Here is a 57270-nt window from a genome sequence, read left to right as displayed (position 1 = left end):
AGACCCTGGGCTCGGTGTTCGAAAAGCTCGGCCTCCCCGCCACGGTGATGCAACGGGTGCTGGACCATCCGGGCACCCACGACGCGCTGACCAAGCTGCGCCCGGGCGCCGAGATCGGCTTCGACCTGGCGACGACGGGCGATCTACGCGCCCTGCGCTTCGACCGCGATGCCACCCACCGGGTGGAACTGTCGCTGCTGGACGACGACATCAAGGAAAAGGTGATCGAGCGCGAGACCAGCACGCGCACCGTGGTCACCAGCGGCGAGATCACCAGCTCGCTGTACGTGGCCGCACGCAAGGCCGGGCTGTCGCCGTCGGCGATCGCGACGATGACCGACGAGATCTTCAAGTACGACATCGACTTCGACAAGGACCTGCAGCCGGGCGACCGCTTCAGCGTGGTCATGGACGAGACCTGGCGCGAAGGCGAGCGCATCGACACCAGCAAGATCCTGGCGGCGACCTTCACCACCCGCGGCAAGACCTACAGCGGCTTCCGCTTCGAGCGCGGCGGCAAGCCGGCCGAGTACTTCGACGTGACCGGGCGGCCGCTGAAGAAGAGCTTCATCCGCATGCCGGTGTCCTACAGCCGCATCAGCTCCACTTTCGGCGCGCGCAAGCACCCGGTGCTGGGCACCATGCGCATGCACAAGGGCATCGACTACGCGGCGCCGACCGGCACCCCGATCATGGCCGCCGGCGATGCGCGGGTACAGTTCGTCGGCACCCAGCGCGGCTACGGCAACGTGGTGATCCTGGATCACGGCAAGGGCTACAGCACGCTGTACGGGCACATGTCGCGCTTCGGCGGGATCAAGGCCGGCCAGCGCATCAACCAGGGCACGGTGATCGGCTACGTCGGCATGACCGGCATGGCCACCGGTCCGCACCTGCACTACGAATTCCGCGTGGACGGGGTGCAGCGCAATCCGGCCTCGGTGACGATGCCGCCGCCGACCCCGCTGGCCGGCGCCGAACTGGCCGCGTTCCGTGCGCAGACCTCGCCGGCGCTGGCGCGCATCCAGCGCGTGGAGAAGCTGATCTACGCCGATGCCGGCGAGCCGGACGCGAAGAAGAAGAAGGTCGTCGCCTCGTCCAAGGCCGCCGCCTCGCACGACGCCGGCTGAGCACCGGCAGCCGGTTCCGCCGCGCCGCGCATTGACGGGCGGCGGCGCCTGGCCCACGCTGCGGCGCCGACCGCCGCCTGGTGTCTTGCATGCCCTCGCCTTCCGCCGTTCCCGACGACGCCCTGTTCCTGGGCCTGATGTCCGGCACCAGCGCCGACGGCATCGATGCCGCGCTGGTGCGCTTCGACCACGACGGCAACCCGCAGCTGCAGCTGGGGCGCACCTATGCGTGGGCGCCGCAGCAGCGCGCGGCGCTGATCGCGCTGGGCGAAGGCGGCGACATCGCCTCGCTGGACGCGCTGGGCCAGCTTGATGCAGAGGTCGCGATCGCCTTCGCCGAGGCGGCGCTGCGCCTGCTCGACGACGCCGGGGTGGCGCCGGCCGCGGTCCGCGCGATCGGGTCGCACGGGCAGACCGTGCGCCACCGCCCGCTGGCCGACCCCGCCTTCACCTGGCAGCTCGGCGACGGCAACCGCATCGCCGAACTGACCGGCATCGCCACGGTCTGCGACTTCCGCCGCCGCGACGTCGCCGCCGGCGGCCATGGCGCACCACTGATGCCGGCCTTCCATGCGGCGATGCTGGGGACGGCGCACGAGGACCGGGCCGTGCTCAACCTCGGCGGCATCGGCAACCTAACCTTGCTGCCGGCGCACGGCGCGGTGCGCGGCTTCGACACCGGCCCGGCCAACGCGCTGCTCGATGCCTGGTGCCAGCGCCATCGCGGCCAGCCCTACGATGCGGGCGGCGCGTTCGCCGCCAGCGGCGCGGTCGACGCCGACCTGTTGCAGCGCCTGCTGGCCGATCCGTGGTTCGCGCTGCCGCCGCCCAAGAGCACCGGGCGCGAGCAGTTCCACCTGCGCTGGCTGGAGGCCTGCCTGGACACCCCGGCGCCCACGCCGGCCGCGGTGCAGGCGACGCTGCTGGAACTGACCGCGGCCACCATCGCCGATGCGCTGCTGGCGCAGCAGCCGGCGACCCGGCAGTTGCTGGTGTGCGGCGGCGGCGTGCACAACCCGCTGTTGCTGGCGCGGCTGCAGGCGCGCTTGCCGGGGGTGCAGGTGCACTCGACCCAGGCGCAGGGCCTGGACCCGGACTACATCGAAGCGATGGGCTTCGCCTGGCTGGCGCGACAGACCCTGGCCGGGCTGCCGGGCAACCTGCCGTCGGTCAGCGGCGCGCGCGGGCCGCGCATCCTCGGCGCGATCCACCCCGCGTAAGCGAGGCGTCGGGATTCAGAAACCGCTGCCGGCCGGCAGCGCGCGCAAGGCCGCGATCGCCTCCGAGAGCGCATCCACCTCGCGGTGCTCGAACCCGCTGCGCACGTCGTGCTCGCTGGAGAACAGGCCCTGCTCGATCAGCGCCAGCACCGCCTGGCGCTGGGTCCAGCCGCGCGCAACGGCGATGCGGCGGATGCGTTCGAGCAGGAACGGGTCGATATCGCGCAACACAAGGTCGCTCATGCGGACTCCCGGGCGGCGGCGCACGCGTGCGCCGTTGCCCATCATCCCCGTCCGGGGACGGCCTTTCAATCGCTGGACGGCAATGGCTGTGAGGCAATTGCGGATACGTGCCTCGTATACACGAGCTGCTATGGCCGAGAAACCCAGCGATCAGGGTGTTTTCTGCACGCCCTCCTCTTCCCTCATTCGTGGCTCACGCCAGATGAGCCAGATGATCATCGGTAACGCAAGGATGCCAATCGCAGCGGTATAGACAAAGAACGGAGGATAGCCCCAGGCGTCCACGATCTTGCCCCATTGACTGGCGATCGACTTGGCGGGAAGGCTCCACAGGGTTCCGAACAGAGCGTATTGCGTCGCCGTGTAGTTCGGACTGGTCAGCGATGACATGTAAGCGATGAAGGCGGTCCCGGCGATACCGTTGGCCACGTTGTCGGCGCTGATCGCAGTCGCCAGCCAGGCGATCCCGGGGTGGATGCTGGCGATATGCGCGTAGATCAGGTTGGCGCCACTAAGCAGGACCAATCCGATCAGCAACGTCCGCGCTATGCCGTAACGACGGACCAGGATGCCTGCCAGAAAAGCGCCGACGATCGTCATGAGGATCCCATAGACCTTGGAGACCAATGCGATCTGTTCCAGCGTAAACCCCATGTCCAGATAGAACGTATTGGCCGCAACGCCCATCGTGGTGTAGTTGAGTCGGTAGGTGATCACCAGGGAAAGGGACAAGATGCCCACCTTCCAGCCCATCCGCGCGAAGAAGTCGACGAACGGGCAGATCACGGCACCGATGCACCAAGCAACCGTCGCTCTGATCCACGCCGGCCAACGCTGCGCGCGCGTGCGGAACGCCTCCACCATGGGTTCGACCGGACGTATTGGACCGCTGGTGCCCGTCATGGGTTCGGCAATGCAGAGCGTCGTGACAAGACCGACCAATCCGCAGACCGCCATGATCAGGTAGGACGCCTTCCAGCCCAGTTCTGCCGCCAAGGTCAGGGCACCGGCGCCGGTACAGATCAGCGCCAACTGGTAGCCAGCCTGATAGGCGGCGACCATCGCGCCTTGCGTATCGGCCTGAGCCGCCTCGATTCGATAGGCGTCCACGACAATGTCCTGGGTTGCCGCGGCGAAAGCAGTGCAGACGGCAAGCAATGCCACCGCGCGCGCGTCCAGCGCGGGATTGGCCAGCGCGAGTGCGACCAGGCCGGCAACGACGCCGATCTGTGCAACCAGCATCCAGCTACGCCGCCGACCAAGTCGCGAGAGAACCGGGATCGGCAGACGGTCCACGATCGGCGACCAGAAGTACTTCAACGAGTACGCCAGCCCGACCAGACTGAAGTAGCCGATGGTGGTCCGGTCGATGCCGGCCTGGCGCAGACGCGCCGACAGCGTGGTCAGCACCAATGCGAACGGCAGCCCCGAGGAAAATCCCAGAAACAGCATCGCCCGCACCCGCGGGTTGGCGTATACGTCCAGCGACCGCCACCAAGCGCCCAGTGCGCCGATCACGTGCGGTAGTCCACCGTGAACGGCGCGTGGTCGGAGAAGCGCTGCGCGGTATAGATCGAACAGCCCTGCAGGCGCTCGCGCAGGGTCGGGGTGACGAACTGGTAGTCGATGCGCCAACCGACGTCGTTGGCGCGCGCCGCGCCGCGGTTGCTCCACCAGGTGTAGTCCTGGCCATCCGGATGCAGCGCGCGGTAGGCGTCGACCCAGCCGCGGCCGCTGGCCGCATCGGCCTCGTCGGCACTGTCGGCGCACAGGCCGTTGAGCCAGTCGCGCTCGGCCGGCAGGCAGCCGGAGTTCTTCTGGTTCGACTTCCAGTTCTTGATGTCCAGCGCCGAGCGCACGATGTTCCAGTCGCCGCACAGCACATAGTCGCGGCCGCTGTGCAGCCACTCCACCAGGATCGGCCGCAGCCAGTCCATGACCTGGAACTTGTAGCCCTGGCGCAGTTCGCCGGAGGACCCGGAAGGAATGTAGAAGGACACCACGCTCAGGTTGCCGAAGCGCGCCTCGATGTAGCGGCCCTCCTCGTCGAACTCGGGCCAGCCCAGCGCGGTCCGCACCTCGTCCGGCTCGCGCTTGCTGTAGATGGCCACGCCGCTGTAGCCCTTCTTGGTACTGGCGTCGCGGAACCAGACCCGGTAGCCGTCCGGCAGGAACGCCGGCCCGGCCAGCTGATGCTCCTGCGCCTTGGTCTCCTGCACGCACAGCACATCCGCCTGCTGGGTGGCGAACCACTCGAAAAAGCCCTTGGTGGCGGCCGACCGCAGGCCGTTGGCGTTGAAGCTGATGATGCGCATGGAAGAGCCGGGAATGGGGAAAGGGGAATAGGGAATGGTGAAAAGCATAGCGGTTGTTCCGTCTTCGCGGTCCTGCTGGGGTACGCTTTATCGATTCCCTATTCCCGTTTCCCCATTCCCGGCCCCCCAATGACCGACTACCGGCACCGTTTCCTGCAACTGGCCCTGGACGTGGAGGCGCTGCGCTTCGGCGAGTTCACGCTGAAGTCCGGGCGCCTCAGTCCGTATTTCTTCAACGCCGGGCGCTTCGACTCCGGCGCCAGCATGGCGCGGCTGGCGGCGTGCTACGCCGATGCGGCCGACGCCGCCGGGCTCGACTTCGATCTGCTGTTCGGCCCGGCCTACAAGGGCATTCCGCTGGCGACGGCGGTGGCCTGCGAGTACGCGCGGCGCGGGCGCGATTTGCCGCTGGCGTTCAACCGCAAGGAAGCCAAGGCGCACGGCGAAGGCGGCAGCCTGATCGGCGCGCCGCTGGCCGGCCGCCGGGTGCTGATCGTGGACGACGTGATCACCGCCGGCACCGCGATCCGCGAGGCGCTGGGCATCATCCGCGCCGCCGGCGGCGAACCGGCCGCGATCCTGGTCGCGCTGGACCGCCAGGAGATCGCCGCCGAGGACGACCGCCGCTCGGCGGCGCAGGCGGTGGCCGCCGAGGCCGGCGTTCCTGTGGTCTCGGTCGCGCATCTGGGCGACCTGCTTGCATTCATCGACGGAAACGCAGACCTTGTCGGCTTCCGCGAACCGCTGCTGGCCTACCGGGCCCGCTACGGCTGCGCTTCGTCTGGCTGACAGCAGGGGGCTGCCACGATGCCGATCCGACCACGCACTCGCGTCCTGCCGGCGCTGCTGGCGCTGCTCGCCTTGCCGGCCGCCGCGCAACAGGCGTCGGCGCCGTCCAAGAAGCTGTACTGCTGGAACCAGGGCGGCCAACGTACCTGCAGCGATGCGTTGCCGCCGGAAGCGGTGAACCAGGCACGCGACGAGTTCAACGCCACCAGCGGCATGCGCAGCGCCGAGGTGGGGCGTGCGCTCAATGCCGAGGAACGCGCCGCTGCCGCCGCCGACGCCGCGCAGCAGCGCGCCGACCAGGCCGCGCTGGAGACGCGCAAGCGCACCGACCAGGCGATGCTGCTGTCGTACCAGACCGAGGACGAACTGCGCCGGGTGTTCGCCGAGCGCATCGGCATCGTCGACAACAACATCCAGACCGCGCGCTACAACGTGGAGAGCCTGCGCCAGGGCCTGATCGGCCTGCTGTCCGGCGCCGGCGCGCGCGAACTGGCCGGGCAGAGCGTGCCGGCCAAGACCGCCGACGACGTGCAGCAGCGGCACCGCGCCCTGCTGTGGCAACTGCGCATGCAGAAGAACTTCGAACAGCAGCGGCTCGGCCTGGATCAGGAAATCGAGGACGTGCTGCAGCGCTATCGCGCGGCCCGGGGCAACGGCCCGGCACAGTCCGCGACCACCGCCGGCGGCTGAGCCGTCGCACACCCCGGCGCCCGGACCAGGCCGGACGCGCGACGCCGCCTCAGAAGGTCGGCGCCAGGCCCGGCAGCACGGCCTGCAGCTGTGCGCGGAACAGCGCCTTGATCCGCTCCAGCGCCGCCGCGTTGTCGGCTTCGAAGCGCAGCACCAGCACCGGCGTGGTGTTGGAGGCGCGCACCAGGCCCCAGCCATCCGGGAAGTCGGCGCGCAGCCCGTCGATGGTCAGCAGCCGCGCGCCGGCGAACGGCGAGCCCTCCTGCTGCGCCTGGGCGACCAGCTCGGCGACCAGCGCATGCGCGTCCTGCCCGTCCACCGGCAGCTTGATCTCCGGCGAGGCCACGCTGTCGGGCAGTTCGGCCAGCACTTCCGACGGCGATTCCTCGCGCTGGGCCAGGATCTCCAGCAATCGCGCCGCCGCGTACAGGCCGTCGTCGAAGCCGTACCAGCGCTCCTTGAAGAAGAAGTGGCCGCTCATCTCGCCGGCCAGTTCGGCGTCGGTCTCGCGCATCTTCGCCTTGATCAGCGAATGCCCGGTCTTCCACACCAGCGGGCTGCCGCCGTTGCGCAGCACGTAGTCGGATAGCTTGCCGGTGCACTTGACGTCGTAGATCACCAGCGCGCCGGGATTGCGTTGCAGCACGTCGGCGGCGAACAGCATCAGCAGGCGGTCCGGGTAGATCACCGTGCCTTCCTTGGTGACCACGCCGAGGCGGTCGGCGTCGCCGTCGAAGGCCACGCCGAGATCGGCGTCGAAGCGCCGCACCGTCTGCACCAGATCCTCGAGGTTGTGCGGCTCGCTGGGATCGGGATGGTGGTTGGGGAAGGTGCCGTCGACGTCGCAATACAGCGGCACGACCTCGGCACCGATCGCTTCCAGCAGGCGCGGCGCCAGTTCGCCACCGACGCCGTTGCCGGCATCGGCCACCACCTTGAGCGGGCGGTCCAGCTGCACGTCGTCGGCGATGCGCTGGATGTAGTCGTCGCCGACATCGCGCTGCTGGAGCCGGCCCGGCTCCTCGGCCGTGGGCAGGCGGCCGGCGCTGATCCGCGTGTACAGGTCGGCGATGGCGGCGCCGGACAGGGTCTCGCCGCCGACCACGATCTTGAAGCCGTTGTAGTCGGCGGGGTTGTGGCTGCCGGTCACCGCCACGCAGCTGCCGGCGCGCAGGTGGTAGGCGGCGAAGTAAACCACCGGGGTCGGCGCCAGGCCGATGTCGGTGACATGGCAGCCGGCGCGGCGCAGGCCTTCGATCAGTGCGGCCGACAGCTCCGGCCCGGACAGGCGGCCATCGCGGCCGACCACCACCTCGTTGAGCCCCTGCTCCTGCATCACCGCGCCGATCGCCTGGCCGATCAGCGCGGCGACCTGCGGGCTGAGGTCGCGGCCGACCACGCCGCGGATGTCGTAGGCGCGGAAGATCTCCGGCGCCACCGTGAACGCCGGCACCGGCTTGGCCGGCGCGGTTTCCTCGGCGGTGGACGAAGGCGGCGGGGGCGGCTCCTGGCGTTGCAGGCTCTGCTGCAGGGTGTGTTCTTCGGCCACCGCCGGGCCGGCGCGGCGCACCCGCGGCTGCGGCAGGCGCCCGCGCGCGGCCAGCAACAACAGCGCGCCCAGCACCAGGCACAGGGCGGCGACCAGCAGGCAGGGCAGTGCGCCCAGCCCCAGCGGACCGGCTTCGGTATCCGGCAGCGAGGCGACCATGCGCAGGCCGCTGTCGCCGACCGGGCGCGACATCGCGTCGGCGCGATCGTGCAGCGCATTGTCGCCGGCGGCGATCACGTCGTAGCCGCCCTGGCGCAGGGCCAGATAGCCGGTGCCCGGCACCGATGCCTGCGCAACCGGGTCGGTCAGCAGCGCCAGTGGCAGGCGCAGATACACCACCCCGGCGTTGCCGCCCAGCGAGACCGGCGCGGCCAGGCCCAGCCGCGGGCCGCCGCCGTCGCGGATCACCGCGCTGGCGAGCTTGCCGGTCATCAGGGCCTTCTCCAGCAGCGCCAGGCGGCCGTAGCCGAAGTGCGCCGCATCGGTGTAGCCCGGCTCCAGGTCGGCCGGCAGCACCTGCGCGTCCTCGGCCTGCGCCCAGTCCGCACGCAGCGCCTGGGCGGCGGCCGCGGCGTCGCCGCGGCGCAGGGCCGCCTGCACGGCCGGCTGCTGCAGGCGTTCGGACAGGCGTTTGCCCACGCCCGCCAGCGCCTGCTGGGTCTGCGTCACCGCGGCATCGCGCGCCTGCTCCAGGGTGGCGGCGGCCTGCTCGGCGCGCCATTGCTCGACCCCGCTCCAGCCGAACCAGACCACCAACAGCACCAGCAGCACCGTCAGCAGAGGCGCCACCTTGCGCAAACCCTGCGGCACCGGCCGCGCTTGTGTTGCCTCGCTCATGCAGACGATCCCCTGTCAGCGCACTCCGGTATGGCCGAATCCACCCGTTCCCCTGGCGCTGTCGGCGAAAGTATCCACCACCTGCAGGGCGACACGCACGACCGGCATCACCACCAGCTGCGCGATGCGGTCGCCGGGGGCGATGGTGAAGTCCTCGCGGCCGCGGTTCCAGACGCTGATCAGCAGCGGCCCCTGGTAATCGGCGTCGATCAGGCCGGTGCCGTTGCCGAGCACGATGCCGTGGCGGTGGCCCAGGCCCGAGCGCGGCAGCACCACCGCGCACAGCTGCGGATCGGCGATGTAGATGGACAGGCCGCTGGGGATCAGCGCGGTGTCGCCCGGCGCCAGGGTCAGCGGCGCCTCGGTGGCCGCGCGCAGGTCGAGCCCGGCGCTGGCTTCGGTGGCGTAGTCGGGCAGCGGCCAGCTGTCGCCGAAGCGCGGATCCAGCAGCTTCACCTGCAGCGGATAGGGCGTGGGAGTGCTCATGCGTGCAGCCTCTGCGCGATCAGGTCCAGCAGTTGTTCGGCCAGCTGCGTCTTGGAGACCGCCGGGAAGTCGCGTTCGCCATCCTGCCAATAGGCGGTGGCCGCGTTCTGGTCGCTCTCGAAGCCGTTGCCGGCCACCCCCACCCGGTTGGCCACGATCAGGTCCAGGTGCTTGTCGGCGAGTTTGCCACGGGCATAGCGCTCGATGTCGTGGGTCTCGGCGGCGAAGCCGACCACCAGCTTCAGCGCCTGGGTCTGCGCGGCGACCTCGGCCAGGATGTCCGGAGTGCGGGTCAGTTCGAGGGTGAGCGTCTCGCCGCTCTTCTTGATCTTCTGCGCCGCCACCTGTTTTGGCGTGTAATCGGCGACCGCCGCGGTGCCGATGTAGATGTCCGCCGGCAGCGCGCCGAGCACCGCCTCGCGCATCTGCGCGGCCGAGCGCACATCGATGCGCTGCACGCCGTCGGGCGTAGACAAATGCACCGGGCCGCTGACCAGCACCACCTCGGCGCCTTGCCGGACCGCGGCCGCGGCCAGCGCGTACCCCATCTTGCCGCTGCTGCGGTTGCCCAGGTAGCGCACCGGATCCAGGTCTTCGTAGGTGGGGCCGGCACTGATCACCACGCGCAGGCCGCGCAGGGCGGCAGTGCCGGTGCCAGCGCCGGAACGCGCCGGGACGGCGGCCGCGGCCGGCTTGGCCGACGCGGCGTTCTGGTCGGTGCGCCCAACGAGCGCGGCGACGATCTGCTCCGGTTCGGCCAGGCGACCGGGGCCGGACTCGCCTTCGGCCAGCGGGCCATCGTTCGGGCCGACCACCTGTGCGCCGCGCGCGCGCAGGGTGGCGATGTTGGCCTGGGTGGCCGGGTGCAGCCACATGCGGTGGTTCATCGCCGGGCACACGGTGAGCGGTGCGGTGCTGGCCAGGCACAGCGTGCCCACCAGATCGTCGGCCAGCCCGTGCGCCAGGCGCGCCAGCAGGTCGGCAGTGGCCGGGGCCACCACCACCTGCTCGGCCCAGCGGGCCAGTTCCAGGTGACCCATCGCCTGCTCGGCGCCACTGTCCCACAGCGTGGTGCGGGTGAGATGGCCGGACAGCGCCTGGAAGCTCAGCGGGGTGACGAACTGCTGCGCGCCGGCGGTCATCGCCACCTGCACCTCGGCGCCGGCGTCGCGCAGGCGCCGCACCAATTCCAGCGCCTTGTAGGCGGCGATTCCCCCGCCGACGCACAACAGCACACGTCGCCCCAGAAGGGGCCTCTCGAAAATCGCGGTCACGTCGGGAATGTCCTACCCATACAAGGACGATTAGCTTACCCGATGGTTTTTGGCGGCCTGATACCGTTGCGCCATGTCGGCCGGCACCCTGGCGATATGCACATCTCCGACTGGCCCTGCGAAGAACGTCCCCGGGAAAAGCTGCTGGCACGCGGTCCCCGGGCCCTTTCCGACGCCGAACTGCTGGCGATCTTTCTCGGCTCCGGCCTGCCCGGCAGCGACGCGGTGCGCACCTCGCGCGACCTGCTGCAGCGGCACGGGCCGTTGCGCACGCTGCTGGACCGGTCGCCCGGCGACCTGGTACGCCTGCCCGGGCTGGGCCCGGCGCGCGCCTGCCAGCTGTCGGCGGCGCTGGAGCTGGGCCAGCGCCACCTGGCCGCGGAACTGCAGCGCGGCGACACCCTCAGCAATCCGATCACCGCCGGCCGCTACTTCGCGCAACGCTTGCGGGCGCGGCCGTACGAGGTGTTCGCCGCGCTGTTCCTGGACACCCGGCACCGCTGGCTGGCGTTCGAGGAGCTGTTCCAGGGCACGCTGGACGGCGCCGAGGTGCATCCGCGCGAGGTGGTGCGGCGTGCGCTCACGCTCAACGCCGCCGCGGTGATCATCGGCCACAACCACCCGTCCGGAAACCCGGAACCCTCGCCCGCCGACCGCGCCGTCACCGAGCGGCTGAAACAGGCGCTGGACCTGATCGACGTGCGCCTGCTCGACCACTTCATCGTCGGCGACGGCGTACCTGTCTCGATGGCCTCGCGCGGCTGGGCCTGAACCGAGGCGGCGGCCGGGCGTGCCATGTCGCCGGACGCCGATCCCGGCAAGGCCGGCTCCAGGCCACGCGGGCGGTCAGCCGGCCCAGGCCCCAGGCGCATGCTGGTCGCGGCGTCGCGGCGTCGCGGCATCGCGGCTGAGGTCGGGCTGAACCCGGGACGGGCCGGGAGGCGGCGGGTCGGGTAAAATCGCCGGTTCCGCGCTTCAAGCAGAGATCTCGTGAAATCCCAACTCCGCGCCCTGATCGGTCAAGGCATCGAAGCCTTGCGCGCCAATGGCACCCTGCCGGCCGACACCCTGCCGCCGGACTTCGTGGTCGAGCGGCCCAAGACCCGCGAGCACGGCGACTTCGCCACCAACGCGGCGATGCTGCTGGCCAAGGCCGCGCGCACCAATCCGCGCGCCCTCGCCCAGCAGCTGGTGGACGCGCTGCCGGCCAACGACGACGTCAGCAAGGTCGAGATCGCCGGCCCCGGCTTCATCAATTTCCATCTCGGTCCCGGCGCCTACCAGCGCGAGGTGCTGGCGGTGCTCAAGCAGGGCGAGGACTACGGCCGCAGCCTGGTCGGCAACGGCCGCACCGTGGGCGTGGAGTACGTCTCGGCCAACCCGACCGGGCCGCTGCACGTCGGCCACGGCCGCGCGGCGGCCATCGGCGACTGCCTGGCGCGTCTGCTCGAGGCCAACGGCTGGAATGCCAAGCGCGAGTTCTACTACAACGACGGCGGCAACCAGATCGAGAACCTGGCGCGCTCGGTGCAGGCGCGCGCTTTGGGCAAGACGCCCGACAGCCCCGACTGGCCGGAAGAAGGCTACCGCGGCGACTACATCCAGGACGTGGCCGACGCCTACATGGCCGGCGCCGCGGTCGACCTGGAAGGCCATGTGGTCACCGGCGCCAAGGATCCGCAGGACCTCGATGCGATCCGCCGCTTCGCCGTGGCCTATCTGCGCAACGAGCAGAACCACGACCTGGCCGCGTTCGGCGTGGATTTCGACATCTACTTCCTGGAAAGCTCGCTGTACCGCGACGGCAAGGTCGAGGAGGCGGTGCAGAAGCTGATCACCTCCGGGCATACCTACGAAGAGGGCGGCGCGCTGTGGCTGAAATCCACCGATTTCGGCGACGACAAGGACCGCGTGATGCGCAAGTCCGACGGCAGCTACACCTACTTCGTGCCGGACGTGGCCTACCACCTGAGCAAGTGGCAGCGCGGCTACGTGCGCGCCATCACCGAACTGGGCGCCGACCACCACGGCTCGCTGGCGCGCGTGCGTGCCGGCCTGCAGGCGATGGACCTGGGCATCCCCAAGGGTTGGCCGGAGTACGTGCTGCACCAGATGGTCACGGTGATGCGCGGCGGCGAGGAAGTGAAGCTGTCCAAGCGCGCCGGCAGCTACCTGACCCTGCGCGACCTGATCGAGGAAGCCGGCCGCGACGCCACGCGCTGGTTCCTGATCGCGCGCAAGCCCGATTCCCAGCTCACCTTCGACATCGACCTGGCGCGCCAACAGAGCAACGACAACCCGGTGTTCTACGTGCAGTACGCGCATGCCCGGGTGTGCAGCCTGCTGCGCCAGGCGCAGGAGAAGAAGCTGGACTACGACCAGGCCGATGGCCAGGCGCAACTGAACCGGCTCAGCGACGCGACCTCGCTGGAACTGATGCAGGAACTCTCGCGCTACCCGGAAGTGGTGGAGAATGCGGGGCATGCGCTGGAGCCGCACCTGATCGCGCAATACCTGCGCGAACTGGCGACGGCCTTCCACACCTGGTACCACGGCACCCCGGTGCTGGTGGACGACGCCGGCGAACGCAACGCCAAGCTGACCCTGGCGGTGGCGGCGCAGCAGGTGCTGGCGAACGGTCTGAATCTCCTGGGCGTCTCGGCCCCGGAAAAAATGTGAGTGGAGAAGCGGTAAATGGCAGCACGACGCGGTAAGACCCAGGCCCGGCGCAACAGCGGCAACGGCACGCCCGGGTGGGTGTGGCTGATCGCCGGCGCGGCGATCGCCGCGGTGGTGTTCCTCGGCGCGCCGGGGCTGTTCAAGAAGGACGGCGACTTCCTGCGCGTGGGCGGCCCGCGCGCCAATCCGGACGCGCAACCGGCGCCGGTGGCAGATGCCGACGTCGATGCGGCCCCGGACCTGCCCAAGCCCGCCGCCAACGCGGCCGGCAGCACCAAGCCGGAAGCGAAGAAGGACGCGCAGACCCAGTACGACTTCTACACCCTGCTGCCCGGCAAGGAAGTGCAGATGTCCGACGCCGAACTGGCCGCCAGCGCGCGCGCCGAGGCCATTCGCCAGGCCAAGGCGCAGGCCGCTGCAGGCACGGCCGCCACCGGCACCACTCCGGCCGCGGTCGCCACCGCACCGACCGCGACGGCGGCCAACCCGACCCCGCTGCCGGAGACGCCGAGCGCGGCCGCCAGCGCCCCCGCCGCCGCCAAACCGGCGGCCACCACGGCAACGCCGGCCGCAACCACCGCACCGACGACTGCCGCGGCGGCGGCCGCGCCCGACAACGCGCGCTACATCCTGCAGGCCGGCTCGTTCGGCGCCTCCGGCGATGCCGAGTCGACCAAGGCCAAGCTGGCGATGCTGGGCCTGTCGGCGCGCGTGGAATCGGCGCAGATCAGCGGCAAGACCGTCTATCGCGTGCGCATGGGGCCGTACGGCACCGCCAGCGAACTGGCCGAGGCCAAGCAGAAGTTGAACGGCAGCGGGCTGTCGGCGATCGCGATCAAGGCGCAGTAGAGCCGGGATTGGGGAATGGGTGAAGCGGCTTTCTTGCCGTTTTCACCTGTACGTGCGTGGAAGCGTTGTCGCTGCTGACATTGGGCCGCGTTGGCTTGATATGGTGTTGCAGTTCCACGGCAGCGTGCTGCCGGCGACTACGCAAAAGACTTAGTCGCCAGGGAATCTGGAATGGGGACGCGAGCACGTCCCGTTCTGCGGGACGAGGCTTGAAGGCGCTTCGGACCCGCGAGCCGTCGCGCCGCGCTGGCGCGTCATCGATCATCGAAGCCGACTTCCCCCGCGGGCACACGCGCCGTCGACGCGCGCGACCGGGTTTTGCTTTTACCATTCCCGATTCCCCACTCCCTATTTCCGGCCCCCCAATGACTCAGACCGCCCTGATCACCGGCGCCACCTCCGGTTTCGGCGCTGCCGCCGTGCGCCGCTTCGTCGATGCCGGCTGGCGCGTGATCGCCACCGGCCGCCGCGCCGAGCGCCTGCAGCCGCTGCTGGACGCCTTCGGCGCCGAGCGCGTGCACATCGCCGCCTTCGACATCCGCGACACCGACGCGCTGGACGCGATGCTGGCGGCGCTGCCCGAGGCGTTCCGCGGCATCGACCTGCTGGTCAACAACGCTGGCCTGGCCCAGGGCACCGCGCCGGCGCAGGCCGCGCAACTGGACGACTGGCGCACGATGATCGACACCAACATCACCGCGCTGGTGACGCTGACCCATCGCCTGCTGCCGACGCTGATCCAGCGCCGCGGCGCGATCATCAACATCAGCTCGGTCGCCGCGCTGTATCCCTACCCCGGCGGCAACACCTACGGCGGCACCAAGGCCTTCGTCAGCCAGTTCTCGCTGGGCCTGCGCTCGGATCTGCATGGCACCGGCGTGCGCGTCACCGCGATCGAACCCGGCATGGCCGAGACCGAGTTCACCCTGGTCCGCACCCATGGCGACCAGAAGGCCTCGGACACGCTCTACCAGGGTGCGCAGCCGATGACCGCCGAGGACATCGCCGAACAGATCTTCTGGGTGGCGACGCTGCCGCCGCATCTGAACATCAATCGATTGGAAATCATGCCGGTGACGCAGTCCTTCGCCGGCTTCCAGGTCGCGCGACAACCGGCCTGAACGGCCGCGGGGCCGCTCCGCGCGGCCCCGCCACATCCCGTCTCGCGCGCGCCCGTGCGGCGAAGGCCCTCTGCCGCACGGGCGGGACGGACGCCTGTCGCGTCGACCGGCAGGCGGATTCCGACAACTCCTTAACGAAATGATATAACATCACTTGACCGGGGCCGCGTTCGTATGTCGGACCGCGTACCACCCGCTCGCCCGCAGCCCAGCCGCTGCCGCCAGTCTCCACTCCCCTTGTCCGCAGCCATCATGAAGACCTACACCCATGCCCTCGCCGTGCTGGCCGGGCTCGCGGCCGGCGACGGCGCCGCGCAGACGACACCTGACACCACCACCACGCTCGGCACCGTGGAAGCGCGGCGCCACAGCGCCGCCTCGCTGTCCACGCGCAACATCCTCAGCTCGGTCGACGTGCTCGGCAGCGAGCAGATCGCCGACAAGCAGGTCATGAACAGCTGGGAGTTGCTGGGGCAGATGCCCGGCATGCAGCTCACCGAAACCAGGCAGGGTGCCGAGTCCGGCAAGGTCACCTTCCGCGCTTTCAACGGCGAGGGCTACATCAACGGCATCAAGGTGCTGATCGACGGCGTGCCGAGCAACGTCAACAGCGGCAACCAACGCTTCATCGACATGATCTTCCCGCTGGAGATCGCCTACATCGAGGTGGTGCGCGGCACCAACGATCCGCGTTACGGCCTGCACAACATCGGCGGCAACTTCAACATCGCCACCCGCCAGGGCGGCGACTACCAGGACCTGCGGCTGAGCTACGGCAGTTTCGCCACCCGCGAACTGCAGTACGCCGTCGGCCATGAGGCCGATGGCCTGGCGCAGAACTATTTCGTCGGCGCGCAGGCCGCGCATGGCTATCGCCAGCACGACAGCTCGCGCAAGTACACGCTCGGCGGCAAATGGTTCTACGGCGAAGACGACGATGCCGCACGCATCGGCCTGATCGCACGCGCCTACCACCATGAGGCCGACGAATCGGGCTTCCTCACCGCCACCGAGTTGGCCGAGGACCGCGACCAGTCGCCGCCGAAGAACGCCAACGACGGCGACGACCGCGACATGCGCCAGGCCAGCGTGCACGCCGACTTCAAGCTCGGCGGCGGCTTGCAATTGCGCAACACGCTGTACCTCAACCGTTACCAGGACGACCGGCGGATCACCTTCACCCGCTATCCGCTGGGCAACGCGCCACGGCAGCGTCGGCAATGGGACGAAACCCAGACCGGGTTGCTCAGCACCGTCACCTGGCAGGCCAGCGATCTGCTGAGCGTGGAAGGCGGCTTCAACGCCGAGCACCAGGACAACCGTTACCGGCGCTCGCGCTACGCCTACAGCGTGCCGACCGATTTCGACCATGCGCCGGCACGCGTGCAGAACGACGACCGCTACAGCCTGGATAACCTCGGCCTGTACCTGCAGGCGGTGATCCAACCGAGCGATGCGCTGAAGATCGTCCCCGCATTCCGCGTCGACCGCTTCTCCGGCGAGACCGCGCTGCCCGGCGGCGTGCATGCGCCGCTGCAGCGCTACGGCTGGATCGACCAGCCCAAGCTCAGCGTGATCTACGCGCTGACCCCGCACTTGAGCGTGTACGCCAACTGGGGCCGCACCTTCCAGATCCTCACCGGCTCGACCGCCCCGGCCTACCTGACGCCCGGGCAGAGCACGTTCCGGCCCTCGATCAATACCGGCAAGGAGCTGGGCCTGAAACTGCAGCCGGCCGCCGGCACCGAGGCGCGCGTGGCGGTCTGGCGCCAGGATGCCACCGACGAAGTGGCCAACATGCCCAGTACCGGTACCACGGTCGGGCTCGGCCAGACCCGCCGGCAGGGCGTGGACCTGCAACTGAGCACGCAACTGGGCGAGCGCTGGACGCTGTGGCTGTCGCACGCGATCCAGGAAGCCAAGGTGGTCAGCGCCTTTACCGCGAGCGGCGAGTCGCTGCGCGGACGCGAGGTGTTCTCCACCCCGCGCTACATCAGCAACGCCGGCGTCGACTACCGGCCCGATGCACGCTGGAAGCTGGGGCTGCAGGCGCGCGCGCAAGGCGACTACTACATCGACGAACGCAATGCGCAGGGCAAGTACGGCGGCTTCCGCGTGGTCGATGCCAGCGTGCGCTACCAGCTCAGCCCGCGCACCAGCCTCGACCTGCAGGTCAAGAACCTCACCGACGCCCGCTACGCCTACGTCTGGTACGACAACTTCTTCTGGGGCGGCAACGACCAGCCGATGTTCTCGCCGGCGCCCGGACGCGCGGCCTATCTCGGCTTCGAACTGCGCCTGTAGCCATCGCCGACGTCGGCGCGGTCCGCTGCGGCCGCGCCTCTGCCTCCCCCGGCGCCGTCCGGGGCACGCAGGTGCCACGGCGCGGTTGCCTGCGTGGCGCAGACAACCGCGCGATTTTCCCCGCTAAATCGCATAACATCGCCTTCACGGAGCGAGGTACGCCCAGCGTACCGAACAAGCAAGCCCCGCAACCTCGCCGTTGCCGCCAGCCCTCCGCTGTCCCCACTTGCTTGCAGACCCCATGAAGATCGACTCCCTTGCCCTGGCCGTGCTGGCCGTGCTGGCCGGGCTTGCCGCCGGCCATGCCGCCGCGCAGACCCTCACCTCCGAGACCACCACCACCCTCGGCACCGTGGAGGCGCGGCGCGAGACCGCCGCCTCGCTGTCCACCCGCAACATCCTCAGTTCGGTCGACGTGCTCGGCAGCGAGCAGATCGGCGACAAGCAGGTCATGAACGGCTGGGAGCTGTTGGGCATGATGCCCGGCGTGCAGCTCACCGAGATCCGCCAGGGTGCCGAATCCGGCAAGGCCACCTTCCGCGCCTTCAACGGCGAGGGCTACCTCAACGGCATCAAGATCCTCATCGATGGCGTGCCCAGCGATGCCAACAGCGGCAACCAGCGCTTCACCGACATGATCTTCCCGCTGGAGATCGCCTACATCGAAGTCGTGCGCGGCACCAACGACCCGCGCTACGGCCTGCACAACATCGGCGGCAACCTCAACATCGCCACCCGCCAGGGCGGCGACTACCAGGACCTGCGGCTGAGCTACGGCAGCTTCGCCACGCGCGCACTGCAGTACGCCGTCGGCCATGAGGCCGGCGGCCTGGCACAGAACTATTTCGTCGGCGCCCAGGCCACACAAGGCGAGCGCGCGCACGACAGCGCGCGCAAGTACACGCTCGGCGGCAAGTGGTTCTACGGCGAAGACGACGACACCGCACGCATCGGCCTGATCGCCCGCGCCTACCATCTGAAGGCCGATGCGCCCGGCTTCCTCACCGCCGCGCAATGGAACGACGACCGCGACCAGTCGCCGCCACAGAATGCCAACGACGGCGGCGAGCGCACCCTGCGCCAGGCCAGCGTGCATGCCGACTTCAAGCTCGGCGACGGTGTGCAGCTGCGCAACACGCTGTACGTCAACCGCTACGACGAGGAGCGCCGCGTCACCTTCACCCCCTACCCGATCGGCAACGCACCGCGGCAGCGCCGGCAATGGGACGAAACCCAGACCGGCCTGCTCAGCACCGTCACCTGGCAGGCAAGCGACCTGCTGAGCGTGGAAGGCGGCCTCAACGCCGAGCACCAGAACAACCGCTATCGCCGCTACCGCTATGCCTACGCGGTGCCGACCGATTTCTGGAGCGCGCCGGCGCGCGTGCAGAACGACGACCGCTACACGCTGGACAACCTCGGCCTGTACCTGCAGGCGGTATTGCAGCCGACCGACGCGCTGAAGATCGTGCCGGCGTTCCGCGTCGACCGCTTTTCCGGCGACACCACGCTGCCCGGCGGCGTGCACGCGCCGCTGCAGCGCTACGGCTGGATCGACCAGCCCAAGCTCAGCGTGATCTACGCGCTGACCCCGCAGCTGAGCGTGTACGCCAACTGGGGCCGCACCTTCCAGATCCTCACCGGTTCCACCGCCCCGGCCTACCTGACGCCGGGCCAGCCCGGCGTGCGGCCGTCGATCAACACCGGCAAGGAACTGGGCCTGAAACTGCAGCCGGCCGCCGGCACCGAGGCGCGGGTGGCGGTCTGGCGCCAGGACGCCACCGACGAGGTGGCCAACAACGTCAGCTCCGGCACCACCGTGGGCCTGGGCCAGACCCGGCGCCAGGGCGTGGACCTGCAACTGAGCACGCAACTGGGCGAGCACTGGACGCTGTGGCTGTCGCAGGCGCTGCAGGAGGCCAAGGTGGTCAGCGCCTACAACGCCTCGGGCGAATCGCTGCGCGGCCGCGAGGTGTTCTCGGTGCCGCGCTACATCAGCAACGCCGGCGTCGACTACCGGCCCGATGCGCGCTGGACCTTGGGCGTGCAGGCGCGCGCGCAAGGCGACTACTACATCGACGAGCGCAATGCGCAGGGCAAGTACGGCGGCTTCCGCGTGGTCGATGCCAGCGTGCGCTATCAGCTCGGTCCGCGCACCAGCCTCGACCTGCAGGTCAAGAACCTCACCGACGCTCGCTACGCCTACGTCTGGTACGACAGCTTCTTCTGGGGTGGCAACAATCAGGCGATGTTCTCGCCAGCGCCCGGGCGTTCGGCCTATCTCGGGTTCGAACTGCGGCTGTAGGGCACCTCGCATCACCTGCATCCGCCACAGCGTGCTGCGCAGGCGCGGCTTCAGCCGCGACGGGCTTCACCGGGAACGCCCCTGTCGCGGCTGAAGCCGCTCCTTGTATCTGGACATGTCCCCGGCGAGATGAGAGGTGCCCTGTCACGGTGTTGCCTGGCCAAGGACGATCGTAAGTGGCCGGACGCGGCGTCCGCCGCGCTGTGGTACGGTTCCAGGCGTCGCCAGCCTTCGCGCAAGCCTCCCGCTCGTTCACAGGAGTGCTTTGCGATGATCTCTCCCGCTTCGCTCGACCACGGCGTCTTCCGCTTCCGGGAGACATCGCCATGACCGACTTCGTCACCGATGCGGCGCAGCTGCAGGATTGCGTGGGCCGCCTGCCCGGTCCGCGCGACATGAAGGTGATCGACCACATGGACGCGCATGCGCTGCGCTGGCTGGCCGCCAGCCCCTTGCTGTTCGCCGGCGTCGCCGGCCAGCGCCTGGCATTGAGTGCGGGCAGCGGTGCACCCGGCTTCGCGCGCGGCGATACGCCGCATTTGCTGTCGATCCCGCTGCAGGCACTGGACACCGCCCACGCGCACGTCGGCGCCGGCTTCGGTTCGCTGTTCCTGGTGCCCGGATTAGGCGAAACCCTGCGGATCAATGGCCGCATCGCCGGCGACGACGGCACGCGCGTGTTCGTTGCCGTCGAGGAATGCTATCTGCACTGCGCCAAGGCCCTGCTGCGCGCCGACTGGTGGCACGCGGAGGCACGGGCCGGCGCCACGCCGCCGGAGACGCCGGAAGGATTGCTCGCCAGTAGCCGACTGCTGATCCTGGCCACCGCCGATGCCGAGGGCCGCGTCGATGTCAGTCCGCGCGGCGATCGCGCCGGGGCCTTGCTGCAAGCCCACCGCGATGCGTGGTGGTTCGCCGACCGGCCGGGCAATCGTCGCGTCGACAGCCTGGGCAATCTGCTGGCGCGGCCGCAACTCGCGCTGCTGGCACTGCGCCCCGGCAGCGCACGCTGCGTGTGCATCGAAGGGCTCGCCCGCCCCAGCACCGACGAGGCGATCCGCAACGCGCTCGCCGTCGATGGACGCGTTCCGCATCTGGCGGTGCGGGTGCTGCCGGCGCTCCTCGAAGAGACGCACAGCCGCGCGCTCGGTCGCTTCGACCGTTGGCCGCCCGTCGCCATCGCACACGACCTGGACCCGCCAGCGATCTTCCGCGACCACGTCCGGCTCAGCGGCGCGCGCGGCGCACAGGCCACGCTGATGCGCGCGGCGGTCTCGGTGCCCGGCGTGGTGCGCAAAGGACTGCAGGCCGACTACAAGAAGAACATGTACTGAGCATCCAACGCCGCCGATCACCGGGCGGCGTCGGTCACGCCGGGCACGCTGAGGTGATGCACGGCATAGCGGTGCGCGGCGGCGTCTTCCGGCGGCAGATCGCGCCACAGATGAAAACGCAGCCGCGTCCATCCCTGCGGTTCGTAGCCGCACACCGTGGCCAGCACGCGTTCGTCAGGCACGTCCATGTCGTCGGTGTCGTTTCCCCAGGCAGGCGATGGCGCCGGAAGCGCGCGGGTGGCGTAGCGCGCCGAGCGCAGCGCCGCGGACATCCATGCCGTGCCGACCATCCACGCCTGCACGGTCGGGCGTCCGAAGGCCTCGCACAGCGCGGCGAACGCGGGGCCGGCGAGGAACGCGTGCATCGCCGCCGCATCGCGCCACAGATAGAACGGCGCATACAGGTTCTGCCGGCCGGGCAGCAGCGGATCGCTGCGATCGGCGACCAGGTAGGCCTTGAACTGCAGCCCCGGCAGCGTGTCGAGCAACGGCCCCTTGTCGGCGATGCGGCGGCGGATGACGGCCATGTCGTAGTCCGCCGGCAACGCGATGCTGTATTGCATGGCGATCATGCCGGCACTCCATGGGCCGTGATGCCGGCGCGGCCGCCGCCGAACGACCAGTCCTGCGCCGCGGTGGTGACGATGGTGACCATCACGTCCTCCGGCGGAATTCCAGGCGCGATCGCCAGCAGTTCGACCAGGCGCCGATAGAACGCCTGCTTGCAGGCAGCGCTGCGTTCGCGGCCGGCGGTGATGGCGATCAGCACGAAACGATCCGAGCGCGGCCCGCCCAGGTAATGGCGGTCGAACACCAGTTCGTCCGGGTCGTGCTGATGGATGACCTGGAAGCAGTCGCCGGCCGGCACCTCGAAGGCGTCGTGCATGGCCTGGTAAAGGCTGGCCGACAGCGCACGCAGGTAGGCGGGCGCGTGGCCGCGCAGCAGCGAAATGCGGGCGTACGGCATCAGCGCGGCTCCGTCATGGCCGGCTGCGCCGCGGCAGCGGTGCGCAGCAACGGCAGCGCGGACGCCGCACACGGCCAGCCGGCGTAGAACGCCAGGTGGGTGATGGCCTCGGCCAGGGTGTCGCGGTCCAGACCGTTGTCCAGTGCGCGCGCCAGGTGCAGCGGCAACTGCTCCAGTCGCGACAGGGCTACCAGTGCCGCCACCGTGACCAGGCTGCGCTCGCGCGGCGACAGCCCCGGGCGCTGCCACACATCGGCGAACAGCACCTCGTCGGTGAGGCGGGCGAAGGCCGGCGCGATGTCGCCGAACGCGGCCTGCGGGGAAGGAAACGGCGTGGATGGGTCGGACATCGGAACGTCTCGCAGGGGAACGGGCACAGCCTAGTCGCGCACAACCTTTCGAAAAATCGGAAAATATCGAAACAACTGTCCGGTAAATCAGGATCGACCGATGCGCCCCACCACCTTCGACCTCGACGCGCTGCGCAGCTTCGTCGCCGGCGTGGAGTTGGGCAGCTTCGCCAAGGCGGCCGAGCGCCGCGGGCGCTCCACCTCTGCGATCAGCGCACAGCTGAAGAAGCTGGAGGAGCAGGCCGGGCAGCCGGTGCTGCGCCGCCAGGGCCGCGGCCTGGCCCTGACCGAGGCCGGCGAAGCCTTGCTGGGCTACGCGCGGCGGCTGCTCGAGCTCAACGATGAGGCGGTCGTGGCCCTGCAGGACACGGCGCTGCAAGGCTGGGTGCGGCTGGGCCTGCAGGAGGACTTCGGCGAGCACATGCTGCCGGACGTGCTCGGGCGTTTCGCCCGCGCCCACCCGCAGGTGCGGATCGAAGCGCGCATCGCCCGCCACCAGGAACTGCTGGCGCGGGTGGAGGCCGGGCAACTGGATCTGGCCCTGGCCTGGGACTCCGGCGCAGCCTCGGCGCATCGGCAGGCACAAGCGGCGTGGCCGCTGCGCTGGATCGCCGCAGGCGACCGCAGCGCGCCGGACGTGGCCGACTGGAGCGGCGCGGCGCCATTGCCATTGGTGATGCTGGAAGCCCCCTGCCTGCTGCGCACGGCCGCGACCACCGCCCTGGACCGCGCCGGCATCCCATGGCGCATCGCCTTCACCAGCGCCAGCCTCGGCGGCGTATGGGCGGCGGTCCGCGCCGGATTGGGCATCACCCTGCGCACCCCGGCCGGGGTGCCGGCCGGACTGGCCTTGCTGGCGCCCGGCGCCGGCGGCCTGCCCGCGTTGCCGGCGCTAGGGCTGAGCCTGCATCGCGCGGTCGCCGTGCCGCCGCCGGCGGTGGCGCGGCTGGCGGAGATCCTGCAACAACGCCTGCAGGCGGCGCATGCAGCGCTGGTCGGGGATGGCTGAGACGTCCCGCGCGCTTACTTGCCGCCCTTGCAGGGCATCCTCCTGGCGATCAGGACGCCGACGAGCATGTGGCGCCGCCGCTGGCCATCGTCTTGAAGGATTGCCATCGCTCTTCACCAGGACGTGCCGCGCGGATCGGAACCGTGCGTTCAACCATGCGCGGCCGCGACAGCCGGAGCGCCGCGCCGCTCGCGCAGGCGCAGGAACGGCTGCTCCACCGCGTAGTGCAGGACAGCCGCGAACAGCAGCGCCATGCCGGCATAGCCGGCGAAGGCGAGCGGTCCACGCCCGTCCAGCAGCGCGCCGAACCACGCCTGGGTCAGATGGAACGCCGCCTTGTGGCTCAGGTACAGGCTGTAGGACACCGCGGCCAGCCAGGCCGCGCCCGGCACCCGGCAGCGCCCCAGCCATCCCTGGGTGGAGGCGCCGGCGCCGACCAGCAGCGCCAGCCCCAACGACAGCACCGGCCAGCCGATCGCATTGCCGAGCAGGCCGGTGCGGTCGCGGAACAGCCACATCGCCAGCGCACAGACCACGATGCCGGCAAGCGCCACGACGCTGGCGTGACGCTGCAACCGCTGCCAGTGCTGCGGCCGGAAGGTCTTCAGCACTGCCAACGCCACCCCCGCCAGCAGGCCGTCCAGGCGGTTCCAGGTCGGGTAGTAGAGATCCTCGATGAACCAGTTGCGCTGCAGCCCGGCACCGATGCGATCCAGCGCGCTGTCGTGCAGCCAGATCGCACTGCGCAGGGCGATGCCGGCCAGCACCACGGCCACGCACAGCGCCACGAAACGCGGCGCCGATGGCCGCCGCAGCAGCCACGCCGCCAGCAGCGGAAACACCAGGTAGAAGTGCTCTTCCACGCACAGCGACCACGCATGCGAGAACGCCTGCTGGTTGGCGTAGTCGATGCCCAGGTTGAGGGTGAAACTGGCGAACAGCCACCACGGCGCGATCCCGGGCGCTTCGCGGAAGCCGGGCCATGCCAGGTACAACGCCAGCACCACTGCGTACGCCGGCAGGATGCGGTAGGCGCGGCGCCGGTAGAACTGGCCGTAGCGCAGCCGCTCGCCGCGGGCCAGCGGCGCCAGCACCTGGCCCCCGATCAAAAAGCCGCTGAGCACGAAGAACAGATCCACGCCCATCCAGCCATAGCGCGACAGCCACTCCCAATCCGGGCCCAGCCCACCGACCACGAAGGAGTGGAACAACATCACCCAGACGATGGCGATAGCGCGCAGCAGGTCGAGGCCGGGATAGCGCATCGTGGGACGGTGGCGGTGGGGAGCGCGCAGCTTACTGGCTGCATCGCCGGTTGCGGCGGCGGGCGTCTATCGACGCCCAAGCGATCGCGCCTGGAAGATGCAAGCCGCGGCGCCAGGCGGCCAACCCCAAGATTGCGTGCACGGGCGTACCCTCACCCCAACCCCTCTCCCGGGGGGAGAGGGGCTTGCGTGGGTCGCCACTGTCAGCCCAGCGGTTCGTCGGACAGGTAGGTGTAGCCGGTCAGGCCGGCCTCGAGCGCGTCGGCCAGTTCCGTGGCCTGCGCGGCCGGCAACTGCGCGGCGGCGACGCGTTCGGCGTAGGCGGCGCGCAGGTCGTCCAGGCGGTAGCCGACGTAATCCAGCATCACTTCGGTGGTATCGCCGCGGCGCTGCTGGGCGATGCGGTAGCCGTCGCCGTCCACCGCCACTTCCACCGCGTCGGTGTCGCCGAACAGGTTGTGGATGTCGCCGAGGATCTCCTGATAGGCACCGACCAGGAAGAAGCCGATGCGGTAGCTTTCGCCCGGCCGCAGCGCGTGCAGCGGCAACGAGCTGTCCAGGCTCTCGTTCTCGACGTAGGTCTTGACCATGCCGTCGGAATCGCAGGTCATGTCGCAGACCACACCGCGCCGTGCCGGCGCCTCGTTCAGGCGCTCGATCGGCACGATCGGGAACACTTGGTCGATCGCCCACACGTCGGGAATCGACTCGAACACGCTGAAGTTGACGAAGTACTTGTCGACCAGGCGCTCGTTGAGCTCGTCCAGCACCGGGCGGTGGCTCTTTTCCTCATGGCTCAGCCGCGCGCGCACGCCGTGGGCGATGGCATAGAACAGGTCGTCGATGCGCGCGCGATGGGTCAGGTCGATCTGGCCAAGGGCGTAGCCGCTGAGGCCTTCGGCATGGAAATGCTGCGCCTCCTGGAACAGCTCCACCGCCGGGCGCTGGTCCAGTTCGGCATGGATCTCGCGCAGGTGGCGGATCGCCGCCGGTTCGTCATCGTGCGCGTCGGGCACGCGGCCTTCCGGCGCCTGCTCCACCTCGGACACGTTGGCGATCAGCACGGCGTGGTGCGCGGTCATCGCGCGCCCGCACTCGGTGACGATGCGCGGCGGCGCCAGGCCGTGCTCTTCGCAGGCGCTGGCCAGCGGCTGCACGATGTTGCTGGCGTAGGAGTGCAGGCCGTAGTTGATCGAGCAATAGCTGCGCGAGCGGGTGCCTTCGTAGTCGATGCCCAGGCCGCCGCCGACGTCGACGTGGCTGATCTTCGCGCCCAGCTTGGACAGCTCGACGAAATAGCGGGTGGCCTCGCGCATGCCGTTGGCGATGTCGCGCACGTTGGAGATCTGCGACCCCATGTGGAAGTGCAGCAGGTTCAGCGCGTCGGCGTATTCGGTGTCGCGCAGGGTCTTCCACAGGTCCAGCACCTGCCGCGGCGACAGCCCGAACTTGGCCTTGTCGCCACCGCTGTTCTGCCACTTGCCCGCGCCCAGCGAGGCCAGGCGCATGCGCACACCCAGGCCCGGCTTCACGTCCAGCGCGCGCGCCTCCTCCAGCACCAGCTTCAGCTCCGACGGCTTCTCGATGACGATGAAGGTCTGCAGCCCGAGCTTGCGCCCGATCAGCGCCAGACGGATGTACTCGCGGTCCTTGTAGCCGTTGCACACGATCAGCCCGCCCGGCCGCGACAGCGCCAGCACCGCCATCAGTTCCGGCTTGCTGCCCGCCTCCAGGCCGAAGCCCTCGCCCTGGTGGCTGGCCAGGGTGCCGGCCACGCCGCGGTGCTGGTTGACCTTGATCGGATACACGGCGGTGTAGCCGCCGCTGTAGTCCCAGTCGGCCTGGGCCTGGGCGAAGGCGGCCTGCAGCTTGCCCAGGCGCTCGCCGAGGATGTCGGGGAAGCGCACCAGCATCGGCAGCTTGGCCCCGGCCGCGCGCGCGGCGTCCACCACCTCCGGCAGCGCGATCGCCACGCCGTCGGCGCCCTGCGGCCGCACCACCACCCGGCCGGCCGCGTCCACGTCGAAGTACCCGTCCGCCCAGTGTGGGATCGAGTAGGTCTTGCGGGCTTGGTCGAGGGACCAATCGCTCATCGTGGCGGCTCGGCTGACGGAAAAAGGGCGTGGATTGTAACCCCTGCTACGCGTGGGGTCCGTTACAATCCGCGCCGTTCCGACGCCCTCGGCTCCTGGTGGAGCCGGGCCGGGTTCGCGGGCGCGTGGTGCGGGCTGGATGCGCGAGGCTGTGTCCGCCCCTCATCCGGAGAGGATGCGGTAACAGAGTCGTGTGGTTCGGCTGCGCGAGGCTGCGCCCGACCCTCATCCGGCGCTACGCGCCACCTTCTCCCGGGGGGGAGAAGGAATCGTCGCTTCTTTTCTTGCTTTCCTAGGACATCTGCATGAGCGCCAACGACAACTGGTACATCGAACACTTCCAGCCCACCGGCTCGGCCATCGGCTACCGCATCACCGGCAAGCTGGACGAGGTGCAGTCGCCGTTCCAGAAGATCGAGATCTACGACACCACCGACTGGGGCAAGCTGATGGTGATCGACGGCGCGGTGATGCTGACCACGCGCGACAACTTCTTCTACCACGAGATGATCAGCCATCCGGCGCTGTTCACCCACGCCGCGCCCAAGCGCGTGGTGATCATCGGCGGCGGCGACTGCGGCACCCTGCGCGAAGTGCTCAAGCACCCGGGCGTGGAAAGCGCCACCCAGTGCGACATCGACGAGCAGGTCACGCGCATGGCCGAGAAGTACTTCCCGGAACTGTGCGACTCCAACAACGACCCGCGCGCCGAGCTGCTGTTCGACGACGGCGTGGCCTACATGGCCAACTGCCCGGCCGGCAGTGTGGACATCGTCATCGTCGACTCCACCGACCCGGTCGGCCCGGCCGAAGGCCTGTTCAACAAGGCCTTCTACGAGAGCTGCTTCAAGGCGCTGAAGGACGACGGCATCCTGGTGCAGCAATCCGAATCGCCGCTGGCGCTGCTGGACCTGATCAAGGAAATGCGTGCGGAGATGGGCAAGGCCGGCTTCGCCAGCTTCCACACCGTGCCGTTCCCGCAGCCGTGCTACCCGACCGGCTGGTGGAGCGTGACCATGGCGCGCAAGCAGGGCGGCTTCGACTTCCGCCAGGACGACGCCGCGGCCAAGCCGTTCGCCACCCGCTACTACAGCGCGCACCTGCACACCGGCACCCAGGTGCTGCCGCCGTTCGTGGCCGAGGCGCTGGGCGGCTAAGCACCCGGTTCTCTTCGGCATCGGCGCGCGCCTGACGTGCGCCGATGCCGCGGAGCGCCGGCGCTGTCGGGGCCCTCGGCAAGGCCGGCCCCCAACGCGGGCGCATCCGAATCGACAGGCGCGCTGCATCGCGCATGGCATCGCCTCGCCGGTTGCCGCGATCGCGCGCTGTAGGCGCCAAACGATGCCGCACGCCATGACCGGCGCGTGCGACGATGCGCCGGCCTCCATCGCACACACCGCGAGCCTGCCATGCGCTCCCAGACGACGTCGCCGTGGACCCTGTGCGCGCTGGCCGCGATCGGCTTCGTCGTCGCCTGCGTCGCCCACGAAGCGGTGGGCCATGGCCTGGCCTGCCTGGGCAGCGGCGGCACCGTCCGCTGGCTCACGTCGGTGTACTTCCGTTGCCAGCCCGGCCAACCGATCGTCGATGCCGCCGGCCCGCTGGCGAATCTATGCGTGGCCGCAGCCTGCATCTGGCGGCACGCCGCCGTCGCGCGGACACGCCGCGCCTGGCGCTCGCGCTGATCGCCGCCTTCAACGGACTGTGGGGCGCCGGCTACCTGCTGTTCTCCGCGGTCACCGATGACGGCGACCTCGCCTTCGTCCTACGCGATCTCGGCCTGCAGCCGGCCTGGGCCTGGCGGCTGGGGATGGGACTGGCCGGTGCCTGGCTGTATCTGCAGGTGCTGCGCGCCATCGCCCCGTGGCTGCCGAAAGGCAGGCCAATGCTGGCGGCCTACGCCACTGCCGGCACGGTGGCCTGCGTGAGCGTGCTGTTCCATGCCGGGCCGGTGCTGCCGGCATTGCGCGAGGCGGCGCAGGAAGGCCTGTTGGCACCGATCGGCCTGGTGGTCATCGCGCTGTCGCGCCGGTCGCGCGCGCCGCTACCGCTACCGTCCAGCCGCGCCACGGTCGTCGTGGCGGTGCTGGTGGTGGCGACGTTCTGGCTCACCCTCGGCCGCGGCTACGGCGGCGTCTGAGTCGGCGCCTGGCGCAGCGTGGCGGGCCACCCGACTGACCCGCCACGCCTGCAGGAGCGGTTTCAGCCGCGACAGGTTCTATCGGGAACGCCCATCGCGGCTGAAACCGCTCCTACACGACACCATCCATGCCACGGCGATGCAGGCGCGGTGACTGCGTTACAGCGCGTCCGCGTCCAGTTCGCCGGTGCGGATCCGCACCACCGTGCCCAGGTCGTAGACGAACACCTTGCCGTCGCCGATCTTGCCGGTGGCGGCGGCCTTGACGATGGCCTCGACCACGCGCTCGACCTGGTCCTCGCTGACCGCCACTTCCAGCTTCACCTTGGGCAGGAAATCGACCACGTACTCGGCGCCGCGATACAGCTCGGTGTGGCCCTTCTGTCGGCCGAAGCCCTTGACCTCGGTGACGGTGATGCCGGCCACGCCCTGCGCGGCGAGCGCCTCGCGCACGTCGTCGAGCTTGAACGGCTTGATCACGGCCATGATCATCTTCATGCGGCGTTCTCCAATCACAATGGCCTCAGGATAGCGCGGTTGCGCGATCGACGGCCGTCGGGTTCAATGGCCGCGCGCCCCCAACGCCGGAATTTTCCGACAGCGCGCCGCGTCCGATCCCGATGGTCCCGACCTTTCCGGTGCCGCAATCTGACGCCACCTGCCGGAGCACAGCCATGATCGACCTCAACCATCTCGACGACCTCGCCCGCCGCCTCAGCGACCTGGTGCCGCCGGGCCTGCGCCAATCCCGCGACGAACTGCAGAGCACCTTCAAGAGCGCGCTGCAGGCCGGGCTGGGCAAGCTCGACCTGGTCACCCGCGAGGAATTCGAAGTGCAGCGCGCGGTGCTGCTGCGCACCCGCGAGAAGCTCGAAGCGCTGGAGCGCAGCGTCGCCGCGCTGGAAGCGGCACGCAGCGGACAGTCGCCCAGCCCCACCGCCTGATCCACCCGCCACCATGAGCCTGGCGCTGGTGCACAGCCGTGCCCGCGCGGGGGTGCTTGCGCCTCCGGTTCGGGTCGAAGTCCATCTGTCCGGCGGCCTGCCGACCACGCAGATCGTCGGCCTGCCCGAGGCGGCGGTACGCGAGTCGCGCGATCGCGTCCGCGCCGCCCTGCTCTGCGCGCAGTACGAATTTCCGGCACGGCGGATCACGGTCAACCTGGCGCCGGCCGACCTACCCAAGGAGGGCGGTCGCTTCGACCTGCCGATCGCGCTGGGCATCCTCGCCGCCGCCGGCCAGCTCGACCCGCAGGTGCTCGGCCAGTACGAATTCCTCGGCGAACTGGCCTTGACCGGCGAACTGCGCCCGGTCGACGGCGTCCTGCCGGCCGCACTGGCCGCCGCCCAGGCTGGGCGCACCCTGATCGTCCCGGCCGACAACGGCGCCGAGGCCGCACTGGCGCAACACGTGCAGGCCTACACCGCACGCACCCTGCTGGAAGTCTGTGGATTGCTCAACGGCAGCAAGACCCTGCCCGCGGCCACCGCGCCGCCCACGGTCGCCGCCCCCTTTCCCGACCTGAGCGACGTGCGCGGCCAGGCGCAGGCGCGGCGCGCCCTGGAGATCGCCGCGGCCGGGCATCACCACCTGTTGCTGATCGGCAGCCCCGGCTGCGGCAAGACCCTGCTGGCCTCGCGCCTGCCCGGGATCCTGCCCGCCGCCAGCGAAGCCGAGGCCCTGGAGAGCGCGGCCATCGCTTCGGTCAGCGGCCGCGGCGTGGATCCGGCACGCTGGCGGCAACGCCCCTACCGCGCACCGCACCACACCGCCAGCGCGGTGTCGCTGGTCGGCGGCGGCACTCATCCGCGCCCGGGCGAGATCTCGCTGGCGCACCACGGCGTGCTGTTCCTGGACGAACTGCCGGAGTGGAACCGGCATGCGCTGGAAGTGCTGCGCGAGCCGCTGGAATCGGGCCAGGTGACCGTGTCGCGCGCGGCGCGCAGCGCCGAGTTCCCTGCGCGCTTCCAACTGGTGGCGGCGATGAACCCCTGTCCGTGCGGCTGGGCCGGCGACCCCAGCGGCCGCTGTCGCTGCAGCGAGGACGCGGTGCGGCGCTACCGCGCTCGCATCTCCGGCCCGCTGCTGGACCGCATCGACCTGCACGTGGAAGTGCCGCGGCTGCCGCCACAGGCGCTGCGCGCCGATGCGCCGCCCGGCGAAGCCAGCGCCGTCGTGCGCGAGCGCGTGGAGCAGGCGCGGCAACGCCAGCAGGCCCGCGCCGGCCGGCCCAACGGCCAGCTCGGCCACAGCGAAACCCTGCGCGACTGCCGCTTGCAACCGCGCGACGAGGCGCTGCTGGAACAGGCCATCGAGCGCCTGCGGCTGTCGGCGCGCTCGCTGCATCGGATCCTGCGCGTGGCCCGCACCATCGCCGACCTGGACGCCAGCGAGCGCATCGCCACCGCGCACCTGACCGAGGCCATCGCGTACCGGCAACTGGATCGCGGGGAGGCGACGGCGAACGCCGTGGGTCCGACGCCACCCGGGGCACGCCGCCTGGCAGGATGACGCCGAGCCGCAGCCGGCGTGCGCCGCATCCAGTCTGCACCCAGTCGTGCCCGCTGAGCGCAGCACTCTGCCGTACGCGCTCAGCTCCTCGCCGCAGCGTCCACCCACTCGGCGATCAAGGCATTGCATCGCCTCGCATGGGTAAAGGTCATGCCGTGCGACGCCCCGGCCAGCACCTCGTGGCGCGCCTGCGGCAGCCAGGCCGCCAACGCGGCGGCGTTGTCGCGGTACTGGGCCGGGCTGCGTTCGCCGGCGACCAGCAACACCGGCATCGCCAGGGCAGCGGCCTGCTCGGGCCGGTACGCCGGCAGCACGTCGGCAATCTGCGGCACCAGGGTCTGCGCGTTGTCGCGCACCATCTGCCGGAAGCTCGCGCTGCTGCGCGCCCAGGCGCCGGGCTGGCTGACCGAATCGACGAAGCATTCCAGGCCGGCCTCGACCTGGCCACCTTGCAGCAACGCGATCGCTTGCGCGCGGACCGCCTGAACGTCGGCCGGCAGGCCCTGCGGCTGCGGGCCGCCCGGATCGAACAGGGTCAGGCTGGCGATGGCGTCCGGCCGCAACAGCGCCGCCTGCCAGGCCACGGCGGCGCCGCGGGAATGGCCGACCAGATGCACCGGCCGCGCTTCCTCGGCGATGAAGGCGGCGAGCTGCTGCGCATGCCAGCGCCAGCCGAACGCATGCCGCGACGCCGACGGCAGTCGCGGGTAGTACTGGCCCAGGCTCAGCGCGCTGAGCTGGAAGCGGTCGGCCAGGCCGCGCAGTTGCGGCGCCCAGTAGCGGTAGTCGCACAGGGCCCCGTGCACCAGCAGCACCGGCGCACCCTCGCCCACCCGCAGATAGGCCAGCGCGTCGTCCGCGCCGAGCCGGCGGACGGCCGGCTTGGGCAGGGGCGTGCGCGAACTGCTCGTCGCGATCATGCGTGCGACACCGCGACTACCGCCAGCGACGCCGACAGCCAGCGGCCAACAACGCCATCGCCGCGCAAGCAACACGCCGTTTGCGTCGAAAGGGAAGTGGGGAAGCGCTCGGCATCCCGATACGATAGCCGTATCGCCCCGGCGCGGCGACACTGCAGCGATGCGGTGGCGATCGGCGGCACAGCATCGCGCTGGCCGCGTGGCACACGCACCGGAACGGCGGCGGCAGCCTCCCACCTACAAGGCTGCCAGAGCACACTCCCGCATGAGGGCTTGTGCGACGCAGGGTCGCGCTGTGTCGCACCCTGCATGCATCAGGCAATCACACCTCCAGAATGTGGCGCGTCCGCGGCGCGACGATGGCGAGGCGATGACCTCGATCTCACCGCAAGGGTGCTCCGCGCTTGCCACCATCGCACCGCGGACGCCGCTGCCTCCGCCTCAGGCGCATCACCCGCGCCGAGACGGTCGAACCCGGCCTGGCCTTTCCCCCGATCAGCCAGGCCGCCGGGACGCAGAGGCGGCAGCCGCCCCTGCGTCCCTCGCCACTCCGTCAGTCGACGAAGCTCAGCACCAGCGCGCGCACCTGCTGCACCGACACGCCCGCCTGCTGTTTCAGCGCGCCGAGCGCGTAGGCGCTGAGCGTTTCGCGGTCCATGCGTGCGGCCGAACGCGGCGCCACCACGTGGAGCGTGCCGTCTTCCAGCAGGGACAGGCGCAGCGTAGCGTTCTCGTCCGCATCGACGGCCACACTGGTCTGGGCGCTGGCGCGAACGTTCTGCTGCAGGTTCGGCGCGGTCGGCGCGCTGCCGTCCAGCGGGTGCAGCGCCAGGCTGCTGCCCAGGTCTTCCACCCGTAGGCGGCCCAGCGCACGGCCTTCGCCGTCGAACACCGTCAGCACCGCCACTTCAGGCTGCGCCAGGGTCTCGCCACCGGTAGCGAGGCTCACGCCGGCACCGTTGCGCAGCACCTGCTCCATCGCCACATCGCCCGGGGCACCGCCGCGCTGGCCGGCACCCTGGCTTGCGGCGCCAGCACCGCCCTGGGCATCGGCGACGTTGCCTGCGCCGTTGCCACCGGCATTGGCGCCCGCCGAGCCGGTGGCACCGTCGGCCGCGGTGGTCCCGGTGCCCGTGCCGATCGCAGCGCCGGCAGTGCCGCCGGCACTGCCCGAACCACCGGCGCTACCGCCAAGGCCGCTGCCACCGGCGGCGCCGCCCGATGCCGTGCTGCCGGCGCCGGTCGGATCGAGCGAGGTTCCACCCAGCCGCGGTTGCGCCGATGCGCCCAGTTCCCCCATCGCGCCGGCCGCTGCCGAAATCGCGCCCGCCGCCGTCAACGAATTGCCGTCGGCGGTGCCGCCCGGCTGCGTGCCGTTGCCCCCCATGCTCGGCTGCGAAACCGCGTCCACCGCGTTGCGGCCCGGCAGGTCCTCGATGCCGGCGACGGTCTGCTGACGCGCGTCGGTGAGGCGGTAGTTGCCCGCGTCGGCACCGCTCAGAGCCAGTGCGATCTGCACCGTCTTGCCCGCCGCGGCCGAGGCATTGTCGTACTGACCCCGACCCTGCAGCGCGACCTCGTCGCCAGCGACCACGCCACGCAGCGGCGGCAGTACCAGCACCGCGTCGCTGCCGCCGTCGAAGCGCTTGTCCAGCACGGCCACATTGCCGACGGTCAGTTCCTTCGCCGCCACGTCGCCGCGCGACTGCAGGCTGGTGTTGACCAGGCGATAGTTGCCGGCATCGCCACCGCGCAGGCCCGCGGTCACGTCCACGCGCTTGCCGGTGCCGGCGTTCTTGGTGTCGTAAAGGCCCTGCAAGATCAACGCGACGTCATCCCCACCGACCGTGCCGACCATGCCGCTGCTGCCGACATTGGCGGTGCGGTTGCCGTCGTACACCTTGGCCGTCACGCTCAGCGTGCCGGCGTCGATCGTCTTGGGCGTGATGTCGCCGCTGGACTGCAGGCGCGTCGCGAGCAACTGGTAGTTGCCGGCGTCGCCACCGCGCAAGCCCGCCGTCACGTCCACCCGCTTGCCCGTGCCTGCGTTCCTGTCGTCGTACTGGCCTTGCAGGACCAGCGCCACGTCGTCCCCGCTCAGCGTGCCGACCGGGCCGTTGCTGCCGACGTTGGCGGTACGGTTGCCGTCGTACACCTTGGCGGTCACGCTCAGCGTGCCGGCGTCGATCGTCTTGGGCGTGATCGAGGCGGTACTGCCGCGCGGCGTCGAGGTGGCCACGTCCATGACGTAGTTGTCGGCATCGGTGCCGCCGAGTTGTGCGGCGACCACGACGCTCTTGTTGTCGCCGACGTTCTTGTCGACGAACGCGGCCTGGGTGGCGACGGACACATCGTCGCCGACGACGGCATTGCCGAGCGTGGCGTTGCGCACCTGCGCGCCGATCCCGCCGTCGTACACCTTGCCGGCGATGTCGACCGCCACCGTCAGCGTGCGCTTGGCGATGTCGGCATAGGCCGTGCTGTCGACCAGGTAGTTGCCGGCATCGCTGCCGCCGAGCGCGATGCCGGACACGGTGACCTGCTTGTTGACGCCGGCGCGCTTGTCGGCGAACACCGCGCCGGATGCTCCGGCGAAGCGCACGTCGTCGCCGCTCACCACGCCGCTCAGGGCCGCCGACCCCAGGCTGGCGGTGGTGGTGCCGTCGTAGACCTTGCCCTGGATCGAGCCGGCCCCCAGCTGCAGCGTCTTCTGGCTGATCGTACCGATGTTGGCACTGGCGCTGGTGCTGGCCAGACCGTAGCCGTACACGCGCACCGCGCCGTTGCCGGCGTGGTCCACGCTCAGACCGTCGACGGTGACCGCCTTGCCGTGGCCGACGTTCTTGCTGTCGTAGTGCGCAGCGGTGCCGGTGACGACGACCGTATCGCCGTCGATCGCACCGCTGCTGGCCGTGTAGCCGATCCCGCCCAGTGCGGCAGCGGCATTGCCGTCATAGGTCTTGCTGGCTGCGCCGGTCAGGGCGACGGCAACGGTCGGGGCGACGCGGTAAAGGAAACCGCTGCCCGCATCCAGCACGGTGCTGCCGGTGCCGGCGTTGTACTGCTTGAACTGCGGCGCCAGACCGCCGCGGGTGTCATTGAGCGGCGAGGTGGAATACACCAGCCAGCGGCCGTTGCCGGTGCTTACGGCACTGTTGCCTGCCTGATTGATGAAGTTGCGGCCGGCCGCCAGCAGCACGCCGGTCTGTCGCTGCGCGGCATTGCCCGCGCTCACCGCCTGTTGCAGCGTCAGGTCCGCGCTGGCGCCGGTCAGGCGCACGTCCACCGCGCCGGTGGAGGCGATGCCGGCGAGGCCATCGACACTGCCGACCAGCAGGTTGCCGTTGTTGCGGAAAGTCAGGTCGCCGCTCTGCGCCGCGATCGCGTTCACCAGGGTACTGGCGGAGGTCAGCGACACCGCGCCGCTGGAGCGCAGCGCCAGTGCCGCGGCGGTCAACGCGCCGCTGCCCTGGATGCCGGTACCGGCCACGTCGTTGAGCGACAGCGTCTGCGCGGCGCTGATGCCGTGGTTCAGGCTCAGGCCGCCCTGCGCGGCGCTGAGATAGAGGCTGCCGCCGCTCACGCCGACATCGCCGGTCTGCTGCAAACGACGCGCCTGTACCTGCATGCGGTTGCCAACGGCGACGTTGAACGCCCCCATCGTCACGTCATTGCCCGCCGCATCCACACGCAACGTGCTCACGCCGTTGAAGCGCGACAGCATGCTGCCGCTCAGGACCGTGCTGCTGCCGCCGAACGCGAACGGGTTGCCGCCGGACAGGGCGAAGGCCACGGTGGCTGCCGTCTGATTGCTCAGCGTGGTGCTGGCCGCATCGAAACCGGTGCCGGCAGTGGCGGCGAGGGTGGCGGCGCTGTTGTTGAAGTTGATCGCGCTGTTCAGGCCCAAGGTTCCTGTCGCGTTCAACCCCACCGTCCCGGTGGTGCCGGCGCGCACATTCAAGCCGGTCAGTGTGTCGGCGAGACCCAGGCCCCAAGTGGCGATGGAACTGGCGATCTGGGTGGCGCCGCCCACGTCCAGCGCCAGCGTGGTGAAGTTGAAGGTACTGTCGCTGAGGGTGGCGCCAGCGCCGGCGGTGACCGCCAGTTTGGCCGCAGATACGCCGCCGTTGACTCCCAAGACGCGTTGGCCGCTCTTCAGGCTCACGGTGCTGGCGCCAGTGACGATGTCGCTGTCGAACACCAGGTCGCCGCCGTCGCTGCGGCCCACTTCCAGCGTGGCCGCGTTGACCTGGCCGATCGTCGCGTTGCTGAGCCCGGTGCCCAGATGCAGGGCGTTGGCCGCGGTCATCTGCCGGATCGTGACCTTGCCGTTGCCGCCGTTGGCGGTGACATGCTGGCTGAGGTTGATGGTGTCGCCGGTCAGGATCACGTCGCCGGTGCTGTTGCTGAGGCTGCCGGCGGTGATGTCCAGGGTCTTGTCGAGCAACTCGAAGCTGCCGCTGGCGTTGAAGTTGTAGTTGCCGGAGACGCTGATGGTGCCCGTGCCATCGGCGCGGCCGATGGTCAGGTTGCGGATGCCCGGCAACTTGTTCAGCGTCGCCGCCGAGGCGAAGCCGTTGGCGTCGCCCAGCACCATGTTGACCGAAGGATCGTACGGCTCCAGGCGCATCGACGCCGTGCTGAGGTTGTTGAGGGTCGACGAGCCCCAGTCGATCTTGTTGGCGCGCAGCACCAGCACGCCGCTGCCGGTATCGAGATTGACCGGTACGTTGCCGAACACGATGTTGCCGCTGGTGTAGATGCTGGCGCCGCCCTTCATGGTGAAGGCGGTATCGATGTTGAAGTCGCCACTGGCGTCGATCAGGCCGTTGAGGATCTTCTCGCCGCTGGTGTAGCTGCCATCGGCCTTGAACAGCACGCGCCCGGCGCCGAGGGTCATGTTGGAGTTCAGCGTCACCGCGCCCTGCCCGGTGGACAGGTACACGTTGCCGCCATTGCTGAAGATCGGCGAGTTCAGGGTCAGGTCGCCGCCGCCCATGTTGTCCGAGTCGCCCCAGATGCGCACGTAGCCGCCATTGGTGGTCAGCGCGCCGCTGACCGAGATGCCGTCGGCGCCGTACAGGGTGATCGAGCCGGCGCCCGGGGTACCGTTGCCGTTCTGGGTGACGTCGTGGGTCGGCAGCGTGCCGGGATTGGTGCCGGGGCCATGTGCGATCAGGTTGCCGATGCTGCTCAGGAAGCCGGTGTTGGTGCGCCCGCTCTGCATGTAGATGCTGCCGGTCCCGAACACTTCCACCGTATTGGTCGGATTGGCGAAGCTGATGGTGCCGTTGGTGTTCTCCAGACGCAGGCTGACATTGTTGGCCATGCTCAGGCGGCCGTTGCCGCCGTTCAGCGACAGGTCGCCGAAGGTGATGCCATTGTCGGCCACCAGCATCACGTTGGCGTTCTGCGCCTGCAGGTCCCGCACGTATACCGTGCTTCCGCCCAGGGAACCGATGCCGGTGCCGCCACCTTGGATGCTGATGGTGTCCGGGTCCAGCAGCAGGTCGCCCATCGCGCCGTTGGCCGCGCTGGCATCGGTGCGGCCGCTGTAGGCGAGTTGCTGCTTGCCGGAGACTTCGGCGCGGCCGCCGTTGCCGCCTTGCGCGCCACCACGCACGGCGATGCTGCCGGCGAACCGGGTGTCGCCGTCGGACCAGACCACCGCTTCGCCGCCGTTGCCGCTGCTGCCGGCGCTGGCGTCGAGCGCGACGCTGGCATCGGCCTCCACGTGGGTGGCGTTACGCAACGCCGGATCGTGCCCCTGCCAACCGCCGCCGACGTGGATGGCGCCACCGCCGGTCGCGCCGCTGGCATCCAGGCGCGCGCCGCCGTCCAGGCGTAGCTGCTGGCCGAGCACGTCGATGCGGCCGCCCTGGCCGGTCGCCGAACTGGCGTCGAGGCGGCCGCTGACGTGGACCTGGCCGGCGTCGCCGCCGTCGAGCAGGATGCGACCGCCATGCGCGCCCAGCGAGGTCGCTTCGACCACGCCATCCATGTTGATGACGCTGGAGCGCAGCGCGCTGGCGCCGGCGGCGCTGAGCACCACGTTGTTGCCGCGGATGGTGCCGCTCTGCGCCAGTTCCGCCTTCAGCGCGTCCTGGGCGACCGCCAGCGACAGCAGGCCGTCGCTGCCGAAGTCCACCGCAACGCGATCGCCTGCGGCCAGGCCGACCTGGCCCGCCGCGATGCTGCCGGTGTTGCTCACCGCCGGCGCCAGCAATGCCACCACGCCGCCGTTGGCGCGGATCGCGCCCTCGTTGCGCACCGCGCCGGCCGTACCGCTGGCGACGAAGCGCGCGTGTCCGCCCAGGAAGTCGCTGTCGCTGATGCCAAGCGAGCTGACCAGCAGCCCACCCACGTCCACCTGCGCGCCCTTGCCGAAGTACACGCCGTTGGGATTGACCAGCCAGACCTGGCCGTTGCCGCTCAGTTCGCCCAGCACCTGGCTGGGCGTGCCACCGAGCACGCGGTTCAGCGCGATGGCGGTGCTGTCGGGCTGCTCGAAGCGCACGCTGGCCTGGTTGCCGATGTCGAAGCTGTTCCAGTTCAGGATCAGCCGCTGGCTGTCCTGATGCACGGTCAGGTTGGCGCCGTGCTGGTCCAGCTGCGCATTGCCGGCGGCGATCTGCGCGCCGTCGGGCAATGCGCCAGGATCCACGGCATAGGCCGACAACGGTACGCTGCCGATGGCGATCGCGGCGGCGGCAGCGCGCACCACGGTGCCGCTGCGCTTGCCGCGGCGGCGGGAAATTTCGGCGGCGACCACGTAGGCGCCACGCAGTTCGTCCCAGATCAAACGGTAGATGTGATTCATGCGAATCGTCCTCAGAAGGCGTGGAGTGGCGGCGTCAGAAGCGCAGGCTGGCCTGCAGCCACAGGTAGTGGTCGTCGCGCAGGCCGTCGGCGTTCAGGCCGGCGGCGCTGCGGCCGGGGTTGTCGCCCAGCCGGTGCGCCCAGGCACCGCGCAGCGACCAGCGCTCGCCTTGCAGGTTCAGGCCGATACCAGCGCTGGACAGGTCGTACGCATTGCCCGACCACGGCATCACCGATCCCGCCCACGGATCGATGTGCTGGCGCACGTGACCGTGATCGGCGAACAACAGCGCCTGCGCACGCACGTGCCTGGCGACGAGAAAATCGCGGCGCAGCTCGGCATTGACCAGCCAGCCGTTGTCGCCGCTGCCTTCGCCGACCGCATGCCCGCGCACCCCGGACGGGCCGCCGAGCAGGAACTTCTCCGATGAATCCAGGTTCTTGCTGGCGAACTGGCCATTGGCACCCACGTACAGGCCCCAGTTGCTCAAGCCGCCCAGGCTCTGATTGCGCTCCACGCGCCAGACCAGCTTGTTGTAGCTGCCGCGGGTGCGCGCGCTCAGCCCGTCGGCGATGCGGTCGGCCGCGTTGTCCAACTCCACACGGCCGGCGACCCAGCCCAGGCTGGCGCCGAAGTAACCGCCGCCCCACCAACCGTCCCAGGCGTTGCCGCTGAGCATGGTGGTGAGCCGGTCCAGATTGCGCTCGCGCAGGACCTGGCCCAGCGCCTTGTCGACCAGCTCGCGACGCTCGGCGTCCATGCTGATCCACAGGCTGCGCTTGCGCGTGCGCAACAGCGGATAGCTGAGGCCGGCGCTGACGGTACGCGCGCTGCCGCGCAGGTCCAGCGGCTTGAACTCGGCGCCAACCGCGTAGTGCATCGACGAGGCGGCGACGTTGGCGCGCAGACCCGACGAGGTCAGGCCGATGGCGTAGTTCAGACCCAGCAGATCACTGCCGCTGCTGTGGCTGAGGTTCACGCCGAACAGGTCCTCGTGCTCGAACGGCCGATTCACCGCGCCCCAGGCGCTGCTGCGCCACGCGCCGGTGTAGCGGTTGGCGAAGTTGTCCACGCTCGCGCCGCCGATCCACGCCGGCGCACTATCGGCACGGATCAGCAGGCGGCTGCTGCCGGGCTCGGCGCCCTTTTCCAGCGTCGCACGCGCGCTCACGCCTGGCACGTCGTTGATCAACAGCAGCGCGCGCTCCAACTGGTCGTTGCGCACCGGCCCTTCGGGCAAGGCCGCATCGGCGATGCCGGTCGCGCGGGCGCGCAGCGCGGCATCGTCGGACAGCACCTGCACGCGGCCGGGCGCGTTCTGCAGACGCCCGATCATGATCGCGATCTCCAACTCGCCGTTGCTCAGGTCCTGCCGCGGCAGATAGGCGCGCGCCAGCAGATAACCCTGCGCCTGCAGCGCGGCACTGACCCGCTGCGCCAGCGCCTGCAACTGCGCGTGGGTCAGCGACTTGCCCAGCGCATCGGCAACCACCGCCTGCAGCGCCTGCGTGTCGATCGCGCCCTCGGCTCCGCTGAAGCGGACGCGGTCGATGCGTGCGCTGAAGCCGCCATCCGGCGCATCGGGCAACGGCGCCTGCAGTAACGCGGCCGCATCGTCGGCCGGCGGCTGCAGCCGTTCCTGGCGCTGCTGCTGGTTGAGCAGCGAGCCCGCGTCCGGCGGCGCCGTCTGCGCAAGAGCCAAATTGACAGCGAGTGGCAACGAGCCGAGGCCAAGAAGCTTGGCCAGCCGCGTGGTATTCATGCAATGTCCCCGTGTGGTGCGCAGAACGCGCCCTTGTTGATCGGCGCCATTCTGGAGATCACGAGGGTGTGAAAACTTACGAGTTCTGACACGGCCGCGTAACGTCAAAGGACCGTAGGCGCGGGTCGTTCGCCGCATCGGAATGCAGGCATTTCGGCGAATTTCCGGCGCGCCCGTGGTTCCACGCAGTGCGCACGAGCGACAGCGACGACGGCATTTTGACGCAGCGACGATCCCATCACGCGACATCCGCGATGCATTGCGCCGAGTTCGCTGGCGCCTGGTCGCCAACCGTCGCGCGGCGCGCTTACTCCACGCGGATGGAATCGGTGGTCAGATAGCCGCGCGCGTGCTCAGTGCGGATTGGCAGTTCCTGCCCGCACGCCTCGCGGCAGCGCCGACGCAAACGGCTGATCATGGTATCCAGGCGACGCTGGTCGAAGGACATCCAGTCCCAGCCCAGCGCCTCGGCCACCTCGCGGCGGCCGGCCATCTCGCCGGCGCGCACGGCCAGCACCCGCAACAGCGCGAACTCGCGCGCGCTCAGTTCCAGACGCGCATCCTCCGGCGTGTACAGGCAGCATTCGCTGGCGACCAGACGCCAGCCGCGCGGCAGCCGTCGCAACAGTGCACGCACGTGCGCCGCCAGTTCCGCCAGGCGCACCGGCTTGACCAGGTAGTGGTCGGCCCCGTTCTCCAGGCCGTGGATGCGGTCCTCGCTGGCACCGCGCGCGGTCAACATGATGATGCCGATGCCCGGGGAGGCGCTGCGCAGGCGCTCCACGATCTCCAGGCCATCGGCATCGGGGAGCCCGCGATCGAGGATCACCACGTCGAAGCGCAGCCCGGCACTTGCGGCGAAGAAGGCCGCAGCCGAGCCAGCGGATACCACGCGGTGTCCGGCGCCGACCAGATAACTCTGCAGTTCCTCGCACAGATCCACTTCGTCTTCGAGCAGACCGATCAATGCCATGTCAGCGTACCTCCCCGGCGCGGCGGCAGCGCGCGACGCCATGTCGTGCGCCGCATGTGCGGTGCGTGCGCATGCTCACCGCCCCTCCGTGGCGACGGCCTGGGGCAGGCGCAGGCTGAAGGTCGCGCCGCGGCCGTCGCTGTCCAGGGTCAACTCGCCGCCCAATCGCAGGGCGATGCGCTTGACCAGGTACAGCCCCAGCCCCGCGCCGGCAGTGCCGCCGCTGCCGCTGCCGCGCGCGAACTTGCGGAAGATCCCGGTGTGCTCGTGCTGCGGAATGCCGGGCCCCTGATCGGCGACGCCGAGGATCAGGGTCTGCGCCTGCGCCGTGGCCGTCAGCCGTACCGGTTGTCCCGGCCCGGAGTACTTCAGGGCGTTGCCCAACAGATTGTCCAGGGCGATCCGCAGCAGGCCGCGGTCGCAATCCACCCGCAGCGGCGCCTGCGCCAGTTCGGCCCGCACGCGCTCGCGTGACGGATCGAGCGCGTCCAGCACCTCGTCGATGAGCGCGGGCAACGCAAACACCTCGCGCTTGAGCGCGCCTTCGTCCGAGAGCACCTGTTCATCGTCGAGGAAACGTTCGATCAACTCGGACATGCGCTCCACCGATCGCTGGATCTTCTCGATGCGGCGGCGTCCTGTCGGCTGCAGCGCGGTCTCCGTGTCCTGCAGCATCTGGCTACTGGCATGGATGATCGACAAGGGCGTGCGGAACTCGTGCGACAGCAACGTCACGAATTCGCGCTGCTCCTCGCGCAGCCGCTGCTCGGCGACCAGTGCCTGCCGCAGTTGCGTCTTGCTCTCGCGCAGGCGCTGCTCGGTGGCCTGGCGCTGCACGATTTCCTCGGCCAGTTCGCGGGTGCGTTCGCGCACCTTTTGCTCCAGCGATGCCTCGGACTGCTGCGAGAGTTCCAGCGCCAGGGCCAATGCGTCTTGGCGCTGCTTCTCCAGCGCGTAGAAGCGTTGCGCGAAACTGAAGGTCAGCAACAGCAGGTGCAGGGTCAGACCCACCGCCAGCGGCGCGCCATTGCGCAGCCACGGCGTGTTCGGCAGCAGGCCAAGGTTGATCAGGAAGCCGCGGAAGAATGCGATGTACAGCACCAGGAACGCCACTAGGTACAGCTTGGCCATGGCCTGGCCGCGCCAGCTCAGGTAAGCCGCCACCAGCAGCAGCAACGGTACGCTGACCAGGCTCAGCCCCTGCACGAACGGCATCACCGTGCCGAACCTGCCAAGCAGGAATCCGCTGCAGGCGACGCCGATCGCCAGCCACACGAAGGTTTCGTAGGCGCGCGACAGCCGCGGGAAATGCGTGTGCAAAGCCATCAACCGCACGCTGAAGGACACGGCGATGGCCACGCTGAGCGCCAGCACCACGCCGAGTACGGTGTCGCCGCCATCGTGCGTGTCCAGACGAAAGAACGGGCCGACCAGGCCCCGGGTCTTGTACACGCTGTAGCCGCTGGTGGCGATGTAGGCGACATACCAGCGCACCGGCCCCACGCCGCTGCGTCGCCAGATGAAGGTGCCGGCCATGCACAGCGCGAGGATGAAGCCCAGGAAGATGCTGTCCTGGCTGGCGGACAAGGCCTCGTGGGCGAGCAGCGCCTGCGGCTCCCACAGCTTCAGCGCCACCGTCATCGCGTTGCGCTCGGTCAGGCGCAGGTAGACCTCCGGATAGCGTCCATCGGGCGCTTCCAACTGGAACACTGGCGTCCGCAGCAGGTAGGGGTACTCGCGCCGCGACACGTCCTCGCCGCGGCGCAGTTCGCGGAAGCCACCGCCCGGCTGCGGCACGTATAGGCGCACGGTATCGGCCAGCGGCGCGTCCACCTGCAACATCAGCACCCGAGGCAGGCGGGTCATGCGATCCAGGCGCAGCCGCAACCAGACCGCATCAGGGATGTAGCCGAGACTGAACTCCGGCGACGTCGGCTGCAGGTCGCCGCGCGCCGCCACCGCGTGCACGTCGAGCGTGCCGGCACGATCGCGCAGCATCTGTACGTGCCCGTCCAGGGCAATGGAGCGGCGGCCCTGCTCGGAGACCGACTGGATCCCGCCGCACCCGCCAAGCAACAGGACGATCAGGAGCAACAGGGGCGTGAGCGTCGAGCGGCGGCGCATGAAGAACCCGGCGTTGTATCCGAACGTGTGCGTATGCAGGTGGCGGGCGTCACTGAAAGCACTGCGAGCGGCATCCCCATGCCGGCCCTGTGGCGGACACTACCCTGGCCGCTTCGAAATTCTACACAGGGAGACATGTAATGTGAAATTCATCAACCTATGACGTTGCGCAGCACCTCGTTCCGTGCGTTCCGGCGCACGTCCCGTCTCCGAACACGCACGCACCCATGCCACGTACTGCAGCCAGTACCACGCCTGGCGCCCTGCTCGGACACCGCGCAGGCGGCTCCAGCAGAGCACGCCGCGCACCATGCTTCTGGGAGCGGATGGGACGCTGGCCAAGCGCTGGGACAAGGTCGGGATCGCGCGGGCATGACGCATCGGCGCCACAGCGCCCGGCAGCGAGCAACGCATGCGTTCGCACGGTCGCAGGACGGCGGAAGCGAAAGAGGAGAGAGGAGCCTGCGCAGATGGCGGACAGGACGCGGGCGATGCCAGACAGGATCGGCATGCACGGCGTGGGATGGCGCGCCCGGAGGGATTCGAACCCCCGACCAATGGCTTCGGAAGCCACTACTCTATCCGGCTGAGCTACGGGCGCAACGGACGCGCATTCTAACGGCATTCGTGGTCCGCGTCTCCCCCATTCGCACGGCCCGGCGACGGCGCGCGCGTCATGGGCATGCGGCCGCCGCCGTCCGCTCACCGGCACCTTGCGTCGACATGCGGCACGGCGCGGCCGGCACGGCGGCCACCTCGCCGTGGACGCCTGGCGCCCGTCCGCGTCCTGCGGCGCTCGGCCAACCAACGCAGGACACGGCGCATCCACCTCCGCGACGCGCCGCCGGCACCACGCGGCTGCTACCCTTGCGCGATGGGTTACGAACGCTACGAAACGCCTGCCGCGCTGCCGCCGCGCGAGCGCCTGGGCCAGTATTGGAAACTGCTGCGCGGCGACCGGCCGATCGGCGTGCTGCTGCTGCTGTGGCCGACCTGGTGGGCGCTGTGGCTGGCCGCCGATGGGATACCGCCGCTGTGGACCTTGTTCGTGTTCACCGCCGGGGTGTGGCTGACCCGCTCGGCCGGCTGCGTGATCAACGACTACGCCGACCGCTGGCTGGACCCGCAGGTCGAGCGCACCCGCAGCCGGCCGCTGGCCACCGGCGCGGTCAGCGGCCGCGAAGCGCTGGCGGTGTTCGCGGTGCTGATGCTGGTGGCGTTCGCGCTGGTGCTGACCATGAACGCGCTGACCATCGGCCTGAGCGTGGTCGGGCTGTTCCTGGCCGCCAGCTATCCCTACCTGAAGCGCTACACCTACCTGCCGCAGGTCTACCTGGGCATGGCCTTCGGCTGGGGCATTCCGATGGCCTTCGCCGCGGTGCGCGGCGAGGTGCCGGCGCTGGGCTGGCTGCTGTACGCGGTCAATATCCTGTGGGCCACCGCCTACGACACCTGGTATGCGATGGTCGATCGCGAGGACGACCTGCGCGCCGGCTCCAAGTCCACCGCCATCCTGTTCGGCGAACTCGACCTGGTCATCCAGGGCGTGCTGTACGCGCTGATGTTCGTCGCTCTCGCCTTCGTCGGGCATCGCGCGGACCTGGGCGTGTGGTACTGGGCCGGGCTGGGCGTGGCGGCGTTGCTGGTCGTCGTCGAATTCCGCATGGCCCGGCACCGCGAACGCGCGGCGTGCTTCCGCGCCTTCCTGCACAACAACTGGGTCGGCCTGGCGATCTTCGCCGGCATCGCTGCGGCGCTGGCGCTGCGCGCCGGCTGACACCGACGCGGTTCGGCAGCCCGCTTCGGCGGCGCGCAACAACGCCCTGGCCACAGGCCACGCGATAGCCACGGGTCCGCACGCGGTGCAGGCGCAGCCGGTGCAGCGCTCACGGCACCCGCGCCACCACCCAGGCATCGACCCGTTCGACGCCGGCACGGCGCAGTGCCTTTGCCGCGGCGTGGAGGGTCGCGCCGGTGGTCATCACGTCGTCGATCAGCGCCACGTGCGCCGGCAGCGCCGCCGAATCCGGCACCGCGAACGCACCACGCAGGTTGCGCCGGCGTGCGCGCGCATCCAGTTCGGATTGCGCCGCGGTCGCCCGCACCCGCTGCAATTCCAGGCACAGCGGCAGTGCCAGTGCGCGCGCCAGTGGCCGCGCCAGTTCCAGCGCCTGGTCGTAACCGCGCTGGCGCAGCCGGGCCGGATGCAGCGGCACCGGCAGCAGCGCCTGCGGCCGCGGCAAGGCGGCGCAGCGTGTCTGCAGCAATGCGGCGAGCAGGCGCCCGGCGGCCAGATCCTGATGGAATTTGAAGCGGCGCAACAGGCCATCGACCGGCGCGGCGTACACGCAGGCGCTGGCCACCCGCTCCAGCGGCGGCGGCCGACGCTGGCACGTGCCGCAGACCTGCTCGGCATCCAGCGCCGGCAACGGCAGCGCGCAGCGGCAACAGGCCGCCGCATTCCAGGGCACATCGTCGCGACAGGCGGCACACAGGTCCAGGCCCGGCGCGCCGGGCTCCCCGCACACCAGGCAGCGTTCCGGCAGCACGCGGCGCTGCAGCCAGCGCCAACCGCCGTCAACCAAACCAGCCATCGTGAAGTTGACAGGACGTTGCATGCTTACCAGACTGCCCGCTTTCCCAGCCGCTGACCGTCAGGAAACCCCCATGTCCGCTGTCGTCCGACACGACTGGCAACGCCAGGAATTGCTCGCCCTGTTCGACCTGCCGTTCCCGGAACTGCTGCACCGCGCCGCCGCCGTGCACCGCGAGCACTTCGATCCGGCGCAGGTGCAGGTGTCCACGCTGCTGTCGGTGAAGACCGGCGGTTGCCCGGAAGACTGCGCGTACTGCCCGCAGGCGCAGCGCTACGCCACCGGCGTGGAGGCGCAGAAGCTGATGAGCACCGAGGCGGTGCTGGACAAGGCGCGCCAGGCCAAGGCCGCCGGCGCCTCGCGGTTCTGCATGGGCGCAGCCTGGCGCTCGCCCAAGGACCGCGACATCCCGAAGGTGGCGGAGATGATTCGCGAGGTGAAGGCGCTGGGCCTGGAGACCTGCGCCACCCTGGGCATGCTCGACGGCACCCAGGCGCAAGCGCTGAAGGCGGCCGGGCTGGACTACTACAACCATAATCTGGACACCGCGCCGGATTTCTACGATTCGATCATCCACACCCGCCAGTACCAGGACCGCCTGGACACGCTGACCCACGTGCGCGACGCCGGCCTGAAGACCTGCTGCGGCGGCATCGTCGGCATGGGCGAGTCGCGCGACCAGCGCGCCGGCCTGCTGCAGGCGCTGGCCAACCTGCCGGTGCATCCGGACTCGGTGCCGATCAATCGCCTGGTGCAGGTCGCCGGCACCCCGCTGCACGGCACGGTCGAGCTGGATCCGTTCGAGTTCGTGCGCACGATCGCCGTCGCCCGCATCGCGATGCCGCGGGCGATGGTGCGGCTGTCGGCCGGGCGCGAGAGCATGAGCGACGAACTGCAGGCGCTGTGCTTCTGCGCCGGCGCCAACTCGATCTTCTACGGCGAGAAGCTGCTGACCACCGGCAACCCGGACACCGAGCGCGACCAGGCGCTGTTCGCGCGGCTGGGGCTGCGGCCGATGCAGGTGATGGTGGATGCCGACGCGCACGACCATCCCGGCACCGTGCACGCGGACATCACCGCCCAGCCCACACCGGCGATCGCCGCCGCGCTGGTCTGAGCCTGGGGCGTCCGTCCGCCGATCCGGCCGTCCATCGCCGGCGGCGCCCGGCCCGGCCGGGGACGCGCTACGCTAGCCCGCCAGATGCCCGTCCCGCGCCCATGGCCCGTCCCGACCTGCACGACCGCATCCAGTCCGCGCGCGCCTTGCGCGAAGCGCAGGGGCGCCTGCGCGTGCGCCGCAGCGTCGGCCGCCGCGACGGCGTGCGCCTGGAAGTGGACGGCCGCTGGCTGACCGGCTTCTGCAGCAACGACTATCTGGGCCTGGCGCAGCAGTTCGAAGTGGTCGCCGCCCTGCAGGACGCGGCCGCGCGCGAAGGCGCCGGCGCCACCGCCTCGCACCTGGTGTGCGGCCACCACGCGCTGCACGAGGCGCTGGAACGCGAGATCGCCGACTGGCTCGGCTATCCGCAGGCGCTGCTGTTCGGCAGCGGCTTCATCGCCAACCTGGCGGTGCAGCAGGCGCTGCTGAGCGAGGAAGAGGACGTGTGCGTGCAGGACCGGCTCAACCACGCCAGCCTGCTCGACGCCAGCCGCCTGGCCGGCTGCCGCCTGCGTCGCTACCCGCACCTGGATGCCGAAGGCGCGATGCGCCAGCTCAAGCACGCCGCCGACGGTGCGGCGATGCTGGCCACCGATGGCGTGTTCAGCATGGACGGCGACGTCGCCCCGCTGCGCTCGCTGGCGCTGGTGGCGCGCACGCAACAGGCGCTGCTGTACGTGGACGACGCGCACGGCGTCGGCGTGGTCGGCCCGCAGGGGCGCGGCAGCGTCGCCGAGGCCGGGCTGGGTGTCGGCGACGTTCCGCTGCAACTGGTGACCCTGGGCAAGGCACTGGGCGGCTACGGCGCCGCAGTGGTCGGCGATACCCCGCTGATCCGGCATCTGGCCGAAACCGCGCGGCCGTATCTGTACACCACCGCGCTGCCGCCGGCGCAGGCCGCGGCCTCGCTGGCGGCGGTCAAGCTGGCGCGGCGCGACCAGTGGCGGCGCGAGCGGCTGGTCGAGCTGATCGCCCTGTTCCGCGGCGGCGCGCGTCGCCATGGCCTGGAACTGATGGCCTCGGACACGCCGATCCAGCCGCTGCTGTGCGGCGAGGAGCGCACCGCGCTGGCGTGGTCGGCAGCGCTGGAACAGGCCGGCCACCTGGTCTCGGCGATCCGCCCGCCGACCGTGCCGGAGGGCAAGTCGCGGCTGCGGGTGACCCTGTCGGCGCTGCACACCCCGGCGCAGGTGCAGGCGCTGCTGGATGCCCTGGCGCTGGCGCGCGATCGCGTGGCCGCGCATCCGCCCGGCGTGCCGGCGTGAGCGCAACCGACCTCGCCGCGCGTCGCGCGGTGTGGGACGCGCTGGCCGAGCTGTACCTGGACGATGCGGTCGACGCGCGGCATGCGCAGATCGCCGCGGTACTCGCCGCCTCGCCGTTCGCCACCGACACGCTGTGGCAGATGCTGCGCGAGGACGTGCATCCGCGGCTGGCGCCGAACCTGCTGACGCCGGCTGGCGCCTGGCAGGGCATCGACGGCGACTGGCTGAGCGCGGCGATCCTGCAGCGCCGCGGTGCGCATCGCGTGTCCGCCTGGCGCACCCGCGACTATCCGCGCCAACAGTGGCGCCTGCTGCTGCCGCAGGTGCTGGCGCAGCGCGCGGCACACTGACGCGACGGCCGACGCTGCCTTTCCTGTTCCTTCGCGACGACGGACGACGATGCATATCGACACCCTGGGGCAGGGCCCCGATCTGGTCCTGCTGCACGGCTGGGCGTTGAACGGCGGCATCTTCGCGCCCTTGGTCGAGCGCCTGTCGGCGCAGTACCGCCTGCACCTGGTGGACCTGCCCGGGCACGGCCACAGCCGCGGCGACGACACACCACTGGCATTGCCGCACGTGGTCAGCGCGATCGCCGCGGCCACGCCGCCGGCCGTGTGGCTGGGCTGGTCGCTGGGCGGGCTGTTCGCGCTGCACGCCGCCGCCACGCAACCGCAGGTGCGCGGGCTGGCGATGCTCGCGGCGACGCCGCGCTTCGTACGCGGCAGCGACTGGCCGCACGCGGTGGAGCCGCAGGTGTTCGAACAGTTCGGCCGCGATCTGGCCGAAGACTATCGCGGCACCCTCGAGCGCTTCCTGGCACTGGATACGCTCGGCTCGGCGCACGCGCGCGCCGAACTGCGCACCCTGCGCGAGGCGCTCGACGCCCGCGGCACGCCCGACCCGCACGTGCTGCAGGACGGCCTGACCCTGCTGGAACGTACCGATCTGCGCCGCGCCCTGCCCGGCCTGCGCGTGCCCAGCCTGTGGATCGGCGGCCAGCGCGACCGCCTGGTCCCACCCGCAGGCATGGAGGCCGCCGCGGCGCTGGCGCCGAACGCGCGCGCGCTGATCGTCGCCGGCGGCGGCCACGCCCCGTTCCTCGGCCATGCCGATACGGTCGCCGAGGCGCTGCGTGGATTTATGGCGACGCTGGACTAGCGGCGTCGCGCCGCGCGTTCCACGGTGCTGTCGTAGCAGCGGCTTCAGCCGCGACACGCCCGTTGCGTCGGGTCGCGGCTGAAGCCGCTCTACAAGCGCTTGCGTCGAGCCCGCCGGGCGCACTGTGGGAGGGACTTCAGTCCCGACGCATTGCGCCATCGGAAAGCGCACACCGTCTCGCGCGTCGCACGCTGCATCACAGTTGACTCCCACAAGGCATCACGCGACCCGCACCGACGTCAGAAAGACGCAAGCGGCTCCGCCGTGGGACTCAACTGTCGTGCCGCCGCGACAAGCGAAGCCGAAAGCCGACCGACAGCCTCCGGCGTCGGGACTGAAGTCCCTCCCACAAGGATGCCGGCCACCCCTGTGGGAGCTACTTCAGTCGCGACGCAGGCAGCAAAACGCTGCGCAGCGAAGCCGCTCCTGCACCTGCCGTGCGTGCTCAGTGTCCTCAACGTCGCGGAGCGACGCTGGCCGCCACAGCGCCGATGTCCGATCATCGCGGTTCCTTCGAACGAGAGTGCAAGCATGGACCTGGGAATCGCCGGCAAGTGGGCGCTGGTCTGCGCCGCGAGCAAGGGGCTGGGACTGGGCTGCGCGCAGGCGCTGGCCCGCGAAGGCGTGCATGTGGCGATCGTGGCGCGCGGCCAGGCCGCGCTGGAGGCGGCCGCGGCGCAGCTGCGCGCGCTCGATGGCGGTGGCGAGGTGGTCGCGGTGGCGGCGGACATCGCCACCGAGGCCGGCCGCGCCGCCGCATTGGCCGCCTGCCCGCAGGTCGACATCCTGATCAACAACGCAGGCGGACCGCCGCCCGGCGATTTCCGCGACTGGGAGCGCGAGGACTGGCTGCGCGCGCTCGACGCCAACATGCTGGCACCGATCGCGTTGATCCGCGCCACCGTCGATGCGATGCAGGCGCGCGGCTTCGGTCGCATCGTCAACATCACCTCGGCCGCGGTGAAGGCGCCGATCGACAGCCTGGGGCTGTCCAACGGCGCGCGCGCCGGCCTCACCGGCTTCGTCGCTGGGCTGGCGCGGCGCACGGTGGCGCACAACGTCACCATCAACAACCTGCTGCCGGGGCAGTTCGACACCGACCGCCTGCGCGGCAACATCGCCCACGCCGCGCAGCGTGAGGGCATCGATCCCGCCGACCTGGCCGAACGCAAGCGCCGGCAGATTCCGGCCGGGCGCTTCGGCACCGCGGAAGAGTTCGGCGCGGCCTGCGCCTTCCTGTGCAGCGCGCAGGCCGGCTACCTGAGCGGGCAGAACCTGCTGCTGGATGGCGGCAGCTATCCGGGGACATTCTGAAGAGCCGGGATTGGGGATTCGGGAGTGGGGATGCACAGCCGCGGTCGCGCCGCTTGGTCGGCGCGAGGCGCAGAACATGATGATCTGCGGACCACGCTGGCCGCGAGGGAAAGGCGGCGATAAGGAACCGGCTGGATTCGGCATCGGGAGTACGTAGCGGCGGTCGCGCCGCTGGATCGGCGCGAAGTGCGCAACGCGGTGATCCGCGTCACCGCTGGCCGCGGCACGACGCGGGCGGCGATAATGCGCGGATGGATCCTTCCGCGTTCGACTCCCAGCACATCCGCCGCGCGTTCGCGCGTGCCGCCGCCAGTTACGATGCCGCCGCGGCGCTGCAGCGCGAGGTGCAGGGGCGCTTGCTGGAGTCGCTGGACTACCTCGGCGACCGCGTCCCGCAGGTGGTGCTGGACGTAGGCAGCGGGCCGGCACATGCCGCCGCGGCGATGAAGAAGCGCTGGCCACGCGCACAGGTGATCGCGCTCGACCAGGCACTGCCGATGCTGCAGCAGGCCAAGCGCCAGGCCGGTTGGTGGAAGCCGTTCGGCCGCGTCTGCGCCGATGCGCGCGCGCTGCCGCTGGCCGAGCACAGCGTCGATGTGATCTTCAGCAATCTGTGCCTGCAGTGGGTCGAGGATCTGCCGGCGGTGTTCGCCGGATTCCGCCGCGTGCTGCGCCCCGGCGGCCTGCTGCTGTGTTCCAGCTTCGGCCCGGACACCCTGATCGAACTGCGCGAGGCCTTCGCCCAGGCCGATCGCACCACGCCGCACGTGAGCCGCTTCGCGCCGATCGCGCAGTTCGGCGATGCGCTGATGCTGTCGGGCTTCCGCGATCCGGTGCTGGACCGCGACGTGTTCAACCTGACCTATCCGGACCTTGCCGCGCTGATGCGCGAACTGCGCGCGATCGGCGCCACCAACGCGCTGCAGGCGCGCCGCCACACCCTCACCGGCCGCGGCCGTTTCGCCGCCGCCAGCGCCGCCTACGAGCCGCTGCGCGGCGCCGACGGCACCCTGCCCAGCACGTGGGAAGTGATCTACGCGCACGCCTGGGCGCCGCCGCCGGGCGCGCCGATCCGCGAGGGCGGCGGCGAGATCGCCGCGGTGCCGCTGTCAGCGATCCCGATCCGCCGCCGCGGCGACTGAGCCAGGCAGCACCCGGAACAGCACCCGACCCTGGTACGGTGCCCCCAACACCTGCGCCTGCGCGCCCTGCGCAGCGATGCGCGCGGCCACCTGCGGCCAGGCCTCCTGCTTGCACACCCACACCCGCCCGGCGCGCGGTTGCCGCAACACCGTGAGCAGATCGGCGTCGTATTCGGGACCGAAGCGCGGCGTGTCCTGCAACGGGTCCAGGCGGATCTTGCGTACCTGCGCGCCCAGCTCCAGGCGCAGGCCGTAGCGCGCCATGTCCTCGACGAACACCACCTCGCGCACCGGCGCATCGGCACGCTGCCCGATCGCCTGCGCCCAGGCGCCGGCATCCTTGTGCGTGGGCAGCAGCGCCACGGCCAGTTCGAGCGCCAGCAGCAATCCGCACCAGCCCAGCAGCCACGGCCAGCGCCACGGCGCCCGGCCCTCCTGCGCGCGTTGCCACGCCGCCAGCAACGCCAGCGGCACGAACAGCGGCAGCACGTACAGCGGCAACCGCGAGCGCGACAGGCACAGCACCAGCAGCGGCAGCAGCAGCCACAGGGTCAGCAGCAGCGGCGCGGCCTGCTGCAGGCGCAACGCCGGATCGCGCCACCACTGCCGCAGCTGCCGCGGCAATTGCCAGGCCCAGCGCGCCAGGGCCGGCGTCCACGGCAGCGTGCCCAGGACCAGGATCGGCGCATACGCCACCGCCCAGCCGTACCACTGCGCGTTGCGCCCGAACGCATCGCTTGCCACGCGCTTGACCACCTCGTCGCCGACGAAGTACTGCAGCAATCCCGGATGGCCGTGGATCACCGCCAGGTACCAGGGCAGCGCCAGCACCACGAACAGGGCGATGCCGGAGAGCTGCAGCGCACGCCGCGGCGGCCCCGGCGTCACCGCGTTGAACAGCAGCAGCGCCGGCAGCGGCAGCAGGCCAGGCGGGCCCTTGGTCATGAACGCCAGGGCGAAGCCGGCCCACATCGCCGCGATCCAGCGCTTGCCCTGTCCGGGCGGATGCGCCCGCGCTTCGACGAAGGCCCACACCGCCAGGGTCTCGCAGGCGGCGAGCAGGAAGTCGGTGGAAATCCATTGCGCCGCGCCGAACGGGGCCAGCATGGTCGCGTACAGCAGCGCCGCCTGCGCCGGCAGCTCAGGGCGTTCGGGAAACAGCCGCGCGGCCAGGCGCCACACCAGCAGCACGCACAGCAGGTAGGACAGCGCCGACGGCAACCGCGCCGCCCAGGGCGACGGCCCGAACACGGCGACGCTGGCGGCGATCGCCCAGTAGGTCAACGGCGGCTTGGTCCAGTGCGCCACGTCCTCGCTGCGCCGGGGCGTGAGCCAGTCGCCGCTGTGCAGCATGTTCAGCGCGACATTGGAGTAACGGCCCTCGTCGGCATCCCAGATGCCGCGGGCGCCCAGCAGGGCCAGCGCGAGGGTGCAGGCCAGCAGCGCCACCGCGACGGCCGGGGAACGAAGCAGCGCGCGCATCGGCAGTCCTCTCGGTCGACGCGGCGACCATAGTCACCGCGCCTGCGGCCGCAGATGACGGCCGGCGGACAGTTTTGCGACAGCGCGAACGCGCCGGCCTCAGGCCGGCACGCGGCTCAGGCGGAGACCTGCGCGATCCAGTCTTCCAGGTTGTAGTAGTTGCTCACCCGGGCGATCCTGCCGTCGCGGATGTCGAAGAACGCCCCGCCCGGCAGCACGTAGCGCTGGCCGCGCGCCTCCGGCAGGCCGGTGTCGGTGTGGTGGTATTCGCCATGCACCACGTACTCGGCGGCGGCACGGCCGCCGTCCTGCGCGGCCAGCACCACGATGTCGTGCAACTGCTCGCGGTAGCTGGCGTTCATGCGCTGCAGGAAGGCGGCGAAGACCTCCTTGCCGGTCTCGCGCGCGCCCTGGTTGAGATCGTGGGCGACATCGTCGGTGAGCATGCCCAGCATGCTGTCCCAGTCGCCGCGGTTGAACGCCGCGTAATAGGCCTGCACCAGGGCGATGGCCTGGTCCTGCGCAGGAACTCCGTGGTTGCTCATGGCTGCCTCCCTCGGGCCGTGGAAAGGCCCATCATACGGTCTCGCCGCCGTGCTCAACGCCCCGCTCCAGCAGGTCGCGATGGAAGAAGTACAGCTCCTGCAGCAGGAAGCGCCAGCGGGTCTGGAAGCTGCGGAAACGGCTGCTCGGGGTCGACGACGCCAGCGCGTCGATCTGCAGTTCCTGGCACAGCCGCAGCGCCCGTGCCATGTGCAGCGGATCGCTGACCACGATCACCCGGTGCAGGCCGTGTTCGCGCATCAGCCGCCGCGCCTCGATCAGGTTCTGCCGGGTGGTGCGCGACACCGTCTCGATCAGGATCGCGTCGGCCGGCACGTCGTGGCGCAGCGCGTAGCGCCGGGCCACCTGCGACTCGGCGAAGCGCGCGCCGTTGCCGAAGCCGCCGGTGAAGATCAGGGTCGGCGCGTAGCCGCGCTGGTACAGGTCCAGGCCATGACGGATGCGCTCTTCGAACACCGGCGACGGCTTGGCGTCGTAGGCCGCGGCGCCGAGCACGATGATCGCGTCGGCCGGCGCCGCCTGGTCGCGGTCGCCGACCCAGACGATGTAGATCGCCACGCCCAGCAGCCACAGCCCCAGCAGCGCCGCCAGGCGCAGCAGCCAGCGCAGCCAGCGGAAGCCGCCCCGCGCGCTCATGCCGCGCCCCAGGGCAAGGCGTCCAGGTCGACGTTGCCGCCGGACAGGATCACCCCCACCCGGCGCCCGGCGAAACGCGCCGGCTGCGCCAGCACCGCCGCCAGGGCGATCGCCGAGGACGGCTCCACCACCTGCTTGAGCACCTGCCACAGCAGCCGCATCGCCGCCACGGTCGCCGCGTCCTCCACCACCAGCACCTCGGCCTGGCCGTGCAGCAGGGCGAAGTTGGGTTCGCCGAGGGTGCCGCGCAGGCCGTCGCAGAGCGTGTCCGGGACCATGTCCAGGCGGCGCTCGCCGGCCGCCAGCGAGCGCGCGGTGTCGGCGGCGCCGGCCGGCTCGGCCAGCAGCAGCTGCGCCTGCGGCGCCCGCGCCGACAGCGCCAGGCGGCTGCCCGCGGCCAGGCCGCCGCCACCGACCGGCACCACCAGCAGGTCCAGCCCGCCGCTGACGTCCAACAGTTCCAGCGCCGCGGTGCCCTGCCCGGCGATCACCGCAGGATCGGCATAGGGATGCACCAGGATCGCGCCGGTATCGCGCTGCACCTGCGCGCACAACGCCTCGCGCGCGGCGATGCTCGGCGCGCAACGCCACAGCGTGGCGCCGTGGCGGGCGATGTTGGCGAGCTTGGCGGCGACCGCGCCTTCCGGCACCACCACATGACAGCCGATGCCGCGGGTGCGCGCGGCCAGGGCCAGGGCCGCGCCATGGTTGCCGGAGGAATGGGTGACCACCCCGCAGGCCGCCTGCGCCGGGTCCAGCGCCCACACCGCGTTGCAGGCACCGCGGAACTTGAACGCGCCGCCGCGCTGCAGGTGTTCGGCCTTGAAGTACAGCTGCGCGCCGGTGGCGGCGTCCAGCGCCCGCGAACGCAGCACTGGGGTCGGCCGCGCGTGCGCGGCAATGCGTGCGGCGGCCGCCAGGACGTCGCCGAACTCGGGCAGAAAACGTGAGACCATGCGCGAAAGGGTAGCGTATCGTCGCCAACGTGCAGCGCCCGCGACTCGCGCCGGTTCGCCGTCGTTGCGCGCAACTTAAGCGTTCAAGTGCAGCCGATGGAGTTAAGGGGGGATTCAATGCCACGGACCGAACCTGTCAGCCAGCCTGCTGGAGGGCAAACGCCATGAAACTGCGCCTGATCTGCGCCGCTGGACTGCTGGCCGCACTGGGCGGCTGTGCCACCTACGATTACGCCGGAGGCGGCGAGGGTGGCTACTACCGTGGCGCCCCGTCGGTCGAATACCGCTACCCGGCCGGCTACTCCGAGTACTACTCGCCCTACGGCGCGGTGCCCTACTACGGCTACGGCCCGTCCTATTACGGCTACTACGGGTACGGCGTGCCGTATTACTACTACCGTGGCTACGATGGCCCGCGCCACCGCCCGCCACCGCGTCCGCGGCCGGACGACGGCGGCTCGCGGCCGCCGCCGCCGCCGCCGCCCAGCGTGGGTGGTCGGGTACCGACGCCGTGGCGCGACATGGACCGCCTGCGCCGTCCGGACGCGCTCAATTCGGCACCGCGGCCGCAATCGATGCAGCCGGCCCGGCCGGCGATGCAGCGTCCCGAGGGCATGCAGCGCCCGCCGGCGCCGCGCCCCGGCAATATGGGTCGCAGCAATGGGACACGTCGCACACTCGAACCCTAAGAAAGGGCTTGCGTTCGCCTGTTCCAGCACGCACTCTACGTCCTACGGGGTGACCGCCTGCGTCGCTTTATGACCCGAAGGGGTCGACCCCACCGTCTATGTCGATGTCCGACAGGGAAATCTGGATCCCCCCTGTTCCGGCCCTGTCGGGCGTCGGCGCCTCACAACGAAAAGCCCCGGTTCGCCGGGGCTTTTCGCGTTGGGGCCTTGCCATTGCTGGGGTGGCGCCGGCGACCGGCGAAAAACGGG

General features: G+C 70.4%; 47 protein-coding genes and 1 tRNA gene (1 of these 48 running past the window's edge). 25 read left to right on the top strand and 23 right to left on the bottom strand.

Annotation, left to right across the window (positions count from 1 at the left end):
* Positions 1-1130, top strand: the 3' portion of a protein-coding gene (locus tag RAB70_RS05615) for a peptidoglycan DD-metalloendopeptidase family protein (RefSeq protein WP_148827402.1). Its footprint begins 325 nt before the window's first position; 1130 of the gene's 1455 nt are visible here — the last part of the coding sequence; the start codon falls outside the window, past its left edge; the stop codon is at positions 1128-1130.
* Between the two features lie 89 nt (positions 1131-1219).
* The gene (locus tag RAB70_RS05610; RefSeq protein ID WP_148827404.1) at positions 1220-2350 is read left to right on the top strand and encodes an anhydro-N-acetylmuramic acid kinase; all 1131 of its coding nucleotides are present in this window, start codon (positions 1220-1222) and stop codon (positions 2348-2350) included.
* A gap of 15 nt (positions 2351-2365) precedes the next feature.
* On the opposite strand, the gene RAB70_RS05605 is transcribed toward RAB70_RS05610, so the two are convergent.
* The 3 genes from RAB70_RS05605 to RAB70_RS05595 all read right to left on the bottom strand — a co-directional run bounded on the left by RAB70_RS05605 (position 2366) and on the right by RAB70_RS05595 (position 4908).
* Positions 2366-2593, bottom strand: coding sequence for a hypothetical protein (locus RAB70_RS05605; protein ID WP_026143529.1), 228 nt, complete (start codon positions 2591-2593; stop codon positions 2366-2368).
* Positions 2594-2743: 150 nt separating this feature from the next.
* Positions 2744-4111 carry an AmpG family muropeptide MFS transporter gene (locus tag RAB70_RS05600; protein WP_148827406.1) on the bottom strand — a complete coding sequence of 456 codons (1368 nt, stop codon included), beginning with the start codon at positions 4109-4111 and terminating at the stop codon, positions 2744-2746.
* A complete protein-coding gene (locus RAB70_RS05595; RefSeq protein ID WP_148827408.1) occupies positions 4108-4908 on the bottom strand; it encodes an exodeoxyribonuclease III in 801 nt (266 codons plus the stop codon). The genes RAB70_RS05600 and RAB70_RS05595 overlap by 4 nt, the downstream gene beginning before the upstream one ends.
* 129 nt (positions 4909-5037) lie before the next feature.
* Between RAB70_RS05595 and pyrE the strand changes: the two genes are divergently transcribed.
* Positions 5038-5697: an orotate phosphoribosyltransferase gene (pyrE, locus tag RAB70_RS05590; RefSeq protein ID WP_017907592.1), complete on the top strand. Its 660-nt coding sequence runs from the start codon at positions 5038-5040 to the stop codon at positions 5695-5697.
* An 18-nt stretch (positions 5698-5715) separates the two neighbouring features.
* Positions 5716-6387 (top strand): hypothetical protein, encoded by a 672-nt coding sequence (locus tag RAB70_RS05585; protein ID WP_051067856.1) that lies wholly within the window; start codon positions 5716-5718, stop codon positions 6385-6387.
* Between the two features lie 49 nt (positions 6388-6436).
* Here the strand turns inward: RAB70_RS05585 and RAB70_RS05580 are convergent, their stop codons facing one another.
* Genes RAB70_RS05580 through coaBC form a run of 3 tightly spaced genes read right to left on the bottom strand, consistent with a single transcriptional unit; the run spans position 6437 to position 10533 of the window.
* A complete protein-coding gene (locus RAB70_RS05580; protein WP_148827410.1) occupies positions 6437-8773 on the bottom strand; it encodes a phosphomannomutase/phosphoglucomutase in 2337 nt (778 codons plus the stop codon).
* A 15-nt stretch (positions 8774-8788) separates the two neighbouring features.
* Positions 8789-9259 carry a dUTP diphosphatase gene (dut, locus tag RAB70_RS05575; RefSeq protein WP_017907877.1) on the bottom strand — a complete coding sequence of 157 codons (471 nt, stop codon included), beginning with the start codon at positions 9257-9259 and terminating at the stop codon, positions 8789-8791.
* Positions 9256-10533, bottom strand: a complete 1278-nt coding sequence (gene coaBC / locus RAB70_RS05570) for a bifunctional phosphopantothenoylcysteine decarboxylase/phosphopantothenate--cysteine ligase CoaBC (RefSeq protein WP_192578890.1) — start codon at positions 10531-10533, stop codon at positions 9256-9258. The genes dut and coaBC overlap by 4 nt, the downstream gene beginning before the upstream one ends.
* Before the next feature lie 96 nt (positions 10534-10629).
* Here coaBC and radC point away from each other — a divergent pair, with 96 nt between their 5' ends.
* From radC to RAB70_RS05535, 7 genes are all read left to right on the top strand, one after another.
* Entirely contained in the window at positions 10630-11304 is a 675-nt protein-coding gene (radC, locus tag RAB70_RS05565) for a DNA repair protein RadC (RefSeq protein ID WP_017907879.1), read from the top strand.
* Positions 11305-11523: 219 nt separating this feature from the next.
* The gene (argS, locus tag RAB70_RS05560; RefSeq protein WP_017907880.1) at positions 11524-13212 is read left to right on the top strand and encodes an arginine--tRNA ligase; all 1689 of its coding nucleotides are present in this window, start codon (positions 11524-11526) and stop codon (positions 13210-13212) included.
* Positions 13213-13227: 15 nt separating this feature from the next.
* The gene (locus RAB70_RS05555; protein ID WP_148827414.1) at positions 13228-14061 is read left to right on the top strand and encodes an SPOR domain-containing protein; all 834 of its coding nucleotides are present in this window, start codon (positions 13228-13230) and stop codon (positions 14059-14061) included.
* A 365-nt stretch (positions 14062-14426) separates the two neighbouring features.
* The gene (locus tag RAB70_RS05550) at positions 14427-15182 is read left to right on the top strand and encodes an SDR family NAD(P)-dependent oxidoreductase (protein ID WP_017917008.1); all 756 of its coding nucleotides are present in this window, start codon (positions 14427-14429) and stop codon (positions 15180-15182) included.
* 252 nt (positions 15183-15434) lie between these two features.
* The gene (locus RAB70_RS05545) at positions 15435-17486 is read left to right on the top strand and encodes a TonB-dependent receptor (protein WP_148827416.1); all 2052 of its coding nucleotides are present in this window, start codon (positions 15435-15437) and stop codon (positions 17484-17486) included.
* Between the two features lie 241 nt (positions 17487-17727).
* Positions 17728-19791, top strand: a complete 2064-nt coding sequence (locus RAB70_RS05540) for a TonB-dependent receptor (RefSeq protein ID WP_148827418.1) — start codon at positions 17728-17730, stop codon at positions 19789-19791.
* 326 nt (positions 19792-20117) lie between these two features.
* Complete coding sequence (locus tag RAB70_RS05535) at positions 20118-21125, top strand: pyridoxamine 5'-phosphate oxidase family protein (RefSeq protein ID WP_148827420.1); 1008 nt, start codon at positions 20118-20120, stop codon at positions 21123-21125.
* Between the two features lie 17 nt (positions 21126-21142).
* Here the strand turns inward: RAB70_RS05535 and RAB70_RS05530 are convergent, their stop codons facing one another.
* The 3 genes from RAB70_RS05530 to RAB70_RS05520 are packed head-to-tail and all read right to left on the bottom strand — an operon-like array spanning position 21143 to position 22442.
* Positions 21143-21697: a DUF4865 family protein gene (locus tag RAB70_RS05530; RefSeq protein ID WP_148827422.1), complete on the bottom strand. Its 555-nt coding sequence runs from the start codon at positions 21695-21697 to the stop codon at positions 21143-21145.
* On the bottom strand, positions 21694-22092 hold the full coding sequence (locus tag RAB70_RS05525; RefSeq protein ID WP_148827424.1) for a tautomerase family protein: 399 nt from the start codon (positions 22090-22092) through the stop codon (positions 21694-21696). Before RAB70_RS05525 ends, RAB70_RS05530 begins: the two co-directional genes overlap by 4 nt.
* Positions 22092-22442, bottom strand: coding sequence for a carboxymuconolactone decarboxylase family protein (locus RAB70_RS05520; RefSeq protein WP_148827426.1), 351 nt, complete (start codon positions 22440-22442; stop codon positions 22092-22094). The genes RAB70_RS05525 and RAB70_RS05520 overlap by 1 nt, the downstream gene beginning before the upstream one ends.
* Positions 22443-22542: 100 nt before the next feature.
* Between RAB70_RS05520 and RAB70_RS05515 the strand changes: the two genes are divergently transcribed.
* Positions 22543-23451: a LysR substrate-binding domain-containing protein gene (locus RAB70_RS05515; protein ID WP_148827428.1), complete on the top strand. Its 909-nt coding sequence runs from the start codon at positions 22543-22545 to the stop codon at positions 23449-23451.
* A gap of 149 nt (positions 23452-23600) precedes the next feature.
* On the opposite strand, the gene RAB70_RS05510 is transcribed toward RAB70_RS05515, so the two are convergent.
* Both RAB70_RS05510 and speA read right to left on the bottom strand, forming a co-directional pair.
* Positions 23601-24716 (bottom strand): acyltransferase, encoded by a 1116-nt coding sequence (locus RAB70_RS05510; RefSeq protein ID WP_148827430.1) that lies wholly within the window; start codon positions 24714-24716, stop codon positions 23601-23603.
* Between the two features lie 203 nt (positions 24717-24919).
* Positions 24920-26809, bottom strand: a complete 1890-nt coding sequence (speA, locus tag RAB70_RS05505) for an arginine decarboxylase (RefSeq protein ID WP_148827432.1) — start codon at positions 26807-26809, stop codon at positions 24920-24922.
* A gap of 305 nt (positions 26810-27114) precedes the next feature.
* Between speA and speE the strand changes: the two genes are divergently transcribed.
* From speE to RAB70_RS05490, 3 genes are all read left to right on the top strand, one after another.
* A complete protein-coding gene (gene speE, locus RAB70_RS05500) occupies positions 27115-27966 on the top strand; it encodes a polyamine aminopropyltransferase (protein WP_017916998.1) in 852 nt (283 codons plus the stop codon).
* 252 nt (positions 27967-28218) lie between these two features.
* Positions 28219-28494 carry a hypothetical protein gene (locus RAB70_RS05495; RefSeq protein ID WP_225851492.1) on the top strand — a complete coding sequence of 92 codons (276 nt, stop codon included), beginning with the start codon at positions 28219-28221 and terminating at the stop codon, positions 28492-28494.
* The gene (locus RAB70_RS05490) at positions 28422-28949 is read left to right on the top strand and encodes a hypothetical protein (RefSeq protein WP_225851493.1); all 528 of its coding nucleotides are present in this window, start codon (positions 28422-28424) and stop codon (positions 28947-28949) included. The genes RAB70_RS05495 and RAB70_RS05490 overlap by 73 nt, the downstream gene beginning before the upstream one ends.
* Before the next feature lie 159 nt (positions 28950-29108).
* Here RAB70_RS05490 and RAB70_RS05485 read toward each other — a convergent pair whose 3' ends face one another.
* Positions 29109-29447: a P-II family nitrogen regulator gene (locus tag RAB70_RS05485; protein ID WP_010341856.1), complete on the bottom strand. Its 339-nt coding sequence runs from the start codon at positions 29445-29447 to the stop codon at positions 29109-29111.
* Positions 29448-29623: 176 nt separating this feature from the next.
* On the opposite strand from RAB70_RS05485, the gene ubiK reads away from it, so the two are divergent.
* Positions 29624-29893, top strand: coding sequence for a ubiquinone biosynthesis accessory factor UbiK (ubiK, locus tag RAB70_RS05480; RefSeq protein ID WP_017908021.1), 270 nt, complete (start codon positions 29624-29626; stop codon positions 29891-29893).
* Between the two features lie 13 nt (positions 29894-29906).
* Positions 29907-31460, top strand: coding sequence for a YifB family Mg chelatase-like AAA ATPase (locus tag RAB70_RS05475; protein WP_148827434.1), 1554 nt, complete (start codon positions 29907-29909; stop codon positions 31458-31460).
* Between the two features lie 80 nt (positions 31461-31540).
* Here RAB70_RS05475 and RAB70_RS05470 read toward each other — a convergent pair whose 3' ends face one another.
* From RAB70_RS05470 to RAB70_RS05445, 6 genes are all read right to left on the bottom strand, one after another.
* Positions 31541-32380 (bottom strand): alpha/beta fold hydrolase, encoded by an 840-nt coding sequence (locus RAB70_RS05470; protein ID WP_148827436.1) that lies wholly within the window; start codon positions 32378-32380, stop codon positions 31541-31543.
* 553 nt (positions 32381-32933) lie between these two features.
* Complete coding sequence (locus tag RAB70_RS05465) at positions 32934-39200, bottom strand: YDG domain-containing protein (protein WP_148827438.1); 6267 nt, start codon at positions 39198-39200, stop codon at positions 32934-32936.
* A 34-nt stretch (positions 39201-39234) separates the two neighbouring features.
* Positions 39235-40962: a ShlB/FhaC/HecB family hemolysin secretion/activation protein gene (locus RAB70_RS05460; RefSeq protein WP_225851494.1), complete on the bottom strand. Its 1728-nt coding sequence runs from the start codon at positions 40960-40962 to the stop codon at positions 39235-39237.
* Positions 40963-41269: 307 nt separating this feature from the next.
* Positions 41270-41935: a response regulator transcription factor gene (locus RAB70_RS05455; RefSeq protein WP_026143865.1), complete on the bottom strand. Its 666-nt coding sequence runs from the start codon at positions 41933-41935 to the stop codon at positions 41270-41272.
* A gap of 75 nt (positions 41936-42010) precedes the next feature.
* Complete coding sequence (locus tag RAB70_RS05450) at positions 42011-44029, bottom strand: sensor histidine kinase (protein ID WP_225851495.1); 2019 nt, start codon at positions 44027-44029, stop codon at positions 42011-42013.
* 554 nt (positions 44030-44583) lie between these two features.
* Positions 44584-44660 (bottom strand) — tRNA-Arg (locus tag RAB70_RS05445).
* Positions 44661-44933: 273 nt separating this feature from the next.
* Here RAB70_RS05445 and ubiA point away from each other — a divergent pair.
* A complete protein-coding gene (gene ubiA / locus RAB70_RS05440) occupies positions 44934-45836 on the top strand; it encodes a 4-hydroxybenzoate octaprenyltransferase (RefSeq protein WP_148827442.1) in 903 nt (300 codons plus the stop codon).
* A 109-nt stretch (positions 45837-45945) separates the two neighbouring features.
* Here ubiA and RAB70_RS05435 read toward each other — a convergent pair whose 3' ends face one another.
* On the bottom strand, positions 45946-46677 hold the full coding sequence (locus tag RAB70_RS05435; protein ID WP_408068860.1) for a ComF family protein: 732 nt from the start codon (positions 46675-46677) through the stop codon (positions 45946-45948).
* Positions 46678-46726: 49 nt separating this feature from the next.
* Here RAB70_RS05435 and bioB point away from each other — a divergent pair, with 49 nt between their 5' ends.
* From bioB to bioC, 6 genes are all read left to right on the top strand, one after another.
* Positions 46727-47770 carry a biotin synthase BioB gene (bioB, locus tag RAB70_RS05430; RefSeq protein WP_017914166.1) on the top strand — a complete coding sequence of 348 codons (1044 nt, stop codon included), beginning with the start codon at positions 46727-46729 and terminating at the stop codon, positions 47768-47770.
* Positions 47771-47871: 101 nt separating this feature from the next.
* Entirely contained in the window at positions 47872-49077 is a 1206-nt protein-coding gene (gene bioF / locus RAB70_RS05425; protein WP_148827446.1) for an 8-amino-7-oxononanoate synthase, read from the top strand.
* Positions 49074-49427 carry a hypothetical protein gene (locus RAB70_RS05420; protein WP_148827448.1) on the top strand — a complete coding sequence of 118 codons (354 nt, stop codon included), beginning with the start codon at positions 49074-49076 and terminating at the stop codon, positions 49425-49427. Before bioF ends, RAB70_RS05420 begins: the two co-directional genes overlap by 4 nt.
* Before the next feature lie 49 nt (positions 49428-49476).
* Positions 49477-50238, top strand: a complete 762-nt coding sequence (gene bioH, locus RAB70_RS05415) for a pimeloyl-ACP methyl ester esterase BioH (protein WP_148827450.1) — start codon at positions 49477-49479, stop codon at positions 50236-50238.
* Positions 50239-50769: 531 nt separating this feature from the next.
* Positions 50770-51552 carry an SDR family oxidoreductase gene (locus RAB70_RS05410; RefSeq protein WP_148827452.1) on the top strand — a complete coding sequence of 261 codons (783 nt, stop codon included), beginning with the start codon at positions 50770-50772 and terminating at the stop codon, positions 51550-51552.
* A 251-nt stretch (positions 51553-51803) separates the two neighbouring features.
* Entirely contained in the window at positions 51804-52694 is an 891-nt protein-coding gene (bioC, locus tag RAB70_RS05405; protein ID WP_043094308.1) for a malonyl-ACP O-methyltransferase BioC, read from the top strand.
* Here the strand turns inward: bioC and RAB70_RS05400 are convergent.
* The 4 genes from RAB70_RS05400 to RAB70_RS05385 form a co-directional block, all read right to left on the bottom strand.
* A complete protein-coding gene (locus tag RAB70_RS05400) occupies positions 52662-54176 on the bottom strand; it encodes a glycosyltransferase family 39 protein (RefSeq protein WP_148827454.1) in 1515 nt (504 codons plus the stop codon). The genes bioC and RAB70_RS05400 overlap by 33 nt on opposite strands.
* A gap of 116 nt (positions 54177-54292) precedes the next feature.
* Positions 54293-54721: a ketosteroid isomerase-related protein gene (locus RAB70_RS05395; protein WP_148827456.1), complete on the bottom strand. Its 429-nt coding sequence runs from the start codon at positions 54719-54721 to the stop codon at positions 54293-54295.
* A gap of 31 nt (positions 54722-54752) precedes the next feature.
* Positions 54753-55388, bottom strand: coding sequence for a YdcF family protein (locus RAB70_RS05390; RefSeq protein WP_081616554.1), 636 nt, complete (start codon positions 55386-55388; stop codon positions 54753-54755).
* Positions 55373-56332 carry a pyridoxal-phosphate dependent enzyme gene (locus tag RAB70_RS05385; protein ID WP_148827458.1) on the bottom strand — a complete coding sequence of 320 codons (960 nt, stop codon included), beginning with the start codon at positions 56330-56332 and terminating at the stop codon, positions 55373-55375. The genes RAB70_RS05390 and RAB70_RS05385 overlap by 16 nt, the downstream gene beginning before the upstream one ends.
* Positions 56333-56496: 164 nt before the next feature.
* Here RAB70_RS05385 and RAB70_RS05380 point away from each other — a divergent pair, with 164 nt between their 5' ends.
* Positions 56497-57021, top strand: coding sequence for a hypothetical protein (locus RAB70_RS05380; RefSeq protein WP_148827460.1), 525 nt, complete (start codon positions 56497-56499; stop codon positions 57019-57021).
* Positions 57022-57270 lie beyond the last annotated feature (249 nt).

This window comes from Xanthomonas sontii (assembly GCF_040529055.1).
In the GTDB taxonomy this organism is placed as follows: Bacteria; Pseudomonadota; Gammaproteobacteria; order Xanthomonadales; family Xanthomonadaceae; genus Xanthomonas_A; species Xanthomonas_A sontii.
This window is presented reverse-complemented; position numbering and strand designations above follow the sequence as displayed.

Bases quoted from the DNA above. Each gene is read 5' to 3' on its own strand.
- bioF (WP_148827446.1), top strand. From the start codon at position 47,872: ATGGCCCGTCCCGACCTGCACGACCGCATCCAGTCCGCGCGCGCCTTG.
- bioB (WP_017914166.1), top strand. From the start codon at position 46,727: ATGTCCGCTGTCGTCCGACACGACTGGCAACGCCAGGAATTGCTCGCC.
- RAB70_RS05495 (WP_225851492.1), top strand. From the start codon at position 28,219: ATGCGCTCCCAGACGACGTCGCCGTGGACCCTGTGCGCGCTGGCCGCG.
- RAB70_RS05435 (WP_408068860.1), bottom strand. From the start codon at position 46,677: ATGCAACGTCCTGTCAACTTCACGATGGCTGGTTTGGTTGACGGCGGT.
- RAB70_RS05545 (WP_148827416.1), top strand. From the start codon at position 15,435: ATGAAGACCTACACCCATGCCCTCGCCGTGCTGGCCGGGCTCGCGGCC.
- dut (WP_017907877.1), bottom strand. From the start codon at position 9,259: ATGAGCACTCCCACGCCCTATCCGCTGCAGGTGAAGCTGCTGGATCCG.
- pyrE (WP_017907592.1), top strand. From the start codon at position 5,038: ATGACCGACTACCGGCACCGTTTCCTGCAACTGGCCCTGGACGTGGAG.
- RAB70_RS05465 (WP_148827438.1), bottom strand. From the start codon at position 39,200: ATGAATCACATCTACCGTTTGATCTGGGACGAACTGCGTGGCGCCTAC.
- RAB70_RS05455 (WP_026143865.1), bottom strand. From the start codon at position 41,935: ATGGCATTGATCGGTCTGCTCGAAGACGAAGTGGATCTGTGCGAGGAA.
- RAB70_RS05525 (WP_148827424.1), bottom strand. From the start codon at position 22,092: ATGCCGTACGCCCGCATTTCGCTGCTGCGCGGCCACGCGCCCGCCTAC.
- RAB70_RS05460 (WP_225851494.1), bottom strand. From the start codon at position 40,962: ATGAATACCACGCGGCTGGCCAAGCTTCTTGGCCTCGGCTCGTTGCCA.
- speE (WP_017916998.1), top strand. From the start codon at position 27,115: ATGAGCGCCAACGACAACTGGTACATCGAACACTTCCAGCCCACCGGC.
- speA (WP_148827432.1), bottom strand. From the start codon at position 26,809: ATGAGCGATTGGTCCCTCGACCAAGCCCGCAAGACCTACTCGATCCCA.
- RAB70_RS05400 (WP_148827454.1), bottom strand. From the start codon at position 54,176: ATGCGCGCGCTGCTTCGTTCCCCGGCCGTCGCGGTGGCGCTGCTGGCC.
- RAB70_RS05380 (WP_148827460.1), top strand. From the start codon at position 56,497: ATGAAACTGCGCCTGATCTGCGCCGCTGGACTGCTGGCCGCACTGGGC.
- RAB70_RS05550 (WP_017917008.1), top strand. From the start codon at position 14,427: ATGACTCAGACCGCCCTGATCACCGGCGCCACCTCCGGTTTCGGCGCT.
- RAB70_RS05610 (WP_148827404.1), top strand. From the start codon at position 1,220: ATGCCCTCGCCTTCCGCCGTTCCCGACGACGCCCTGTTCCTGGGCCTG.
- RAB70_RS05515 (WP_148827428.1), top strand. From the start codon at position 22,543: ATGCGCCCCACCACCTTCGACCTCGACGCGCTGCGCAGCTTCGTCGCC.
- bioH (WP_148827450.1), top strand. From the start codon at position 49,477: ATGCATATCGACACCCTGGGGCAGGGCCCCGATCTGGTCCTGCTGCAC.
- RAB70_RS05485 (WP_010341856.1), bottom strand. From the start codon at position 29,447: ATGAAGATGATCATGGCCGTGATCAAGCCGTTCAAGCTCGACGACGTG.
- RAB70_RS05520 (WP_148827426.1), bottom strand. From the start codon at position 22,442: ATGTCCGACCCATCCACGCCGTTTCCTTCCCCGCAGGCCGCGTTCGGC.
- RAB70_RS05510 (WP_148827430.1), bottom strand. From the start codon at position 24,716: ATGCGCTATCCCGGCCTCGACCTGCTGCGCGCTATCGCCATCGTCTGG.
- RAB70_RS05395 (WP_148827456.1), bottom strand. From the start codon at position 54,721: ATGAGCAACCACGGAGTTCCTGCGCAGGACCAGGCCATCGCCCTGGTG.
- radC (WP_017907879.1), top strand. From the start codon at position 10,630: ATGCACATCTCCGACTGGCCCTGCGAAGAACGTCCCCGGGAAAAGCTG.
- RAB70_RS05540 (WP_148827418.1), top strand. From the start codon at position 17,728: ATGAAGATCGACTCCCTTGCCCTGGCCGTGCTGGCCGTGCTGGCCGGG.
- RAB70_RS05410 (WP_148827452.1), top strand. From the start codon at position 50,770: ATGGACCTGGGAATCGCCGGCAAGTGGGCGCTGGTCTGCGCCGCGAGC.
- bioC (WP_043094308.1), top strand. From the start codon at position 51,804: ATGGATCCTTCCGCGTTCGACTCCCAGCACATCCGCCGCGCGTTCGCG.
- RAB70_RS05555 (WP_148827414.1), top strand. From the start codon at position 13,228: ATGGCAGCACGACGCGGTAAGACCCAGGCCCGGCGCAACAGCGGCAAC.
- RAB70_RS05530 (WP_148827422.1), bottom strand. From the start codon at position 21,697: ATGATCGCCATGCAATACAGCATCGCGTTGCCGGCGGACTACGACATG.
- RAB70_RS05470 (WP_148827436.1), bottom strand. From the start codon at position 32,380: ATGATCGCGACGAGCAGTTCGCGCACGCCCCTGCCCAAGCCGGCCGTC.
- RAB70_RS05535 (WP_148827420.1), top strand. From the start codon at position 20,118: ATGACCGACTTCGTCACCGATGCGGCGCAGCTGCAGGATTGCGTGGGC.
- RAB70_RS05595 (WP_148827408.1), bottom strand. From the start codon at position 4,908: ATGCGCATCATCAGCTTCAACGCCAACGGCCTGCGGTCGGCCGCCACC.
- RAB70_RS05490 (WP_225851493.1), top strand. From the start codon at position 28,422: ATGCGTGGCCGCAGCCTGCATCTGGCGGCACGCCGCCGTCGCGCGGAC.
- RAB70_RS05475 (WP_148827434.1), top strand. From the start codon at position 29,907: ATGAGCCTGGCGCTGGTGCACAGCCGTGCCCGCGCGGGGGTGCTTGCG.
- ubiK (WP_017908021.1), top strand. From the start codon at position 29,624: ATGATCGACCTCAACCATCTCGACGACCTCGCCCGCCGCCTCAGCGAC.
- RAB70_RS05385 (WP_148827458.1), bottom strand. From the start codon at position 56,332: ATGGTCTCACGTTTTCTGCCCGAGTTCGGCGACGTCCTGGCGGCCGCC.
- RAB70_RS05585 (WP_051067856.1), top strand. From the start codon at position 5,716: ATGCCGATCCGACCACGCACTCGCGTCCTGCCGGCGCTGCTGGCGCTG.
- ubiA (WP_148827442.1), top strand. From the start codon at position 44,934: ATGGGTTACGAACGCTACGAAACGCCTGCCGCGCTGCCGCCGCGCGAG.
- RAB70_RS05580 (WP_148827410.1), bottom strand. From the start codon at position 8,773: ATGAGCGAGGCAACACAAGCGCGGCCGGTGCCGCAGGGTTTGCGCAAG.
- RAB70_RS05605 (WP_026143529.1), bottom strand. From the start codon at position 2,593: ATGAGCGACCTTGTGTTGCGCGATATCGACCCGTTCCTGCTCGAACGC.